47 protein-coding genes (2 of these 47 cut by a window edge) are annotated in these 57,671 nt (G+C 70.8%); 30 read left to right on the top strand and 17 right to left on the bottom strand.

The genetic code is table 11. The features are described from left to right. The 4 genes from ABZ725_RS23400 to ABZ725_RS23385 form a co-directional block, all read right to left on the bottom strand. Positions 1–561 carry the 5' portion of an amino acid ABC transporter permease gene (locus ABZ725_RS23400; protein ID WP_351909472.1) on the bottom strand. The gene continues 348 nt to the left of window position 1, outside the view, so only the first 561 of its 909 coding nucleotides appear in the window; the start codon lies at positions 559–561; its stop codon lies off the left edge, out of view. Next, positions 558–1,223 (bottom strand): amino acid ABC transporter permease, encoded by a 666-nt coding sequence (locus tag ABZ725_RS23395; protein ID WP_351909474.1) that lies wholly within the window; start codon positions 1,221–1,223, stop codon positions 558–560. The genes ABZ725_RS23400 and ABZ725_RS23395 overlap by 4 nt, the downstream gene beginning before the upstream one ends. A 110-nt stretch (positions 1,224–1,333) precedes the next feature. Beyond that, a complete protein-coding gene (locus ABZ725_RS23390) occupies positions 1,334–2,200 on the bottom strand; it encodes a glutamate ABC transporter substrate-binding protein (protein WP_358804499.1) in 867 nt (288 codons plus the stop codon). A 52-nt stretch (positions 2,201–2,252) separates the two neighbouring features. Further along, positions 2,253–3,029: an amino acid ABC transporter ATP-binding protein gene (locus ABZ725_RS23385; RefSeq protein ID WP_358804498.1), complete on the bottom strand. Its 777-nt coding sequence runs from the start codon at positions 3,027–3,029 to the stop codon at positions 2,253–2,255. A gap of 316 nt (positions 3,030–3,345) precedes the next feature. Here ABZ725_RS23385 and ABZ725_RS23380 point away from each other — a divergent pair, with 316 nt between their 5' ends. Together ABZ725_RS23380 and ABZ725_RS23375 are read left to right on the top strand one after the other, a co-directional pair. Continuing rightward, complete coding sequence (locus ABZ725_RS23380; RefSeq protein WP_351909480.1) at positions 3,346–4,032, top strand: response regulator transcription factor; 687 nt, start codon at positions 3,346–3,348, stop codon at positions 4,030–4,032. Positions 4,033–4,044: 12 nt separating this feature from the next. Then, positions 4,045–5,454, top strand: a complete 1,410-nt coding sequence (locus tag ABZ725_RS23375) for a HAMP domain-containing sensor histidine kinase (RefSeq protein WP_358804497.1) — start codon at positions 4,045–4,047, stop codon at positions 5,452–5,454. A gap of 16 nt (positions 5,455–5,470) precedes the next feature. Here the strand turns inward: ABZ725_RS23375 and ABZ725_RS23370 are convergent, their stop codons facing one another. Then, complete coding sequence (locus tag ABZ725_RS23370) at positions 5,471–6,469, bottom strand: TAXI family TRAP transporter solute-binding subunit (protein WP_358804496.1); 999 nt, start codon at positions 6,467–6,469, stop codon at positions 5,471–5,473. A gap of 124 nt (positions 6,470–6,593) precedes the next feature. On the opposite strand from ABZ725_RS23370, the gene ABZ725_RS23365 reads away from it, so the two are divergent. Further along, complete coding sequence (locus ABZ725_RS23365) at positions 6,594–7,001, top strand: MazG nucleotide pyrophosphohydrolase domain-containing protein (RefSeq protein ID WP_351909486.1); 408 nt, start codon at positions 6,594–6,596, stop codon at positions 6,999–7,001. Positions 7,002–7,016: 15 nt separating this feature from the next. Here the strand turns inward: ABZ725_RS23365 and ABZ725_RS23360 are convergent, their stop codons facing one another. The 3 genes from ABZ725_RS23360 to ABZ725_RS23350 all read right to left on the bottom strand — a co-directional run bounded on the left by ABZ725_RS23360 (position 7,017) and on the right by ABZ725_RS23350 (position 10,607). Then, a complete protein-coding gene (locus ABZ725_RS23360; RefSeq protein ID WP_358804495.1) occupies positions 7,017–8,465 on the bottom strand; it encodes a hypothetical protein in 1,449 nt (482 codons plus the stop codon). A 428-nt stretch (positions 8,466–8,893) separates the two neighbouring features. Beyond that, a complete protein-coding gene (locus ABZ725_RS23355; RefSeq protein WP_358804494.1) occupies positions 8,894–10,117 on the bottom strand; it encodes a cation:proton antiporter in 1,224 nt (407 codons plus the stop codon). A 4-nt stretch (positions 10,118–10,121) separates the two neighbouring features. Next, positions 10,122–10,607: a TrkA C-terminal domain-containing protein gene (locus ABZ725_RS23350; RefSeq protein WP_358804493.1), complete on the bottom strand. Its 486-nt coding sequence runs from the start codon at positions 10,605–10,607 to the stop codon at positions 10,122–10,124. A gap of 182 nt (positions 10,608–10,789) precedes the next feature. On the opposite strand from ABZ725_RS23350, the gene ABZ725_RS23345 reads away from it, so the two are divergent. The 4 genes from ABZ725_RS23345 (at position 10,790) to ABZ725_RS23330 (ending at position 14,890) form a co-directional block, all read left to right on the top strand. Next, entirely contained in the window at positions 10,790–11,785 is a 996-nt protein-coding gene (locus ABZ725_RS23345; protein WP_358804492.1) for a sensor histidine kinase, read from the top strand. Further along, the gene (locus ABZ725_RS23340) at positions 11,782–12,510 is read left to right on the top strand and encodes a response regulator transcription factor (RefSeq protein WP_358804491.1); all 729 of its coding nucleotides are present in this window, start codon (positions 11,782–11,784) and stop codon (positions 12,508–12,510) included. Before ABZ725_RS23345 ends, ABZ725_RS23340 begins: the two co-directional genes overlap by 4 nt. Before the next feature lie 69 nt (positions 12,511–12,579). Next, positions 12,580–14,109, top strand: a complete 1,530-nt coding sequence (gene miaB, locus ABZ725_RS23335) for a tRNA (N6-isopentenyl adenosine(37)-C2)-methylthiotransferase MiaB (protein ID WP_358804490.1) — start codon at positions 12,580–12,582, stop codon at positions 14,107–14,109. Positions 14,110–14,173: 64 nt separating this feature from the next. After that, positions 14,174–14,890: a class III extradiol dioxygenase subunit B-like domain-containing protein gene (locus tag ABZ725_RS23330; protein ID WP_358804489.1), complete on the top strand. Its 717-nt coding sequence runs from the start codon at positions 14,174–14,176 to the stop codon at positions 14,888–14,890. 154 nt (positions 14,891–15,044) lie between these two features. On the opposite strand, the gene ABZ725_RS23325 is transcribed toward ABZ725_RS23330, so the two are convergent. Then, positions 15,045–15,314, bottom strand: a complete 270-nt coding sequence (locus ABZ725_RS23325) for an antitoxin (RefSeq protein ID WP_351909502.1) — start codon at positions 15,312–15,314, stop codon at positions 15,045–15,047. A gap of 24 nt (positions 15,315–15,338) precedes the next feature. Continuing rightward, positions 15,339–15,662 (bottom strand): hypothetical protein, encoded by a 324-nt coding sequence (locus ABZ725_RS23320; protein WP_358804488.1) that lies wholly within the window; start codon positions 15,660–15,662, stop codon positions 15,339–15,341. Between the two features lie 181 nt (positions 15,663–15,843). Here ABZ725_RS23320 and miaA point away from each other — a divergent pair, with 181 nt between their 5' ends. The 6 genes from miaA to hflX all read left to right on the top strand — a co-directional run bounded on the left by miaA (position 15,844) and on the right by hflX (position 24,150). After that, complete coding sequence (gene miaA / locus ABZ725_RS23315) at positions 15,844–16,782, top strand: tRNA (adenosine(37)-N6)-dimethylallyltransferase MiaA (protein WP_358804487.1); 939 nt, start codon at positions 15,844–15,846, stop codon at positions 16,780–16,782. A 108-nt stretch (positions 16,783–16,890) separates the two neighbouring features. Beyond that, positions 16,891–17,400 carry a hypothetical protein gene (locus tag ABZ725_RS23310; RefSeq protein ID WP_358804543.1) on the top strand — a complete coding sequence of 170 codons (510 nt, stop codon included), beginning with the start codon at positions 16,891–16,893 and terminating at the stop codon, positions 17,398–17,400. Between the two features lie 33 nt (positions 17,401–17,433). Beyond that, a complete protein-coding gene (dapF, locus tag ABZ725_RS23305; protein ID WP_358804486.1) occupies positions 17,434–18,303 on the top strand; it encodes a diaminopimelate epimerase in 870 nt (289 codons plus the stop codon). 299 nt (positions 18,304–18,602) lie between these two features. Further along, the gene (locus tag ABZ725_RS23300) at positions 18,603–20,807 is read left to right on the top strand and encodes an HD domain-containing protein (RefSeq protein ID WP_358804485.1); all 2,205 of its coding nucleotides are present in this window, start codon (positions 18,603–18,605) and stop codon (positions 20,805–20,807) included. Positions 20,808–20,971: 164 nt separating this feature from the next. Beyond that, on the top strand, positions 20,972–22,519 hold the full coding sequence (locus ABZ725_RS23295; RefSeq protein WP_358804484.1) for a M1 family metallopeptidase: 1,548 nt from the start codon (positions 20,972–20,974) through the stop codon (positions 22,517–22,519). Between the two features lie 137 nt (positions 22,520–22,656). After that, on the top strand, positions 22,657–24,150 hold the full coding sequence (gene hflX / locus ABZ725_RS23290) for a GTPase HflX (protein WP_358804483.1): 1,494 nt from the start codon (positions 22,657–22,659) through the stop codon (positions 24,148–24,150). A 90-nt stretch (positions 24,151–24,240) separates the two neighbouring features. Here the strand turns inward: hflX and ABZ725_RS23285 are convergent, their stop codons facing one another. Then, entirely contained in the window at positions 24,241–25,422 is a 1,182-nt protein-coding gene (locus ABZ725_RS23285; RefSeq protein ID WP_358804482.1) for a hypothetical protein, read from the bottom strand. A gap of 251 nt (positions 25,423–25,673) precedes the next feature. Then, on the bottom strand, positions 25,674–26,894 hold the full coding sequence (locus ABZ725_RS23280) for a hypothetical protein (RefSeq protein ID WP_351909517.1): 1,221 nt from the start codon (positions 26,892–26,894) through the stop codon (positions 25,674–25,676). Positions 26,895–27,174: 280 nt separating this feature from the next. Between ABZ725_RS23280 and ABZ725_RS23275 the strand changes: the two genes are divergently transcribed. The 4 genes from ABZ725_RS23275 to ABZ725_RS23260 all read left to right on the top strand — a co-directional run bounded on the left by ABZ725_RS23275 (position 27,175) and on the right by ABZ725_RS23260 (position 33,641). After that, positions 27,175–28,749: a diaminobutyrate--2-oxoglutarate transaminase family protein gene (locus tag ABZ725_RS23275; protein WP_358804481.1), complete on the top strand. Its 1,575-nt coding sequence runs from the start codon at positions 27,175–27,177 to the stop codon at positions 28,747–28,749. Between the two features lie 172 nt (positions 28,750–28,921). After that, entirely contained in the window at positions 28,922–30,799 is a 1,878-nt protein-coding gene (locus ABZ725_RS23270) for an IucA/IucC family protein (protein ID WP_358804542.1), read from the top strand. Next, complete coding sequence (locus tag ABZ725_RS23265; protein WP_358804541.1) at positions 30,694–31,461, top strand: GNAT family N-acetyltransferase; 768 nt, start codon at positions 30,694–30,696, stop codon at positions 31,459–31,461. Before ABZ725_RS23270 ends, ABZ725_RS23265 begins: the two co-directional genes overlap by 106 nt. A gap of 167 nt (positions 31,462–31,628) precedes the next feature. Next, complete coding sequence (locus ABZ725_RS23260) at positions 31,629–33,641, top strand: ATP-dependent DNA helicase (RefSeq protein WP_358804480.1); 2,013 nt, start codon at positions 31,629–31,631, stop codon at positions 33,639–33,641. A gap of 216 nt (positions 33,642–33,857) precedes the next feature. On the opposite strand, the gene lexA is transcribed toward ABZ725_RS23260, so the two are convergent. Next, positions 33,858–34,637, bottom strand: a complete 780-nt coding sequence (gene lexA, locus ABZ725_RS23255) for a transcriptional repressor LexA (protein ID WP_351909523.1) — start codon at positions 34,635–34,637, stop codon at positions 33,858–33,860. A 597-nt stretch (positions 34,638–35,234) separates the two neighbouring features. Between lexA and nrdR the strand changes: the two genes are divergently transcribed. Both nrdR and ABZ725_RS23245 read left to right on the top strand, forming a co-directional pair. After that, entirely contained in the window at positions 35,235–35,804 is a 570-nt protein-coding gene (nrdR, locus tag ABZ725_RS23250; RefSeq protein WP_358804479.1) for a transcriptional regulator NrdR, read from the top strand. Positions 35,805–35,970: 166 nt separating this feature from the next. After that, complete coding sequence (locus ABZ725_RS23245) at positions 35,971–38,871, top strand: vitamin B12-dependent ribonucleotide reductase (protein ID WP_358804478.1); 2,901 nt, start codon at positions 35,971–35,973, stop codon at positions 38,869–38,871. A gap of 103 nt (positions 38,872–38,974) precedes the next feature. Here ABZ725_RS23245 and ABZ725_RS23240 read toward each other — a convergent pair whose 3' ends face one another. Next, positions 38,975–39,508: a TerD family protein gene (locus ABZ725_RS23240; RefSeq protein ID WP_358804477.1), complete on the bottom strand. Its 534-nt coding sequence runs from the start codon at positions 39,506–39,508 to the stop codon at positions 38,975–38,977. 156 nt (positions 39,509–39,664) lie between these two features. On the opposite strand from ABZ725_RS23240, the gene ABZ725_RS23235 reads away from it, so the two are divergent. The 3 genes from ABZ725_RS23235 to ABZ725_RS23225 all read left to right on the top strand — a co-directional run bounded on the left by ABZ725_RS23235 (position 39,665) and on the right by ABZ725_RS23225 (position 41,979). After that, positions 39,665–40,270 carry a YdbC family protein gene (locus ABZ725_RS23235; protein ID WP_358804476.1) on the top strand — a complete coding sequence of 202 codons (606 nt, stop codon included), beginning with the start codon at positions 39,665–39,667 and terminating at the stop codon, positions 40,268–40,270. A 131-nt stretch (positions 40,271–40,401) separates the two neighbouring features. After that, positions 40,402–41,061 carry a histidine phosphatase family protein gene (locus ABZ725_RS23230; protein WP_358804475.1) on the top strand — a complete coding sequence of 220 codons (660 nt, stop codon included), beginning with the start codon at positions 40,402–40,404 and terminating at the stop codon, positions 41,059–41,061. Positions 41,062–41,073: 12 nt separating this feature from the next. After that, complete coding sequence (locus tag ABZ725_RS23225) at positions 41,074–41,979, top strand: ADP-ribosylglycohydrolase family protein (RefSeq protein ID WP_358804474.1); 906 nt, start codon at positions 41,074–41,076, stop codon at positions 41,977–41,979. A gap of 295 nt (positions 41,980–42,274) precedes the next feature. Here the strand turns inward: ABZ725_RS23225 and ABZ725_RS23220 are convergent, their stop codons facing one another. Next, positions 42,275–43,822, bottom strand: a complete 1,548-nt coding sequence (locus ABZ725_RS23220; protein ID WP_351909537.1) for an MFS transporter — start codon at positions 43,820–43,822, stop codon at positions 42,275–42,277. Positions 43,823–44,009: 187 nt separating this feature from the next. Here ABZ725_RS23220 and ABZ725_RS23215 point away from each other — a divergent pair, with 187 nt between their 5' ends. The 3 genes from ABZ725_RS23215 to ABZ725_RS23205 all read left to right on the top strand — a co-directional run bounded on the left by ABZ725_RS23215 (position 44,010) and on the right by ABZ725_RS23205 (position 46,134). Then, complete coding sequence (locus ABZ725_RS23215) at positions 44,010–44,633, top strand: TetR/AcrR family transcriptional regulator (protein WP_358804473.1); 624 nt, start codon at positions 44,010–44,012, stop codon at positions 44,631–44,633. A gap of 93 nt (positions 44,634–44,726) precedes the next feature. Continuing rightward, a complete protein-coding gene (locus ABZ725_RS23210) occupies positions 44,727–45,428 on the top strand; it encodes a ribonuclease HII (protein ID WP_358804472.1) in 702 nt (233 codons plus the stop codon). A gap of 67 nt (positions 45,429–45,495) precedes the next feature. After that, positions 45,496–46,134 carry a hypothetical protein gene (locus ABZ725_RS23205; RefSeq protein ID WP_358804471.1) on the top strand — a complete coding sequence of 213 codons (639 nt, stop codon included), beginning with the start codon at positions 45,496–45,498 and terminating at the stop codon, positions 46,132–46,134. Positions 46,135–46,462: 328 nt separating this feature from the next. Here ABZ725_RS23205 and ABZ725_RS23200 read toward each other — a convergent pair whose 3' ends face one another. Both ABZ725_RS23200 and ABZ725_RS23195 read right to left on the bottom strand, forming a co-directional pair. After that, entirely contained in the window at positions 46,463–47,083 is a 621-nt protein-coding gene (locus ABZ725_RS23200; RefSeq protein WP_351909543.1) for a hypothetical protein, read from the bottom strand. A gap of 412 nt (positions 47,084–47,495) precedes the next feature. After that, entirely contained in the window at positions 47,496–49,661 is a 2,166-nt protein-coding gene (locus tag ABZ725_RS23195) for a RecQ family ATP-dependent DNA helicase (protein ID WP_358804470.1), read from the bottom strand. A gap of 163 nt (positions 49,662–49,824) precedes the next feature. On the opposite strand from ABZ725_RS23195, the gene ABZ725_RS23190 reads away from it, so the two are divergent. The 5 genes from ABZ725_RS23190 to ABZ725_RS23170 all read left to right on the top strand — a co-directional run. Continuing rightward, positions 49,825–51,684 (top strand): DUF4192 domain-containing protein, encoded by a 1,860-nt coding sequence (locus tag ABZ725_RS23190; RefSeq protein WP_358804469.1) that lies wholly within the window; start codon positions 49,825–49,827, stop codon positions 51,682–51,684. 613 nt (positions 51,685–52,297) lie between these two features. Continuing rightward, on the top strand, positions 52,298–54,217 hold the full coding sequence (locus tag ABZ725_RS23185; protein ID WP_358804540.1) for a glycogen debranching N-terminal domain-containing protein: 1,920 nt from the start codon (positions 52,298–52,300) through the stop codon (positions 54,215–54,217). A gap of 130 nt (positions 54,218–54,347) precedes the next feature. Then, complete coding sequence (locus tag ABZ725_RS23180; protein WP_351909551.1) at positions 54,348–55,118, top strand: NUDIX hydrolase; 771 nt, start codon at positions 54,348–54,350, stop codon at positions 55,116–55,118. A gap of 128 nt (positions 55,119–55,246) precedes the next feature. Then, on the top strand, positions 55,247–57,412 hold the full coding sequence (locus tag ABZ725_RS23175; protein WP_358804539.1) for an ATP-binding cassette domain-containing protein: 2,166 nt from the start codon (positions 55,247–55,249) through the stop codon (positions 57,410–57,412). 163 nt (positions 57,413–57,575) lie between these two features. Then, positions 57,576–57,671: the 5' end (the start) of a FadR/GntR family transcriptional regulator gene (locus ABZ725_RS23170; RefSeq protein ID WP_358804468.1), read on the top strand. It continues 792 nt past the right edge of the window; 96 of the gene's 888 nt are visible here — the first part of the coding sequence; it begins with the start codon at positions 57,576–57,578; the stop codon falls past the right edge of the window.

Below are 57,671 nucleotides of genomic sequence, written 5' to 3'. Positions count from 1 at the left end.
GATGCTGCTCATCGTCTGGCCCTTGCGCAGACCGATGGCGTAGGCGGCCTCCGTCTGCCCCTTGGGGAGCGACAGGATGCCGGCCCGGACGACCTCGGCGAGGACCGAGGCGTTGTAGAGCACCAGGCCGGTGACGACGGCGTAGAGTGGCCGGTCCTCGCTGGTGACGCCCGTGGAGCGCGAGTAGAACTCGTTCGCGAACAGCATGAGCAGCAGCACCGGGATGGACCGGAAGAACTCGACCACCGTGCCGGCCACGGTCCGCACCCACCGGTGGTCGGACAGGCGTGCGATGCCGAAGACGGCGCCCAGGGGAAGGGCGATCACCATGGCGAGGGCCGCGGCCTTCAGCGTGTTGGCGAGGCCGGGGAGCAGATACGTCGTCCAGGCCTCGGACTCGGTGAACGGCTTCCACAGGGCGGAGGTGAGCTGGTCCTTCTCGTCCATCTTCTGCCACACCCACCACATGAACAGGGCGAGGAGGACGAAGAAGACGACCGAGAGGACGAGGTTGCGCCGCTGGGCGCGGGGGCCGGGAGTGTCATAGAGGACCGAGCTCATCGCTTCACCGCCAGTCGCTTGCTGAGCCAGCCCAGGATGAGGCCGGTCGGCAGGGTCAGTACCACGAAACCGAACGCGAAGACCGCGCCGATGAGCAGCGTCTGAGCTTCGTTCTCGATCATCGTCTTCATCAGATAGGCGGCCTCGGCGACGCCGATGGCAGCAGCCACCGTGGTGTTCTTGGTCAGTGCGATCAGGACGTTCGCCAACGGTCCGATGACCGAGCGGAAGGCCTGCGGCAGGACGATGAGCGTGAGGGTCTGGCTGAAGGTCAGCCCGATGGCCCGGGCCGCCTCCGCCTGCCCCATGGGCACCGTGTTGATGCCGGAGCGGATCGCCTCGCACACGAAGGCCGCGGTGTAGGCGACCAGGCCGAGAACGGCCAGCCGGAAGCCCTGGACGTCGAAGTCCTCGGCGCCCAGGGTCATGCCGAAGACATCGGCGAGGCCGAGCGAGCTGAAGAGGATGATGACCGTCAGGGGGATGTTCCGGACGATGTTGACGTAGGCGGTGGCGAACCCGCGCATCAGCGGGACCGGGCTGACCCGCATCCCGGCCAGCAGGGTGCCCCAGATCAGGGAGCCCACGGCGGAGAGGGCGGTGAGCTTCACCGTCATCCAGAACGCCCCTAGGACGTCGTAACCTTCAAGAAAGTCGAACACGATCTCCCGCGCTTCCGGGTGGGTGGCGTATGAGGAGGGCGGGGCGCGTCGCCGCCGTGATCGCGACGGACGGCGGCGCGCCGCAGGAACCCCGCGTGGCTGGACGGTGCTTACGACGCGTTCGGGACGATGACGCCGATCTTCGGGGCGGGCTCGTTCTTGTAGTTCGCCGGGCCGAAGTTGGCCTCGACGGCCTTCTGCCAGGAGCCGTCGCTGACCATCTTCTCCAGCGCCGTGTTGATCTTGTCCACGGTCGCGGTGTCGCCCTTCTTGACGCCGACGCCGTAGTTCTCGTTGCTGAGCTTCAGGCCCGCGAGCTTGAACTTGCCCTTGTACTGCTCCTGCGAGGCGAAGCCGGCCAGGATCGAGTCGTCGGTGGTGACCGCGTCCACGGCGCCGCTCTGCAGACCGGCGATGCACTCCGAGTAGGAGCTCAGCTCCTTGAGGTTCGCCTTCGGGGCGATCGTGTCGTGGATGTTCTGCGCCGAGGTGGAGCCGGTCACGGAACACAGCTTCTTGCCGTTGAGGTCCTCGGCCTTGCTGATCGTCGAGTCCGACTTGAGCAGCAGGTCCTGGTGGGCCAGCAGGTACGGGCCGGCGAAGTCGACCTTCGCCTTGCGCTTGTCGTTGATCGAGTAGGTGGCCGCGATGAACTTCACGTCCCCGCGCTCGATGGCGTTCTCGCGGTCGGCGCTCTTGGTCTCGACGAACTCGATCTGGTCCGGCTCGTAGCCGAGCTCTTTGGCGACGTACGTGGCGACGTCCACGTCGAAGCCGGCGAAGGACCCGTCGGGCTTCTTCAGACCGAGGCCGGGCTGGTCGTACTTGATGCCGATCTTGATCTTCCCGCCGCTGCCGCTCCCGCTGCTGGAGGCGCTGCTGCTCGCGTCGTCCTTGTCGTCGCTGCCGCACGCGGTGGCGGTCAGGGCGAGAACGAGGGCTGCGGCAGAGACGGCGGTGACCTTGCGAAGCTTCATGAGGAACTTCCTTAGAAGAGTGATGAAGGACTGCGGGCGGTGCGGAATTCCGTCAGTGGTGCAGGATCTTCGACAGGAAGTCCTTGGCACGGTCGCTGCGCGGATTGCTGAAGAACTGATCGGGCGCAGCCTCTTCGACGATGCGTCCGTCGGCCATGAACACCACGCGGTTTGCAGCCGATCGTGCGAAACCCATCTCGTGGGTGACGACGATCATGGTCATGCCGTCCCGGGCCAGCTGCTGCATGACCTCGAGGACCTCGTTGATCATCTCCGGGTCCAGGGCCGAGGTCGGCTCGTCGAAGAGCATGACCTTCGGGTCCATCGCCAGCGCCCGCGCGATGGCGACGCGCTGCTGCTGGCCGCCGGAGAGCTGCGCCGGGTACTTGTCGGCCTGGATGCCCACGCCGACCCGGTCGAGGAGGGCGCGGGCCTTCTCCTCGGCCGCCTTCTTGTCGGCCTTGCGGACCTTGATCTGGCCGAGCATCACGTTCTCGAGAACGGTCTTGTGCGCGAACAGGTTGAACGACTGGAACACCATGCCGACGTCGGCGCGCAGCCGGGCAAGTGCCTTGCCCTCCTGGGGCAGCGGCTTGCCGTCGATCGCGATCGTGCCCTCGTCGATCGTCTCCAGTCGGTTGATGGTGCGGCACAGGGTCGACTTACCGGACCCGGAGGGTCCGATGACCACGACGACCTCGCCGCGGTCGATCGTGAGGTCGATGTCCTGGAGAACGTGCAACGCGCCGAAGTGCTTGTTGACGCTCTTCAGGACGACCAGTTCACCGCTCGCGACCGCGTCTTGCTTGGTCACCGATACTTCGGTCATCGCTCGGGGGCTCCGTCCTCCTCGGTTTCGGAGGACAGTAGTGACCTGCCGCGACCAGCGTCATTACATCTGAGGGGAATCTGAGCATCACGATCCGATAGCAATCGGACACGTGTCGTAGCACTTGTGACCTGCGTGCGTATCGGGGGAGTAACGGAAGGCGAGCGCAACCGGAACTCTCTTGACTGCGTCCTCGTCCATCAGCGTGACTGCCATGATGCACACACGCGTGTGCCCGGGTTTTTTCCGTCACCGAGAACCGTACGCCCGTTTTAGTGAGTCAGACCGTATGCCCGATGAACCGAAGGAGGCCGGGATGAGACTGCTGCTCGTCGAGGACGACAACCATGTCGCCGCTGCCCTGTCCGCGGTCCTCAAGCGGCACGGTTTCGACGTCACGCACGCGCGTAGCGGCGAGGAGGCGCTCCAGGCGCTCGTCCCGGAGGGCCCCGGCTTCGGGGTCGTGCTGCTCGACCTGGGTCTGCCCGACCAGGACGGATACGAGGTCTGCGGCAAGATCCGCAAGCGCACCGCCACGCCGGTGATCATGGTGACCGCCCGCTCCGACGTCCGCTCCCGCATCCACGGCCTCAACATGGGGGCCGACGACTACGTGGTGAAGCCGTACGACACCGGGGAACTGCTCGCCCGCATCCACGCCGTCAGCCGCCGCACCGTCCACGAGGACCAGGCCGTCGGCGGTGAGAGCGCGCTGCGCCTGGGCGCCGTGCACATCGAGCTGCCCACCCGGCGCGTCACGGTGGACGGCGCGGTCGTCCAGCTCACCCGCAAGGAGTTCGACCTCCTGGCGCTGCTCGCCCAGCGCCCCGGGGTCGTCTTCCGCCGGGAGCAGATCATCAGCGAGGTATGGCGCACCAGCTGGGAGGGGACCGGGCGCACCCTGGAGGTGCACGTGGCCTCCCTGCGCGCCAAGCTGCGCATGCCCGCGCTGATCGAGACCGTGCGCGGCGTCGGCTACCGGCTCGTCGCGCCGGCCGCGTAGCGGGGACCGTAGTTGCATAAACGTCTCCTGCCGCTGCTCATCGTCCTGATGGCCGCCGTGCTGCTGGCCCTCGGGGTGCCGCTGGCCGTCAGCGTGGCGGGCGCCCAGCAGCAGAACGTGGTCGTCGACCGCATCGACGACACCGCGCGCTTCGCGGCGCTCGCGCAGTTCGTCACCCTCTCTTCGAGCACCGGCGACGACGCGTCGGCGTCCACGAACGAGCGACGCGAGACGCTCAGGCGGGAGCTCGACAGCTACTACGACGTCTACGGCATTCGGGCCGGCGTCTTCTACGGCACCGACACCCCCATGGCTCATGCTCCGCGCGACTGGTACCTCCCCGAATCGGGTGAGGTGCGGGACGCGTTCGAGGAGGCGCTGCTCAGCCGTCGCAGCCACGATCCCAAGCAGGTGTGGCCGTGGCAGCGCAACCGGCTCGTCGTGGCGTCGCCGGTCATCAGGGACGGCGACGTCGTCGCGGTCGTCGTCACCGACTCGCCCACCGGGCCGATGCGTTCGAGGATCCAGCACGGCTGGCTGGTCATCGGCGCCGGCGAGTTCGCCGCGATGCTGCTCGCCATCGGCGCCGCCCTGCGGCTGACCGGCTGGGTGCTCAAGCCCGTGCGCGTCCTGGACACCACGACTCACTCGATCGCCAGCGGCCGCCTGAAGTCCCGGGTCGCGGTGGCCGGCGGACCGCCGGAACTCCGGCGACTGGCCCGGTCGTTCAACGAGATGGCGGACAACGTCGAGGATGTGCTGGAACAGCAGCGCGCCTTCGTCGCCGACGCCTCGCACCAACTGCGCAACCCGCTCGCCGCACTGCTGCTGCGCATCGAACTGCTGGCCTACGAGCTCCCGGAGGGCAACGAGGAGATCGCCTCCGTCCAGAACGAGGGCAAACGCCTGGCCCAGGTCCTGGACGACCTGCTCGACCTGGCCCTGGCCGAGCACGCCGAGGCGCATCTGCGGGTCACCGACGTCGGCGCGCTGGCTGCCGAGCGCGTCGCCGCCTGGGCGCCCACCGCCGAGGCCAAGGGCGTCCGACTGGTGGGCGACTGCCCGCCCACCACGGCCTGGGCCGACCCGGTGACGCTGTCCAGCGCGCTGGACGCCGTGATCGACAACGCGGTGAAGTTCACTCCGGAGGGGGAGAAAGTCGAGGTCACCGTCGCCGCCGACGGCGAGACCTCGACGATCGTCGTCACCGACAACGGGCCGGGGCTGACCGACGAGGAGCTCACGCGCGTGGGCGACCGCTTCTGGCGCAGCGGCCGCCACCAGAACATCAAGGGCTCGGGCCTGGGCCTGTCCATCTCCCGGGCCCTGCTCGCGGCGGGCGGCGGCTCGCTCGCGTACGACCACCACGAGCCCAGCGGACTGACGGCGACGGTGTCGGTGCCGAGGTCGCCGGCGCCGTGACCGGGCGACGTACGGCTTACGGCTTGACGGACTTGTAGTAGCGCCGGGCGCCCTGGTGCAGCGGCAGCGGGTCGGTGTAGATGGCCGTGCGCAGGTCGACCAGCTGTGCGGAGTGCACCTTCCCGCCGATGCGGTCCCGGCTCTTGATCACGGTCCGGGTCAGCCACTCGGTGAGACGGGGGTCCATGTCCGTACGGGTCATCAGCAGGTTGGACACCGCGATCGTCGCCACGGTGTAGCCGTTCTGGATGTTGGGGTAGGCCGACTCCGGCATGTTCGTGGCCCGGTAGTAGCCGGTGGCGTCGTCCTCGTCGTGCATCTTGGCGACGAACTCGGCGGTGATCGGCACGAACCGGAAGGTGAAGGAGTCGGCCAGCTTCTCCAACCCGGCCGTCGGCACCCCGCCGGACCAGAAGAACGCGTCGATCGTCCCCTGCTTCAGTTCCTCGGGACCGGTGTCGATGCCCGCCTGGACGGCCTTGACGTCCTTCGCCGGGTCCAGACCGGCCGCCTTGAGCACCCGTTCGGCGATCAGCCGCACCCCCGAGCGGGGCAGCCCCGTCGCCACCGTCCTGCCCCGCAGGTCCGCGATGGACCGGATGTCCGAGTTGCGCGGCACCACGAGCTGCACGTAGTCGTCGTACAGCCGGGCCACCCCGCGCAGCTTGGCGGCCGAGCCGGGGTGCTGCGCCTCGTACGTCTCCACGGCGTCGGCCGCGGCGATGGTGAAGTCGGCCTCGCCCGTCGCCACCCGCTCGACGTTCGCCTGCGATCCGTTGCTGGTCTTCAGCGTGACCTTCAGGTCGGGCATGTCCTTGGCGAGCGCGTCGCGCAGCTGGCTGCCGTACTCCTGGTAGACGCCGCTCGTCGAGCCGGTGCTGAAGTCGATGGACCCGCTCGGCGGCTCCTCGCCCAGCGGCAGCAGCCACCACAGCAGCAGCCCGAGGACGACGGCGCCGACGATCGTGCCCTGCAGGGCACGACGCCTGTCGATCCGGGAGAACACCTTGGACATGGGCTCGATCCTGCCAGCCGGTACGCGGTGCTGACCAGGGCGGGGCTCACGGGACCGGTTCGTGGGTCGGCCTGCGGAACGGCTCAAGGTCCGGACTGTCAGTGGTCGTCGTTACAGTCTGTGCATGAGTTCCTCGCCCGCCGACCTGGTCCGTGAATTCCACCGCGCCTTCGGGCTCGACGCCCGCAGCACGCCTACGGAGGTGTCCGCCCGGCTCGCCGCGCACCGCGGGGAGCTGCTCGCCGAGGAGGCCGCGGAGGTCGCCGAGGTGGCGGTGAGCGGCCCGCTGGACCGGCTCGCGCACGAGCTGGCCGATGTCGTCTACGTCGCCTACGGCACGGCTCTGGTGCACGGGATCGACCTCGACGCGGTGCTCGCCGAGATCCACCGGGCCAACATGTCCAAGCTGGGCCCCGACGGCCAGGTCGCCCGCCGCGCCGACGGCAAGGTCCTCAAGGGGGAGCACTACGAAGCGCCGGACGTGTCCGCGGTGCTGCGCCGCCAGGGATGGATACCGGACGGCGCAGCCTGAGGCCCGGGCGTCGGGTTACGGCGTGCCGCCGCCCGCCAGCTTCCACTCGCGGTGCAGCGCGCCCAACGGGATGTCCCGCTGGAACACGGGCGTGCCGAAGACGGTCAGTTGCAGCCGCAGAGTGCCGCTGAGGTCGACACCGCCGTAGACGGCCCATGAGCCGTCGGCCTCGAACACGTCGTCGGTGCCGGTGACCGTGCCGGTGCCCTCGCCGCGGACATAGGGCGCCAGGTCGGCGACGACCCCGACGCTGCCGTACAGGCCGACCGAGGCCTGGGCCCCGAGGGCCGCCTTGACGCTGCCGGCGGTGGTGACGGACGTGCGCACCGGAGTGCTCTTCATGTCCGAGGCGCTGACGGGCGTCCAGCCCTGGCCCAGGCCGAAGGTGCCGCCCGCCTTGAAGTCGCCTTCGAGGCTCTGCTCCACGTCGACGGTGATCCTGCCGTCGCCGCTGATTGCGATGTAGCAGGTCAGGTCGAGGTTGACCACGACGGGGACGGGGCCGACCTGGAGAACCGGATCGGCGTGCAGGGTGGCGAACGGGATCCGCACCGGGGTGGCCGAGGCGCCGGCGCGGCCATCGAGGGACCAACCGGAGGTCCAGTCGCCGGAGACGCCCAGGTAGGCCGAGGCGGGCGCGACGTCGGCGCCCTCGCCGCCGTAACGGAAGTCGACCTGCGGGGCGACCTGCACAAAACCGGAGACGGAGGCGGCCGCGGAGGCCGACTCGTTCCCGACGGTCGGCAGGTCGGCGCGGACGTCGAGCCGCAGGCTGCCGAGCGGAACCGTCGCTCCCTCGGGACCGACGTGGACGTCACCCGTCCGCGACCAGGAGACGTCGACGTCGGGCAGCAGCTTGTCGATGTCGAAGGAGGCCGGATCGACCGGCACGCTGCCCTTGGCGATGTCGTCCCCGAGCAGGGCGTTGAGCTGGGCGGGCTCGGTCTGCACCGCCGTGCCCTCGGCGGTCTCGCCGATCACCTTCGTGACCTCGGCGAGGAGCCCGTTCGGCGCACCGGGCGCGGGCGCGCTGGCGATGACATCGCCCACGGCCGTGCGGTGCGGGACTTCCGACGCGGTCGGGGAGGGGGTCGCGGGGGAACTCGCGCCGCCTGTGCCGTCGTTGGAGGGAGTGCCGGAGGAAGTGGCGGAAGCGGTGGCGGTGTCGGAGGGCGTGCCGGAGGAGGCGCCGGAGGAGATGACGGCTCGTCCGGTCTTGCTGTCGTACGAGCTGACGCTGAGCTTCGTCCGGTGGGCCTGTCCGTCGGCGTCACCGGGACGGGCCGCGGCGGTCGCGGCGCCGCCGGCGGGTGCGGCCGCCACCGCGAGCGAGCGGTCGGCGGAGGAGGCGGAGGTCTCCGCGTCCGTCTGGCGGCCGGCCGACGAGGAAGGGGGCTCGGCCTGGGAGGAGGGGGAGGAGCAGCCCGCGGCGAGAAGGAGAGCGGATGCGGCTAAGGCGGGCATGAGGGCACGGGTGTGCCTCGTGCGTCTGCGCAAGGTCAGTCCTGACGTGGGGGTGGGAAAGCAGGAGGCACCGGCCGGACAGACTGTTTCCTACCGGCAGGTAACTAGGCATGAGCATGCCATGCTGCTCTCCTTGGCCCTTCACGATTTCCCCACGCGGCAATGTGACGTACGCCATGCGCTGTGGCGGTGCGCCCGAGTGCGGTCCGCGTGCCCCACGCACCCCCGTCGCACACCGCTGTCACCGCCGTCACCGCCTGCGTTCGCGGCCTGCCTGCGCCGGGATCAGCGGCCGCGCGGCAGCCGACCCACTGCCGGCGGCGGCCGCGCCGCAGCCGATCCACCGCCGTCAGTGCCTGCGACTCAGCCGACCCGCCGCCGTCAGTACCCGCGCCGCAGACGACCCACCGCCGTTCAGCCGCCCCGCCTCAGTCGCCCACCCGCGTCGGCGGCAACGCCTCGGGCAGTTGCTCCGGATTGTCGCTGCCCTGCGGCGCCCGGCGACGCGCCCAGCGGGCCGCCAACGGTTCCGTGTAGCGGGCGGTGATCGGGCCCACGACGACCAGGATCAGGACGTACGCCGTCGCCAGCGGACCCAGTGACGGCTCGATTCCGGCGGTGACGGCCAGTCCGGCGATGACGATCGAGAACTCCCCGCGCGCCACCAGCGCGCCGCCCGTCCGCCAGCGCCCCTTGACCGAGATCCCGGCCCGCCGGGCCGCCCAGTAGCCGGTGGCGATCTTCGTCGCGGCGGTCACGATCGCCAGCGCGAGGGCGGGCAGGAGGACGGGAGGGATGCTCGCCGGGTCGGTGTGCAGGCCGAAGAAGACGAAGAAGACCGCCGCGAACAGGTCCCGCAGCGGGCTCAGCAGGGTGTGCGCGCCCTCGGCGACCTCCCCGGACAGCGCGATGCCCACCAGGAACGCCCCCACCGCCGCCGACACCTGGAGTTGCTGCGCCACGCCCGCGACCAGGATCGTCAGCCCCAACACGACGAGGAGCAGCTTCTCCGGGTCGTCGCTCGACACGAAACGGGAGATGACCCTGCCGTACCGCACCGCCGCGAACAGCACGAGCCCCGCGACGCCCAGTGCGATCGCCACGGTCACGCTGCCGGCCGCCAGCCCCACGCCGGCCACCAGGGCGGTGACGACGGGCAGGTAGACCGCCATGGCCAGGTCCTCCAGGACCAGCACGCTCAGGATCACCGGAGTCTCCCGGTTGCCGACCCGGCCCAGATCGCCCAGCACCTTGGCGATCACCCCGGAGGACGAGATCCAGGTGACGCCCGCCAGCACCACGGCCGCCACCGGCCCCCAGCCCAGCAGCAGCGCGGCGGCCGCACCCGGCACGGCGTTGAGGGCGCAGTCGACGAGACCGGCCGGATAGTGGGACTTGAGGTTGGAGACGAGATCGCTCGCCGTGTACTCCAGGCCGAGCATCAGCAGCAACAGGATGACGCCGATCTCGGCGCCGATGGCCACGAACTCCTCGCTCGCGCCGAGGGGCAGCAGCCCTCCCTCGCCGAAGGCCAGACCGGCCAGCAGATACAGCGGGATCGGCGACAGCCGGAAACGGGCGGCGAACCGGCCGAGCAGGCCGAGGCCGAGGATGATGGAACCGAACTCGATCAGCAGGACTGCGGAGTGCACCGGATCACTCCCGACCGAGTATCGCCGCGGCCGCGTCCACGCCTTCGCGGGTGCCGATGACGATGAGGGTGTCGCCGCCCGCAAGACGGAAGCCGGGCGTCGGGGACGGAATCGCCTCGGCCCGGCGCAGCACCGCCACGATCGAGGCGCCGGTCTCCGTGCGCATCCGGGTGTCGCCCAGCAGCCTCCCGTTCCAGCGCGAGGTGGTCGCCACCTCGACCCGCTCGGCGACCAGACCAAGGTCCGTGGTGTAGAGCAGGCTCGGGCTGTGATGGGAGGGCATCAGCGCGTCGATCAGCGCGTCGGCCTCGGTGCCGGTCAGCCGCAGGGACTGGGCGCAGGAGTCGGGGTCGTCGGCCCGGTACACGCTGAACGTGCGGGCGCCGTCGCGGTGGGCCACCACGGACAGGTGGCGCTGCTCCCGCGTCACGAGGTCGTACTGGACGCCGATGCCTGGCAGCGGTGTCGTCCGGAGGCGTGGAGCAGACACGTTTCTTCCCCTTGCTGATCGTGTGCCGGTCGTGCCGGTCGTCCCGCCGCCATGCTGCCATCCACCCGTACGGTGACGACATGGGTGTCGTGACGGATGGACAGGGCCGACGGTGGGCGAAGAGGCTGGTCACGGCGGTGCCATGGCAAGAGGGAGAGAGCGGGAGAGGAGGAGCCGCGCACGTGTCGTTGTTCTGGCGGATCTTCGTCCTCAACGCCTTCGGCCTGGTCGTGGCGGCCGCGCTGCTGCTGGGCCCGGTCACCGTGTCCACGCCCATACTGCCGGGTGAGGTGCTCGTCGTGGTGGCGGGCCTGGCCGCGCTGCTGACCGTCAACGCGGTCGTGCTGCGCGTCGGACTGGCCCCGCTGGGGCGGCTGGGCCGGGCCATGGCCGACGCCGACCTGCTGCACCCCGGGGTGCGTGCCGTGGTCTCGGGGCCGGTCGAGACGGCCGAGCTGATCACCACCTACAACGCCATGCTGGACCGGCTGGAGGCCGAGCGCGCGGCCAGCGCGGCCGGGGCGCTGTCCGCGCAGGAGCGCGAGCGCCACCGCATCGCGCGTGAACTGCACGACGAGGTCGGCCAGACCCTGACCGCAGTGCTGCTCCAGCTCAAGCGCGTCGCCGACCGGGGCCCCGCGGACCTGCGCGAGGAACTGGGCCAGGCGCAGGAGGCCACCCGGGCCGGCCTCGACGAGATTCGCCGCATCGCCCGCCGGCTGCGCCCCGGCGTCCTCGACGAACTCGGCCTGCTCAGCGCGCTGCGCTCCCTCGCGGCCGAGTTCACCACCCACGGGCTGACCGTGCGCCACGACCTGCGCACCGGCTTGCCCCCGCTGACCGAGGAGACGGAACTCGTGCTCTACCGCGTGGCCCAGGAAGCCCTCACCAACACCGCCCGGCACTCCGGCGCCGACCGCGCCGAACTCCGCGTCCGCCCGGTCGCCGAAGGCGTCGAACTCCTCGTCCGGGACAACGGCAGCGGCCTGGGCGCGGCGGCGGACGCGGGTGCCGGCATCCGGGGGATGCGCGAACGGGCCCTGTTGATCGGGGCGACCCTCACCCTGTCGTCGACGCCGGACGGCAGCGGCGGCGGGCCGAGGGGGACGGACGTACGGCTGCGGGCGACGGCGAGCGCCGACCGACCGGACGTCGCCGCTCCGGGAGGCCACCGATGACGGACGCCACCTCAGCGACCTCCCCCACTGCCAGCCCCGCGTCGCCTCTCATACCCGCACCAGCCACTCCGCCGACCCGCGTCCTCCTCGCCGACGACCACACACTCGTCCGCCGGGGAGTGCGGCTCATCCTGGACGGTGAGCCCGATCTGACGGTGGTCGCCGAGGCGGGCGACGGGGCCGAGGCGGTCGAGCGCGCCCGGGCCGGGGACATCGACCTGGCCGTCCTCGACGTGGCCATGCCCCGGATGACCGGTCTGCAGGCGGCCCGGGAACTCTCCCGCCGCCTCCCGGCCCTGCCCATCCTCATCCTGACCATGTACGACAACGAGCAGTACTTCTTCGAGGCCCTCAAGGCCGGAGCCGGCGGCTATGTCCTCAAGTCGGTCGCCGACCGGGACCTGGTCGAGGCCTGTCGGGCGGTCGTGCGCGACGAGCCGTTCATCTACCCGGGCGCGGAACGGGCCCTCGTCCGCTCCTACCTGGACCGGCTGCACCGCGGCGACGGCGTCGACGGACTGCCCGAGCGGCCCATCACCGAGCGCGAGGAGGAGATACTCAAGCTCGTGGCCGAGGGCCACACCTCCAGGGAGATCGGCGCGCTGCTCTACATCAGCGCCAAGACGGTCGAACGGCACCGCGCCAACCTCCTGCACAAGCTCGGCATGCGCGACCGCCTGGAGCTCACCCGCTATGCGATCCGCGCCGGTCTCGTCGACCCCTGAGGCCGGTCGGGGGCGAGGGCCACTCGTCGGGGAGACGGGCGTTCCGCGTGGAGCGCCTACCCTTGAGCCATGACCAGCAGCAGCGACCGGAGCCTCGCAGTGGACGTTCAAACACCTAAGAGCTACGAAATCCGCACTTACGGGTGCCAGATGAACGTCCATGACTCCGAGCGATTGTCCGGGCTGCTCGAAGAGGCCGGGTACGTGCGCGCACCCGAGGGGTCGGACGGCGACGCGGACGTCGTCGTCTTCAACACCTGCGCGGTTCGGGAGAACGCCGACAACCGGCTGTACGGCAACCTCGGCCGGCTCGCGCCGCGGAAGGCGAGCCGTCCCGGGATGCAGATCGCGGTCGGCGGTTGCCTCGCGCAGAAGGACCGCGACACCATCGTGAAGCGGGCGCCCTGGGTGGACGTCGTCTTCGGCACGCACAACATCGGCAAGCTTCCGGTCCTGCTGGAACGCGCGCGCGTGCAGGAAGAGGCGCAGGTCGAGATCGCCGAGTCGCTGGAGGCCTTCCCGTCCACGCTGCCGACGCGCCGCGAAAGCGCCTACGCGGCCTGGGTGTCGATCTCCGTCGGCTGCAACAACACGTGCACCTTCTGCATCGTCCCCGCCCTGCGCGGCAAGGAGAAGGACCGCCGCACCGGCGACATCCTCGCCGAGATCGAGGCGCTGGTCGGCGAGGGCGTCTCCGAGATCACCCTGCTCGGCCAGAACGTAAACGCTTACGGCAGCGACATCGGCGACCGTGAGGCGTTCAGCAAGCTGCTACGCGCGTGTGGCGCGATCGAGGGCCTGGAGCGCGTCCGCTTCACCTCGCCGCACCCGCGCGACTTCACCGACGACGTCATCGCCGCCATGGCCGAGACGCCCAACGTCATGCCGCAGCTGCACATGCCGATGCAGTCGGGCTCGGACACGGTCCTGAAGGCGATGCGCCGCTCGTACCGGCAGGAGCGCTACCTCGGGATCATCGAGAAGGTCCGCGCCGCCATCCCGCACGCGGCGATCACCACCGACATCATCGTGGGCTTCCCCGGCGAGACCGAGGAGGACTTCGAGCAGACCCTCCACGCGGTCCGCGAGGCCCGCTTCGCCCAGGCGTTCACGTTCCAGTACTCCAAGCGGCCCGGCACCCCCGCCGCGACCATGGAGAACCAGATCCCCAAGGAGGTCGTGCAGGCGCGCTACGAGCGTCTCGTCGCCCTTCAGGAGGAGATCTCCTGGGAGGAGAACAAGAAGCAGGTCGGCCGCACCCTGGAGCTCATGGTGGCCGAGGGCGAGGGCCGCAAGGACGGCGCCACCCACCGCCTCTCCGGCCGCGCCCCCGACAACCGCCTGGTCCACTTCACCAAGCCGGAGCAGGAGGTCCGCCCCGGCGACGTCGTCGTCGTCGAGGTGACGTACGCCGCCCCGCACCACCTCCTGGCCGAGGGCGCCGCCCTGGAAGTGCGCCGCACGCGCGCGGGGGACGCCTGGGAGAAGCGCACCGCGGAGAAGGCGGCGAAGCCGGCCGGAGTGCTGCTCGGTCTGCCCAAGATCGGGGTGCCCGCCCCGCTTCCGGTCGCCACGGGCAGCGGCTGCGGCTGCGACTGACGCGTCCGGCGCGGCACCCCCAGTGGTCGCCCCGTGGGTCTCCTGCGGGGTTACCCTGCCGATCATGCTTGTCGCCGCAGCAGTCTGCCCCTGCCCGCCCCTTCTCGTGCCCGAGGTGGCCGCGGGCGCCGCTCCCGAACTGGACGCCGCACGCACGGCCTGCTCCGACGCGCTGGCCGTGCTGGCGGCCGCCAGGCCGGACCGGCTGGTGGTCGTCGGACCGGCCGAGCAGTCCGCACGCGGCCCGTATCCGGCCGGCGCCCGGGGTTCGTTCCGCGGCTTCGGAGTGGACCTCTCCGTGCGGCTCGGCCGCGGCGGCGAGGCCACGGCGCCCCCGCGCGAGCTGCCGCCGTCCCTCGCCGTCGGCGCCTGGCTGCTGGAGCGGACGGGGTGGTCGGATGCCCCGATCGAGGGACTGGGCGTGGGCGAGCCGTTGACGGCCGAACGGTGTCTCGAGGCCGGCCGGGAGATCGCCGGAGCGGCGGGGCGGGTGGCGCTGTTGGTGATGGGCGACGCCAGCGCATGCCGGACGCTGAAGGCGCCGGGCTATCTCGACGAGCGCGCGGCGCCCTTCGACGCGGAGGTCGCGCGGGCGCTCGGCGCGGCGGACGTGGCGGCGCTCAAGGCGCTGGACCCCGAACTGGCGTCCGAGCTCAAGGCCTCGGGCCGGGCGTCCTGGCAGGTGCTCGCAGGCGCGGCCGAGGAGGCGGGGCTGACCGGCGTGCTGCTGTACGAGGACGCTCCGTACGGCGTGGGGTACGTGGTCGCGACCTGGTCGTAGAACCGGGCCGGACGGCGGTCCCGTACCGCAGATGAGACGGCGGAGAGGCGACGCGACGGCTGAAACGGAAGATGAAAACGGCAGATGAAACGGCGGACGGCCGCGAGCGTCTGCGCTTCGCGGCCGTCCGCCGTTTCACCCGTTCGGCGTCCGCTCAGGAAGCCGGCGGGGGCGGGCCGGGCGGAGTGAACGTGTCGCCGCCGCCTGCCGGCGGCTCCTTGTGCGCGATCCGGTCCATGGCGCCCTTGGCCTTGTCGGTGCCCGTGTGGATCCTGTCGCTGTACTTGCCCTTGGTCTTCTCGTCGACGACCTTCGCGGCTTTGTCGATACCGTGCTGAACCTTGCCCCCGTGCTGTTGCGCGAGGTCAGAGACCTTGCCCTTGGCCGGGGCGAGCCTGGCCTTCAAATTGTCCAAAAGACCCATGGGTCACCTTCCCTCACGTCTGCGTCATGTGCGGGCGCCTTCGCCGGCCTCGCTGTCGGCCGCTTCCTCGGCCGACTGCTGCCGGGGGATCTCGACGCCGTCGGTGGCGGCGACCGGCTCGGCCGCCGTTCCCGTTCCCGTTTCTGTCACCGACGCCGACTCTGTCTCCGTCGTATCCCCGGCTTCGGCCGTCTCATGCCCGGCCTCGGCAGCCTGTTCCACCTCGGCGCCCTCCTCCGGGGTGCCCTCCGGTGTCGTACCGGACGGTGCCTCGGTGGCGGTCGCCTCCTCGGTCGCAGCCTCCTCGGCGGCCTTTGACCTCCGGAAAAGTCGCGCCAAAACGCCCATATCCACTCCATACCGTACTCGTGCGGGCGAAAACCCGCGTCGGCCGGTGCGTCCGATTGCGCCACCGGGGTCGCCGCCCCTGTGAAGGGCGACGGGAAACTCGCAACGGGCAACGACCTCGGACCGGCGTCGTCACGTAACTCGTTCGAGGGCGGGGGTCGGGGTTTGCGAGACTGGTGCCGTGAGCAGCGCACCCCCCGCCCCCCGCGTCATTGCCGTCGTCGGACCGACCGCGGCCGGAAAGTCCGCTCTGGGCGTCTTCCTGGCCCGGCGACTCGGCGGCGAGGTCGTCAACGCCGACTCCATGCAGCTCTACCGAGGGATGGACATCGGCACCGCCAAGCTGACGCCCGAGGAACGCGGTGGAGTCCCGCACCACCTCCTGGACGTCTGGGACGTCACGGTCACCGCCTCCGTCGCCGAGTACCAGCGGCTGGCGCGCGCGAGGATCGACGCCCTGCTGGCCGAGGGCCGGTGGCCGGTTCTCGTCGGCGGCTCCGGGCTGTACGTCCGTGGCGCCGTCGACAACCTGGAGTTCCCCGGCACCGACCCCGAGGTCCGCGCCCGGCTCGAGGAGGAGCTCACACTGCGCGGATCAGGCGCGCTGCACGCCCGGCTGGCCGCCGCCGACCCCGAGGCCGCGCACGCGATCCTGCCCGGCAACGGCCGCCGTATCGTCCGGGCCCTGGAGGTGATCGAGATCACCGGAAAGCCCTTCACGGCCAATCTGCCCGGCCATGACTCCATCTACGACACCGTCCAGATCGGGGTCGACGTGGCCCGCCCCGAACTCGATGAGCGCATCGCCCGCCGCGTCGACCGGATGTGGGACGCGGGGCTCGTGGACGAGGTCCGCGCGCTGGAGGCGCAGGGCCTGCGCGAGGGGCGTACGGCGTCGCGCGCGCTCGGCTATCAGCAGGTTCTCTCGGCCCTCGCCGGCCAGTGCACACAGGCCGAGGCGCGCGCGGAGACCGTCCGTGCCACCAAGCGCTTCGCGCGCCGTCAGGATTCCTGGTTCAGGCGCGATCCACGGGTGCACTGGTTGAGTGGGGCTGCGGCTGATCTCACAGAACTTCCGGAGCTCGCGCTGGCGTTGGTGGAACGACCGGTCACAGCCTGATCACGTCATGGCATCGGGACGCCCAGGCCGCCGTCCGGGCCTCCGACGCCGTGCCATCATCGAGCTTCGATCGACCAAGTGGAGTCCGAGTTGGGAGGGCGCGTGGCGATGGAGGCCGGCCCTCGCGACACCGCACAAGGCACCGAGCACGTCACCGCCGAGCGTGGTGAAGCGGAGCCCGAGGAAGCCCGTCTGAGCCCCGACGGGCCGGACGAGGACGACACCGGGGGCGGGGTGACCGACGACGGTCCCGAGCCCGAGGAGATGTTCGCGGGCGGCCCCGAGGTCGAGGTCGAGCTGCGTCCGCAGCGTCGGCTCCGGATCTGGCAGCTCGCGCCCATCGTGGCGCTGGCCGCGATCGGCTCCCTGATGTTCGCCTTCCCGCTCGCCTTCGACTTCGGCGACAGCGGGGCCATGATCGCCATGCTCGGGCTGCTGATCTGCTCCTGCGCGGCCGGCTGGGGGATGATGGCGGCCCGCCGCGTTGGTTACACGTGGCCCGGTCTGCCCCAGCGCGGCTCCGGTCGCCGCCCCGACTGGCGGGTCGTCCTCGCCTACGTGGTGATGGTCGCGGCGGTGGTGGCCCTGGCCGTCTGGCGGGTCGCCCGACTGCGCTGATGCCGCGCGCGTGCCACCCCGTACGATCGAGGGATGAGCACCCGGATCGCCTTCCTCAAGGGGCACGGCACCGAGAACGACTTCGTGATCGTCCCGGACCCCGAGAACGCCATCGACCTCCCCCCGGCCGCCGTCGCCGCCCTGTGCGACCGTCGCGCGGGCATCGGCGGTGACGGACTGCTGCACGTCGTGCGGTCCGCCGCGCACCCCGAGGCGAAGGACATGGCGGCCGAGGCGGAGTGGTTCATGGACTACCGCAACGGCGACGGCTCCATCGCCGAGATGTGCGGCAACGGGGTCCGGGTCTTCGCGCGCTACCTCCAGCACGCCGGCCTCATCCCTGAGGGGGACCTCGCGGTCGCCACGCGCGGGGGCGTGAAGAGCGTGCACCTCGCCAAGGACGGGGACATCACCGTCGGCATGGGCAAGGCACGCCTCCCCGAAGGGGAGGTCACCGTGAGCGTCGACGGGCGCAGCTGGCCCGCGCGGAACGTGAACATGGGCAACCCGCACGCCGTCGCCTTCGTGGACGACCTCGCGCACGCGGGCGCGCTGTACGCCCCGCCGCCCTTCAGCCCCGCCTCCGCCTATCCGGACGGGGTCAACGTCGAGTTCGTCGTGGACCGAGGCCCGCAGCACGTCGCCCTGCGGGTGCACGAGCGAGGGTCCGGCGAGACCCGCTCGTGCGGCACGGGCGCGTGCGCCGTCGCCGTGGCGGCCGCCCGCCGGGACGGCGTCGACCCGGCGGTCACCGGGACGCCCGCCACGTACATCGTGGACCTGCCCGGCGGCCGTCTGGTGATCACCGAGCGGCCCGACGGCGAGATCGAGATGACCGGGCCCGCAGTGATCGTGGCCACAGGTGAGATCGATTCCGAGTGGCTGGAAACAGCCTTTCGCTGACGCGGCCGCGGCTTTGCATCGGAGGCCGGGGCGGCCCGGCGGTGCACAGGAGCAGCCCCGGAGGCCGGTCGCGGGTTCGAATCGACGACCGCCTCCTGGTCAGGCGGCTCGAAACCGTAAACCCCCGATCCTTCGCTCGAATGGGTGATCCGTTTCACGCTCGGCGAGAGGCGGTCAGTCGGGCGTGATGGGCTCGGTAGCATCAAGCACCGGCCCGGACGGGGGACCGTTGACCAGTCCCCTGAGCCGTGTCCGCCCTGGGACACCCCGTCCGCCGGTCCACGCAGCCGGAGGTGCCCATGAGTGCGGAGGCCACGAACCCTGCGACCCCAGGCCCGGTAGTGCCTGCAGTGCCTGCAGCCCCCCGCAGGCGCAGTCGCCCCCGGATCGACCTGCGCCGCCTGGGCCGGGCCGCGTTGCTCGGCCCGGCCTCCCGCGGCCGGCTGCCCGACGCGATCGGCCATGTGGTCGAGGCCCACCGCGCCCATTACCCCGACGCCGACCTGCAACCGCTGCACCGCGCCTACGTGCTCGCCGAGTCCTCGCACCGCGGCCAGATGCGCAAGAGCGGCGAGCCCTACATCACCCACCCGCTCGCCGTGACGCTGATCCTCGCCGAACTCGGCGCGGAGACCACGACCTTGACGGCGTCTCTGCTCCACGACACCGTCGAGGACACCGATGTGACCCTCGATCAGGTCGGCGAGCAGTTCGGCGCCGAGGTGCGCTATATCGTCGACGGCGTCACGAAGTTGGAGAAGGTCGACTACGGGGCGGCCGCCGAGCCCGAGACCTTCCGCAAGATGCTCGTCGCCACCGGCAACGACGTCCGCGTGATGTCGATCAAACTCGCCGACCGGCTGCACAACATGCGCACCCTCGGCGTGATGCGCCCGGAGAAGCAGGAACGCATCGCCAAGGTGACCCGGGACGTCCTCATCCCGCTCGCCGAACGCCTCGGCGTCCAGGCCCTCAAGACCGAGCTGGAAGACCTCGTCTTCGCGATCCTGCACCCCGAGGAGTACGAGCACACGCGCGAGTTGATCGTCGACAACGCCTCCCGCGCGGACGACCCCCTCGCCGAGTTCTCCGACGCGATGCGCGCCGTCCTGCGCGACGCCGACATCCAGGCCGAAGTCCTCATCCGGCCACGGCACTTCGTCTCCGTGCACCGTGTCTCCCGCAAGCGCGGCCGGATGCGGGGCGCCGACTTCGGCCGGCTGTTGGTGCTGGTGAACGAGGACGCCGACTGTTACGCCGTCCTGGGCGAACTGCACACCTGTATGACGCCGGTGGTCTCGGAGTTCAAGGACTTCATCGCCGTCCCCAAGTTCAACCTGTACCAGTCGCTGCACACCGCCGTCGCCCGCGAGGACGGCCAGGTCGCCGAAGTCCTCATCCGCACGCACCAGATGCACAAGGTCGCCGAGGCCGGCGTCGTCGCACTGGGCAACCCGTACACGGGGACCGCGGAGGAGCAGACCCGACAGAGAGTCCCGGCCGACGAGGAACGCGTCGACCCCACCCGGCCCGGCTGGCTCTCCCGCCTCCTGGACTGGCAGGAAGGCGCTCCCGACCCCGACACCTTCTGGTCCACCCTGCGCGAGGACCTCGCCCAGGACCGCGAGATCACCGTCTTCCGCCCCGACGGCGGCACCCTCGGCCTGCCCGAGGGCGCCACCTGCGTGGACGCCGCCTACGAGCAGTACGGCGAGGACGCCCACGCCTGTATGGGCGCCCGCGTCAACGGCCGCCTGGCGACCCTCAGCACCGTTCTGCGGGACGGCGACACCGTTCAGCTCCTCATGGGCCAGGACCCCGCCTCGGAGCCCTCCAGGGAGTGGCTGGAGCACGCCCACACCCCCGCCGCCCGGATCGCCATCCAGCGATGGCTGGCGACGCACCCGACCCCGGCCGAGCACGAGGGCTCCGCACCGGCAGCCGACGCCGAGGCCTCCGGTACCGCCAAGGCCGCCGAGGGGACCGCACGGTCCGCTGCCGACGCGACCGCGACCGACGAGCCCGCCCCGCGGTTCGGCGCCGCCATCACCGTCGTCGACCGGCCCGAGGCGAGCGTCCGGCTCGCCGGGTGCTGCACGCCCGTACCCCTCGACGAAGTCACCGGCTTCGCGGTGCGCGGGGGAGTGGTGACCGTGCACCGCGCCGAGTGCGCCGCGGTGGCGCGCATGGTGGACGCGGGGCGTGAGGAAGTCGAGGTGAGCTGGGGCGACACCGCGGGATGTCGGGTCACCCTGGTCGCCGAATCGTTCGGCCGCCCCCATCTGCTCGCCGACCTCACCGAGGCCATGGCGCTGGAGGGCGCGGAGATCGTCTCCGCGACCGTCGAGCCCCCGAGCCAGCAGCGGGTCCGCCACACGTACACCGTCCGACTCCCGGACGCCGCCCACCTGCCCACCCTCATCCGGGCCATGCGGAACGTGCCCGGGGTCTACGACGTCGACCGCGCGCAGCATCACGCGCCGGCCTCCACGGGGCCGGCCTAGAGCGCCCACACGCGTGTGCGACCGGTCAGGGCGCCCACACGCGTGTGCCTGAGCCGCGCCTGCGTCCCGCCCGGGCGTCACGCACACGCGCGTGAGCAACCCGTTCGGGTGGGCCGGTCGCGCGTCGCCCACGTGGCACACGTGCGCGCTGGTAGCGGTGGTGCATGCTGCTCACCCCCCGCGTCCGGCTGAAGTCCGCGCTGCTCGCCTCGGCCGTCTCCGTCTGCCTCGTCGCCGCGAGCGCACCCGCCGTCCCGCTCGGCGTCGGCGATCGTCTCTTCCCGCACCTGGGCAACCCCGGATACGACGTCGCGTCGTACGACCTGTCCTTCACCTATCCCGGCACCAACAGCAAGCCCCTCCAGGCGGTCACCACCATCAACGCCTGGACCACCACCGCCCTGGAGCGGATCAACCTGGACTTCGCCCACGGCAAGGTCGACTCCGTCGAGGTCGACGGCGAGCCCGCCGCCTTCACCGGCGCGGGCGACGATCTGGTGGTCACCCCGGAGGACTCGCTCACCCCGGGCAGCTGGATGCGGATCACCGTGCGGCACACCAGCGATCCCGTGAGCACCGCCGACCGCGACGGCGGCTGGGTCAGGACCGCGGACGGTCTCGCCATGGCCAACCAGGCGGACGCCGCCCACCTGGTCTTCCCGTGCAACGACCATCCGTCCGACAAGGCGATGTTCACCATCCGGATCACCGCGCCCAACGACTACACGGCCGTCGCCAACGGGCTGCCGGCCGGCGTCGAACGGGTCGGCGACGCCACCACATGGACGTACCGCACCCAGCACCCCATGGCCACCGAGCTCGCCCAGGTGTCCGTCGGCCGTTCCACCGTCGTGCACCGCGAAGGGCCGCACGCACTGCCCGTCCGGGACGTCGTGCCCACCAAGGACCGTGAACTCCTCGAACCGTGGCTGAAGAAGACCCCCGACCAGATCGCCTGGATGGAGGGCAAGGTCGGCCCCTACCCCTTCGAGACGTACGGCGTGCTCATGGCAGAGGCGTCCACCGGGTTCGAACTCGAGACGCAGACCCTCTCTCTCTTCGAGAGAGACCTCTTCACCGAGCCCGGCTACCCCAAGTGGTACGTCGAGTCGATCATGGTCCATGAGCTGGCCCACCAGTGGTTCGGCGACAGCGTCAGCCCGCGCACCTGGTCCGACCTGTGGCTCAACGAGGGACACGCCACCTGGTACGAGGCGCTGTACGCGGAGGAGAAGGCGGGCCGCACCCTGGAGGCGCGCATGAAGGCGGCGTACGGCGCCTCCGACCGCTGGCGTGCCGCGGGAGGCCCGCCGGCGCAGCCCAAGGCGCCCGACCCCGGCCAGAAGATCAGCATCTTCCGGCCCAACGTCTACGACGGCGCGGCTCTCGTCCTGTACGCCCTGCGCGAGAAGATCGGACGGCCCGCGTTCCAGCACCTGGAGCGGGCATGGGTGCACAACCACCGCGACTCCACGGCGTCCACGGCCGACTTCCAGAGCCTCGCCGAGGAGATCTCCGGACGCGGCCTGTCCGGGTTCTTCGAGGACTGGCTGTACGCCGAGAAGACCCCGCCGATGCCCGGTCACCCGGACTGGAAGTCGGTGGCGCCGACAGCCGGGAAGGGGCCGAAAGCCACACCGCAGGCCGCACCGCACGCCGGGCCGCACACCGCGCCGCACGCCGTGCCCAAGGCCCCGCCGGCCGCGAAATAAGACCGTGACGAGACGGGCCGTACCGTGCGACCATCGTGACGTCGGCGCGGCACGGGCCACGGGAATCTCCCGGGGTGCTCGTGCGTTCTCTCTCATGAAGACAGCCGTGCCGGCATCCCCAACGACGTAAGGACCCAATGACCTCCTCTTCTTCCCCTTCCCAGGACACCAAGCGCATTGCGCACGCCTACCCCGAAGGTCTTCGGGCCGATGCCCTGATGGAAGAGGACGTCGCCTGGAGCCACGAGATCGACGGAGACCGGGACGGCGACCAGTTCGACCGCTCCGAGCGCGCGGCCCTGCGCCGCGTGGCAGGCCTCTCCACCGAGCTCGAGGACGTCACCGAGGTCGAGTACCGCCAGCTCCGCCTGGAGCGGGTCGTGCTCGTCGGCGTCTGGACCACGGGGACCGCACAGGACGCGGACAACTCCCTCGCGGAGCTGGCCGCCCTCGCGGAGACCGCGGGCGCGCTCGTGCTCGACGGCGTCATCCAGCGCCGTGACAAGCCCGACGCGGCCACCTTCATCGGTTCCGGTAAGGCCCTGGAGCTGCGTGACATCGTCGTGGAGTCCGGCGCGGACACCGTCATCTGCGACGGTGAGCTCAGCCCCGGCCAGCTCATCGCCCTCGAAGACGTCGTCAAGGTCAAGGTCATCGACCGTACGGCCCTGATCCTCGACATCTTCGCCCAGCACGCCAAGTCCCGAGAGGGCAAGGCACAGGTCGCGCTCGCGCAGATGCAGTACATGCTGCCGAGGCTCCGAGGCTGGGGTCAGTCACTGTCCCGTCAGATGGGCGGCGGCAAGGGCGGCGGCCTCGCCACCCGTGGTCCCGGTGAGACCAAGATCGAGACGGACCGGCGGCGGATCCGCGAGAAGATGGCGAAGATGCGCCGGGAGATCGCGGATATGAAGACCGGCCGCGAGATCAAGCGCCAGGAGCGCAAGCGCCACAAGGTGCCGTCCGTCGCCATCGCGGGCTACACCAACGCCGGCAAGTCCTCCCTGCTCAACCGGCTGACTGGAGCGGGCGTCCTGGTCGAGAACTCCTTGTTCGCGACCCTTGACCCGACCGTGCGCCGGGCCGAGACACCGAGCGGCCGCCTGTACACGCTGGCGGACACGGTCGGTTTCGTCCGGCACCTGCCGCACCACCTGGTCGAGGCGTTCCGCTCCACCATGGAGGAGGTCGGCGAGTCCGACCTGATCCTGCACGTGGTGGACGGCTCGCACCCGAACCCGGAGGAGCAGCTGGCCGCCGTGCGCGAGGTGATCCGGGATGTCGGCGCCACCAAGGTGCCCGAGATCGTCGTGATCAACAAGGCGGACGCTGCCGACCCGCTGACGCTCCAGCGGCTGATGCGGATCGAGAAGCGCTCCATCGCGGTCTCGGCCCGTACCGGCCTGGGCATCGCCGAACTGCTCGCGCTGATCGACAACGAGCTGCCGCGGCCCTCGGTCGAGATCGAGGCGCTCGTGCCGTACACCCACGGCAAGCTGGTCGCCCGTGCCCACTCCGACGGCGAGGTGATCTCCGAGGAGCACACCCCGGAGGGCACCCTGCTCAAGGCACGGGTGCACGAGGAACTGGCGGCGGACCTCGCTCCGTACGTACCGGCGCCGGCTGCCTAGGACCTGTCCGTCCCGGCGCTGTCATGGCCCGCTGAACGACCGAAGGCCCGCCCCTGCTTGCCGCAGGGGCGGGCCTTCAGCGTGTCCGGCTCACTGCCCGCCGTAGGTCTTGCTCATGTTCTGGTAGAGCGCCTCGGCCTTCTGGCCGAGCTGCGGCCCTGCCAGCCAGGTGTTGTCGACCGGGCCGATGGAGGTGTTGGAGACCAGCTTGGTCTCGCCGTCCACCACCCGGAACCAGCCGCCGCCGGAGGAACCGCCGGTCATCGTGCAGCCGATCCGGTACATCGTCGGCAGCGACGTGCTCAGCGAGAGCCGCCCCGGCCGGTCGATGCACTTGAACATCTTCAGCCCGTTGTAGGGCGGTGCCGCGGGGTAGCCCCAGGCGCCCATCGCATCGACCTCGGTCGCGGACGGCGCGGAGAAGTCCACGTCCAGGGCTCCGCCGACCGTCTCCTCCAGCGACTTGGAGCCCGCCTCCGGCGTCACATGCAGCACCGCGTAGTCGTACGCGGCACCCGCTCCGCCCGTCTCCGAGCCGCCGGCGATCCACTCGTTCGAGGTCGACGCCCAGTCGGCCCACCAGTTGCCGTAGGGGGCGATCTCCGACGCCTTGGCGTCGCCGAGCTGTGCCTCGCTCTTGCCGAGGTCGTTGTAGGCCGGGACGAAGACGAGGTTGCGGTACCAGCCGCCGTCGCCGCCGGCGTGCACACAATGGCCGGCCGTCCAGACGAGGTTGGACTTGCCCGGGTGGTTCACGTCGGTGACGACCGTTCCGGAGCAGACCATCGTGCCCTCGGGCGAGTCGAAGAAGACCTTGCCGACCGGGGCGGCGTTCTCGTGGTACGGCGTCTTCTCGGCCGCCGCCTCGACAGGCGTCGGCTCCGGGTCGCTGACGCCCTGGTCGGCGGCGGCGTCCTTCGTCGTGACCGTCTTGTCGGCCTCCTTCGCGGACTGCATCCGCTCCGGCTTCCACAGCCCCTCGATCACGGGGTTGACGAAGTCCTTGGCCTCACTGAGCCACTTGTCCTTGTCCCAGTCCTGCCAGCCGCCGTCGGCCCACTTGTCCACGTCGATGCCGTGCTTCTTGAGCTTGTCGGCGATCTCGGCAGGGACCTGGGCCTTGCCGTCACCGGAAGCGGTGGCGGACTGGGAGGCGGCGGCAGCCGCCTTGTCGTCGTCGGAGCCGTTGCAGGCGGTCGCCGTCAGAGCCAGGGCGGTGGCGAGCCCGGCCGCGAGCAGGGCGCGCGCGACGGGCGTACGTGTGGAACGCATGGTGCGATGTCCCCCGTTGGAGCGTGTGGATCGGTGGAGCGTGGGCACAGGCCATGACCTGGCAGGGGTCATGACCCGGGAAATGGGCCAAGACCGTGAATGTCATGCGCCTGACAGGCGAACCGTCGAGTTCGCGCGTTGATCGCCCACAGACAACACCCCACTATGCCCGGGGAATTCGGGACGAACGGCGGTGGGACGGTGAAGGTTCCCGTCAGACGTCCCACCGCGCGTACGCCGCCCCGATCCGGCTACTGACCGGCGAACTTGTCGCTCACCGAGTCGTAGACGCCCTTGGCCACCTCACCCAGCCGCGGTCCCGCCAGCCAGCCCGCATCCGCCGGGCCGATCGAGGTGTTGGACACCAGCGCCGGCTTTCCGTCCGACCCGGTGGCGACCCAGCCGCCGCCGGACGAACCGCCGGTCATCGTGCAGCCGATGCGGTACATCGTCGGGTCCGCGGAGCTCAGCGAGAACCGCCCCGGCCTGTCCTGGCACTGGTACAGCTTCTGGCCGTCGTACGGAGCCGCCGCCGGGTAGCCCGTCGCGGTGAGGCTGCTCACCTTCGGCACCGCCGGGGCGTTGAAGTCCACCGGCAGCGCAGAGCCGACCGTCTCCTCCAGGGACTTGCCCGAGCCGCCCTCCTCCGGCGTCACATGGATGACGGCGTAGTCGTACGAGGCGCCGGCACCACCGGTCGGCCCGCCCTGCGCGATCCACTGGTCCGAGGTCCGCGTCCAGTCGCCCCACCACACGCCGTACGGAGCCGCTTCCTCCTTGGTGGCGGTCTCCAGCTCCGCGGACGTCTTCCCGGAGTCGTTGTACGACGGCACGAACGCGATGTTGCGGTACCAGCCGCCGTTCTTGCCGGCGTGCACACAGTGGCCCGCCGTCCACACCAGGTTGGACTTTCCGGGGTGGGCCGGGTCCTGGACGACCGTCGCCGAGCAGACCATCGTGCCCTCGGGGGCGTCGAAGAACACCTTGCCCGCCTCGGGGACGTTGGCGTGGTACGAGGGCGAGACCTCCTTCGCGTCCACCGCCTGCGGCGTCGCGTCGGTCACGCCCTGGTCACCGGAGAGGTCGTTCTCGTCGACCGCCCGGTCCGGGTCCTCGGCCTCCCGCATCCGGTCCGGGTCCCACAGGCCCTTGATGATCGGGTTGATGTAGTCCTGCGCCTCGCGCAGCCAGTCGTCCTTGTCCCAGTTCTTCCAAGCGCCGTTCTTCCACTTGTCGAGATCGATCCCGTGCTCTTTGAGCTTGTCCTTGATGTCGTCCGGGATCGTGATCGTGTTGTCGCCGGTCGACGCCGAGGCGCTGACCTGGCTGTCCGCGTTGGTGTCGCCCGAGTCGCAGGCGGTCGCGGTGAGCGCGAGCACCGAGGCGAGGGCCACGACGCCCAGCACAGGGGAGGTTCTGCGGCGCGCGTTCCTCCCCCGGCGAGCGGTGAACGACGGCCGTATGGATCGCATGGTCTGACTCCCCCTGCTGTCAACGAACTTGAAACACCGGCCGTTCCCCATAGCGGAACTCATGGTGATCTCATATCGAGTTCAAGCGGGTCTCACGGCCATGTGCGATGCCCCCACACGATATGCGGTCGCTGTGGGGGACTCCCGACGGAATGGCAACTGTTCGGTCACAGCAAGGATCTTGAAGCAACCCGTAACCAGGGAGGCCGTCCGGGGTTGATAGCGGTGGGGGGCCTGCTGTCTGCGCTCGGCCCCCTGAACTGCGGGAGGACAGGGAGCCGTGGCCGTCACCGAGCCAGTGCCCGAGGGCATCCTGAGACGTCAGTCGGCACGCGAGTCGGCGGCGCGCACCTACGCGCGCGCCCTGCCGATCGTCCCGGTACGCGCACGCGGGCTGACCATCGAGGGCGCGGACGGACGCCGCTACCTCGACTGTCTCTCGGGCGCCGGCACCCTCGCGCTCGGCCACAACCACCCCGTCGTGCTGGAGGCCATCCGCGGGGTTCTCGACTCGGGCGCGCCCCTGCACGTCCTCGACCTCGCGACCCCCGTCAAGGACGCCTTCATCACCGAGCTGTTCCGGACCCTGCCGCCCGGTCTCGCCGACCACGCGCGCGTGCAGTTCTGCGGACCGGCCGGCACGGACGCCGTGGAGGCCGCGCTCAAACTGGTCCGGGCCGCCACCGGCCGCACGGGCGTCCTGGCCTTCACCGGCGCCTACCACGGGATGACCGCCGGATCCCTCGAAGCCTCCGGGGGTGCCTACGACGTAAGGGTGGCGCGCCTGCCCTATCCGCAGGACTACCGCTGTCCGTTCGGCGTCGGCGGGGTACGCGGCTCCGAACTCGCCGCCCGCTGGACCGAGTCCGTCCTCGACGACCCCAAGTCGGGCGTACGGCGACCCGCCGGCATGATCCTCGAACCCGTCCAGGGCGAGGGCGGTGTGATTCCCGCGCCTGATGCCTGGATGCGCCGTATGCGACAGATCACCGTGGACCGCTCGATCCCGCTGATCGCCGACGAGGTCCAGACGGGCGTCGGACGGACCGGCGCCTTCTGGGCGGTGGAGCACAGCGGGGTCATCCCGGACGTGATGGTCCTGTCCAAGGCCATCGGAGGCAGCCTGCCGCTCGCCGTCGTCGTCTACCGCGAAGACCTCGACGTCTGGCAACCCGGCGCCCACGCGGGCACGTTTCGCGGCAACCAGCTCGCCATGGCCGCCGGCACGGCCACCCTCGCCTACGTCCGCGAGCACCGCCTCGCCGAACGCGCGGCCGTCCTCGGAGCCCGCATGCTGGGCCGACTCCGGGACCTGGCCCGGGACTTCCCGTGCATCGGAGACGTGCGGGGGCGTGGGCTGATGATCGGGGTCGAGATGGTCGACCCCGAGGGGGCATGCGGGACCGGCGAGACCGGCGGGATCGATGCCCCGCTGGTCGATGCCCACACCGACGCCGGATTCGACGCGCCTGCCGACGACGACGGTGTCGGTGCCCGTGCCGCCAAGCCCCGTACGGAGCCGCAGTTGGCCCCGGTGACCGCCCCCTGCCCCGCCGACCCCGCGCTGGCCGTCGCCGTCCAGCGAGAGTGCCTGCGGCGCGGCCTGATCGTCGAACTCGGCGGACGGCACGCCAGCGTCGTACGACTGCTTCCGCCCCTGACCATCACCGATGAGCAGGCCGCCGCGGTACTGGACCGACTGGCGGACGCCGTGGCGGCCGCGGCCGGCAACCACGCCCGCGCCAAGGGGCGCAGGGATCACCCCCAGCCGAACCCCCTGAACGAGCCGAGCAGGCCGGGCCGCCCGCCCGGGAGGGTTCCGCACCAGGGCGGCCGTGCCGAACGGGCGGGGTAGTGCGGGCAGCCGCTGCCGCACCGGCACGACCACAGACCCGGTCGGCCCCACCACTTCACGAGGAACGACCTTGACCACCTTCCCGCAGTCCACCGACTCCGACTCCGACTTCGACACTGCGGCTCCCGCGTCCGTCGCCGCTCCCGCGTCGGCGTCCACCTCGGGCACGCCCCTGACCCAGGTTCCCGTGCCGCGTGGGCGAGCAGACGCCCCCGCCGCCGATCTCCTGGACCACCCCGATCCGCACACGGCCGCCCAGGCAGCGGCCGTGGAGAACCTGCTGCGCTGCTGGGTGCGCGAGGCCGGTCTGCCCGCACCGGGCGACGGCATCCTGCGCGTGCCGCTGCCCGCGAGCGGTGTCACCCTTCTCGCCCCCGTCCACTACTGGTCCTCGACGGGCTGGCACCGCTTCGGCCTCCCGCGCCTGGCCGACGCACCCCAGCAGTCCCCGCCCGCGGACGCCGTCACGGTCGCGGCCCTGCTGGCCCGGGAGACGCTCACCGCTGCCGACCCGGCACCCTGTCCCGCCCCCACCAGTGGCGAAGGCGGCGAAAGCGTCGACCTCGTCGCGCGCGTCGCAGACTCCGTCCGCCGGACCGCGGCCTTCATCCGCGAGCGCCGAGAGCACCCAGCCCACGAGGAACCCGATCTGTTCCTCGCCGCCGAGCAGGCACTGGTCCTCGGGCATCCGCTGCACCCGACCCCGAAGAGCCGAGAAGGACTCTCGGACGGCGAAGCCCGTCTGTACTCACCCGAGTCCCATGGCTCCTTCCTCCTTCGCTGGCTCGCTGTCGCTCCTTCCGCGCTCGCCACCGACTCCGCCTGGACCGAACGCGGCCGTCCCGTGCCCGCCGCCCGGCTGACGGCCCGTCTCGCCGGGGACGGACTGCCACTGCCCGACGGCTTCGCCGCCCTGCCGGTGCATCCCTGGCAACTGCGCGAGGCGCGGCACCGGCCCGAGGTCGAGGCGCTGTTCGACGCCGGACTGCTCCAAGACCTCGGAGCCCACGGCCTTCCCTGGCATCCCACCTCCTCCGTACGCACCGTCCACCGCTCCGCCGCCCCCGCGATGCTGAAACTGTCGCTCGGGCTGCGCATCACCAACTCCCGTCGCGAGAACCTCCGCAAGGAACTCCACCGGGGCGTCGAGGTGCACCGCCTCCTGCGCGCGGGCCTGTCCAAGCGGTGGCAGGCAGCCCACCCCGGCTTCGACATCGTCCGGGATCCGGCCTGGCTCGCGGTCGACGGACCGGACGGTCTCCCGCTGGCGGGGCTCGACGTGATGATCCGGCACAACCCGTTCGCCCCGGCGGACGACGTCTGCTGCATCGCCGGACTCGTGGCACCCCGACCCGATGCCCGAGGGACCTCGGGGTCGGACGCCCCGACGCCTTCGGCACACCCCGCCGCCCCGGACTCGGCGCCCGCACACCGCTCCCGGCTGGCCTCGATCGTCGCGCGACTCGCCGTACGGACAGGCCGGCCGCTGGGGGCGGTCGCCGCCGAGTGGTTCCTGCGCTACCTGGAGCAGGTCGTCCGTCCCGTCCTGTGGCTCGACGGTGAGGCAGGGATCGCCCTGGAGGCGCACCAGCAGAACACGCTCGTCCTCCTGGACCCCGACGGCTGGCCCATGGGCGGCCGCTACCGCGACAACCAGGGCTACTACTTCCGCGAGTCCCGCCGCGCGGAACTCCAAGCCCGACTGCCGGGCATCGGCGAGCGGAGCGACACCTTCGTCTCCGACGAGGTCACCGACGAGCGCTTCTCCTACTACCTGGGGATCAACAACGTGCTCGGACTCATCGGCGCGTTCGGTTCCCAGCGGCTCGCCGACGAGCAACTGCTGCTCGCCGCCTTCCGTCGCTTTCTCGCCGACGCCGCCTCCGGCCCGGACCGGCTGCGCAGTTCGCTGCCCTCCCGCCTCCTCGACTCACCCGTCCTGCGCTGCAAGGCCAATCTGCTGACTCGGCTGCACGGCCTCGACGAACTCGTCGGCCCGGTGGACACGCAGTCCGTCTACGTCACCGTCCCCAACCCCCTTCGCCTCTGAGTCACCTGCCCCACCCGATCTGCCGAGAGGAGCCTGCCGTGCCTCCCGTCGAGGCTGTCGCCGACACCCGTACGCCCACGCCCAGTGCTGTCCCCGGCCTGCTCGACCGCATCGGTGACTGGGGGCCCATCGCCACCTCGGCAGGCGTGTTCCGGCTCGTGCCCGTACGGATCGACAGGGATCTCCCGCTCGTCGGCCGGTGGATGAACGACCCGGCCGTCGCGGCGTTCTGGGAGCTGTCAGGACCCGAGCCCGTGACCGAGCGCCACCTGCGCCGCAAACTGGCCGACGGGCGCAGCATTCCGTTCCTCGGCCTGCTGGAGGGCCGGCCCATGAGCTACTGGGAGGTCTACCGGGCGGACCTCGACCCGCTGGCGCGCCACTATCCGGCCCGGCCGCACGACACCGGGATCCATCTCCTCATCGGTGGTGTCGCCGACCGTGGGAGAGGGCTCGGCGGGCCGCTGCTCAGAGGAGTCACCGAACTTCTCCTCGACAGAAGATCCGCGTGTGCCCGCGTCGTCGCCGAACCCGACCTTCGCAACATTCCGTCCATCGCCACCTTTCTGAGCGCCGGATTCCGGCTTTCCGCAGAACTCGCCCTGCCCAGCAAGCGAGCCGCCCTCATGGTCAGAGACCGAGTCCTGTCCGAGCTGTCGTGACGACACGCAGCGGTGCCGTCACTGCTCGTAACGTCCGGTGTGTCGAACCGGTTCCCGCCCGTGCCCTGCTCCACCACCCGACCGAGAAACCCCGCCGTCTTGATCCCTTCCCTCCCGTCAGCCTCGACCACCCGATTGTCAGTGCCGCGCCGTAGGGTGGTCGCGCTATGACGAAGCCCTCACTCCCTGAACTCCTGCACGCTGCCGTCACCGCCGTCGGCGGCACGGAGCGCCCCGGCCAGGTGACCATGGCCGAAGCCGTCGCCGAGGCGATCGACGACGGATCCCACCTGCTGGTCCAGGCCGGCACCGGCACCGGCAAGTCACTCGGCTACCTCGTGCCCGCGCTCGCGCACGGGGAGCGCGTCGTGGTGGCGACCGCCACGCTGGCCCTGCAACGCCAGCTCGTCGAGCGGGACCTGCCGCGCACGGTCGAGGCGCTGCATCCGCTGCTGCGCCGCCGCCCGGAGTTCGCGATGCTCAAGGGCAGATCGAACTACCTGTGCCTGCACCGCCTGAACGAAGGCGTCCCGCAGGACGAGGAGGAGGGCCTCTTCGATCAGTTCGAGGCGGCCGCACCCACCAGCAAGCTGGGCCAGGACCTGCTGCGGCTGCGGGACTGGGCGGGCGACACCGAGTCCGGCGACCGGGACGACCTCACGCCCGGCGTCTCCGACCGGGCCTGGGCCCAGGTGTCGGTGTCCTCCCGGGAGTGCCTGGGCGCCACGAAGTGCGCCTACGGCGCCGAGTGCTTCGCGGAGATGGCCCGCGAGCGCGCCAAGCTGGCCGAGGTCGTCGTCACCAACCACGCGCTGCTCGCCATCGACGCCATCGAGGGCGCCCCGGTCCTGCCGCAGCACGAGGTGCTGATCGTCGACGAGGCGCACGAGCTGGTTTCGCGGGTCACCGGTGTCGCCACCGGCGAGCTCACCCCGGGCCAGGTCAACCGGGCCGTGCGCCGGTCGGCGAAGCTCGTCAACGAGAAGGCGGCCGACCAGTTGCAGACCGCCGCCGAGGGCTTCGAGCGGCTCATGGAGTTGGCGCTGCCCGGCCGCCTGGAGGAGATCCCGGAGGACCTCGGCTACGCCCTCATGGCCCTGCGTGACGCCGCGCGGACGGTCATCTCGGCCATCGGCGCGACCCGCGACAAGTCCGTCCAGGACGAGGACGCGGTCCGCAAGCAGGCGCTGGCCTCGGTGGAGACGGTGCACGATGTCGCGGAGCGGATCACCAACGGATCCGAATGGGACGTCGTCTGGTACGAGCGGCACGACCGCTTCGGCGCCTCCCTGCGGGTCGCCCCCATGTCCGTGTCGGGCCTGCTGCGCGAGAAGCTCTTCGCGGACCGCTCCGTGACCCTGGCCTCGGCGACGCTGAAGCTGGGCGGGGACTTCAACGGGGTGGGCGCCTCGATGGGGCTGGCCCCGGAGGGCACACAGGGCGAGGACGTTCCGCAGTGGAAGGGCCTCGACGTCGGCTCGCCGTTCGACTACCCCAGGCAGGGCATCCTCTACGTCGCCAAGCACCTCTCGCGCCCCGCGCGGGACGGCGACCGTGCCGACATGCTGGACGAACTGACCGAACTGATCCGAGCCGCCGGCGGCCGGACGCTCGGACTCTTCTCCTCCATGCGGGCCGCGCAGCTCGCCGCCGAGGAACTGCGCACGCGCATTCCCGAGTTCCCGATCCTGCTCCAGGGCGAGGAGACCCTCGGCGAGCTGATCAAGAACTTCTCGGCGGATCCCCAGACCTGTCTGTTCGGCACGCTGTCGCTCTGGCAGGGCGTCGATGTCCCCGGTCCCAGCTGCCAGCTGGTCGTCATGGACAAGATCCCGTTCCCGCGGCCGGACGACCCCTTGATGAGCGCCCGCCAGAAGGCGGTGGAGGAGGCCGGCGGCAATGGCTTCATGGCCGTCGCAGCCACCCACGCGGCGCTGCTCATGGCCCAGGGCGCGGGTCGCCTCGTACGGGCGTCGGGGGACCGCGGCGTGGTCGCCGTTCTGGACCAGCGGCTCGCGACGGCCCGCTACGGGAGCTATCTGAAGGCCTCTCTGCCGGACTTCTGGTACACCACGGACCGCGACCAGGTCCGGAAGTCGCTCACGGCGATCGACGCGGCGGCCAAGCAGGCAGAGGCGGCCAAGCAGGCGGAGGCAGTCGAGCAGACAGCGGCGCAGTGAGGGCAGTGGAGCGGTGAAGGCAGACAGCGGCGCAGTGAAGGCAGCGGAGCGGTGAAGGCCGGGTGCCGTCCCGGAACTGGGACGGCACCCGGCCTTCACCGACGCCCCTCGGGCGCTTTCGCAAACCGTCGGGGACAGCACAGGGCCCCGGAACCGGCGCAGGGATCCCGGGGCCCAGTCAGGGGGTGGACGGCGAAGGCCCGCCCGCCGCCGTGCTCAGACGCGGCGGAGTACGGCCACCACCTTGCCGAGGATGGTCGCGTCGTCGCCCGGGATCGGCTCGTAGGCGGCGTTGTGCGGCAGCAGCCACACATGGCCGTCCTCGCGCTTGAAGCGCTTGACGGTGGCCTCGCCGTCCAGCATCGCGGCCACGATGTCGCCGTTCTCGGCGACGGGCTGGCGGCGGACGGTGACCCAGTCGCCGTCACAGATCGCGGCCTCGATCATCGAGTCGCCGACCACCTTCAGCACGAACAGCTCGCCGTCGCCCACCAGCTGCCTCGGCAGCGGGAAGACGTCCTCGACCGACTCCTCGGCGAGGATCGGGCCACCGGCGGCGATGCGGCCGACCAGCGGGACGTACGACGCGGCGGGCTTGCCGGCGGTGTCCGTGGGCTGCACGGAGGCGGCCTGGTCGGAACCGCGCACCTCGTACGCGCGCGGGCGGTGCGGGTCGCGGCGCAGGAAGCCCTTCCGCTCCAGTGCCATCAGCTGGTGGGCGACCGAGGAGGTGCTGGACAGGCCGACCGCCTGACCGATCTCCCGCATGGACGGCGGGTAGCCGCGCCGCTGCACGGAGTCCCTGATGACCTCGATCACTCGGCGCTGCCGGTCGGTGAGTCCCGAACTGTCCGCGCGGATGCCTGGAGGTCGCCCAGGCAGAGAGCGCTTGTGCGCTTCGGGATTCATGGATTCGTTCATCGCATGCACCGGCTCGAGTCGGCCCTGGGAGCGGTCCTGGGCAGTGATGGTGGCACTGTCTGCGGTGGTGGTCACGTCGGCCCCTCTCGGTTGTCTCCCTGCTGGACAACGGTAGTTGCTTTCGAAAGGTTGCGCCAAACACACGTTCGAGTGAAAAAGCGTGGATAGCCTGACTTGATCATGTGTCTGGGTGTATGGCTAACGCGATCCCTGGCAGGCAAAGAGCTCATTCTTGTACTCTTCGCCGCCGGGGTCGACGACCTTGTGAGGTGCGGCCCTTGTGAGGTTCGGCCCCAGTCTGTCATCCGGCCTCTCGTCGGCAGGGAACCGGCCCTGCTCTGCGCGAGAGTGCCACCTCTCCTCCTTGTGGCGCCCACGGTATCGCCGTAAGTGCCGCGGCGATACGGCCGTACGTGCGCGTGCAGGGGTGGATTTCGAGTGCTCGGCGTGACGGCGGGATCGCGTGGGGTGAGCCCGATGGGCGCGACACGCGATACAGCCTGGATGTATGAGCCAAGCCCCATATCTAGTGGTTGGATTGCATCAGCGGCCCAGAAGTTGTGGTCCCCGGTGTCTTCGGATGCTCATGGATCCCCTATGCTTGGGGCTGCTTCGAGGGGCCCATGAGGCCCGGCGAGGCCATTGAGTCTGCTGTGAGGAGGGTTGGAGTTCATGCACTGCCCCTTCTGCAGGCACCCCGACAGTCGTGTCGTCGACAGCCGTACGACGGATGACGGCACGTCGATCCGCAGGCGCCGCCAGTGCCCTGACTGCTCCCGTCGTTTCACGACTGTGGAGACGTGCTCGCTCATGGTGGTGAAGCGGTCCGGAGTCACCGAACCCTTCAGCCGTACCAAGGTCATCAATGGCGTGCGCAAGGCATGCCAGGGGCGGCCGGTGACGGAGGACGCGCTTGCTCAGCTCGGCCAGCGGGTCGAGGAGGCGGTGCGGGCCACCGGAAGCGCCGAGTTGACCACCCACGATGTGGGACTGGCCATACTCGGCCCGTTGCAAGAACTCGACCTCGTCGCCTATCTGCGATTCGCCTCCGTCTACCGGGCGTTCGACTCGCTCGAGGACTTCGAGGCCGCCATCGCGGAACTGAGGTATCAGACGGGACACCCCGCCGCGGACGAAGACGACCGCGAGGACGACACAGGGGCTGTCGCGGGGAGCCAGGAAGACGGCGGCGGGCCCGGAGGGACCGTGCAGGTCCCCGAGCCCGCCCACGCCGCCGACTGACCGACGGGCCGGAACCAGGACTTCAGACTCCGGGACCGGCCGGGCGGCGGCGGACCAACACCTGCTGTGGGCGATAGCGCGTGTATGCCCACAGCACAAGACAGAACACCGTGTCACGGGAACAGCGTGGCATTTCAGGGCGTTTTCGCCCGTAGAGGGAGGCGGCATGACAGAGACGGCGAGCGGTCCGGCACGAGGTTCCCGAGCTAAGGGCGCCAAGACCACCAAGGGCCTGCGTATCGAGCGCATCCACACCACCCCCGGCGTGCACCCGTACGACGAGGTGGTCTGGGAGCGCCGTGACGTCGTCATGACCAACTGGCGCGACGGCTCGGTCAATTTCGAGCAGCGTGGCGTCGAGTTCCCCGACTTCTGGTCGGTGAACGCGGTCAACATCGTCACCAGCAAGTACTTCCGCGGTGCCGTCGGCACCCCGCAGCGCGAGGTCAGCCTCAGGCAGCTGATCGACCGCATCGTGAAGACGTACCGGAAGGCCGGCGAGGACCACAAGTACTTCGTCTCGCCCGCCGACGCCGAGATCTTCGAGCACGAGCTGGCGTACGCCCTCCTGCACCAGATCTTCAGCTTCAACAGCCCCGTCTGGTTCAACGTGGGCACGCCGCAGCCCCAGCAGGTCTCCGCCTGCTTCATCCTTGCCGTCGACGACTCCATGGAGTCGATCCTCGACTGGTACAAGGAAGAGGGCATGATCTTCAAGGGCGGTTCCGGTGCGGGCCTGAACCTTTCCCGCATCCGCTCCTCCAAGGAGCTCCTCTCCTCCGGCGGCAACGCCTCCGGACCGGTCTCCTTCATGCGTGGCGCCGACGCCTCCGCCGGCACCATCAAGTCCGGTGGCGCCACTCGCCGGGCGGCCAAGATGGTCGTCCTCGACGTGGATCACCCGGACATCGAGGACTTCATCGCGACCAAGGTGAAGGAAGAGGAGAAGATCCGCGCTCTGCGCGACGCGGGCTTCGACATGGACCTGGGCGGCGACGACATCACGTCCGTCCAGTACCAGAACGCCAACAACTCGGTCCGGGTGAACGACGAGTTCATGACGGCTGTCGAGCAGGGCGGTCAGTTCGGCCTCCGCGCGCGGATGAGCGGCGAGATCATCGAGAAGGTCGACGCCAAGGCGCTGTTCCGCAAGCTTGCCGAGGCCGCGTGGGCCTGTGCCGACCCGGGCATCCAGTACGACGGTGTGATCAACAACTGGCACACCTGCCCCGAGTCCGGCCGGATCACCGCGTCGAACCCGTGCAGCGAGTACATGCACCTGGACAACACGTCCTGCAACCTCGCCTCGCTGAACCTGATGAAGTTCCTCAAGGACGACAGCAAGGGCAACCAGTCCTTCGAGGCCGACCGCTTCCAGAAGGTCGTCGAGCTCGTCATCACCGCGATGGACATCTCCATCTGCTTCGCGGACTTCCCGACCCAGAAGATCGGCGAGAACACGCGCGCGTTCCGCCAGCTCGGCATCGGCTACGCCAACCTCGGCGCCCTGCTGATGGCCACCGGTCACGCGTACGACTCCGACGGCGGCCGCTCCCTGGCCGGCGCGATCACCTCCCTGATGACGGGCACGGCCTACCGTCGCTCCGCCGAGCTGGCCTCGGTCGTCGGCCCCTACGACGGCTACGCCCGTAACGCCGACGCCCACAACCGCGTCATGAAGCAGCACTCCGACGCCAACGGCACGGCCGTCCGCACGGACGACCTGGACAGCCCGGTCTGGGCCGCGGCGACCGAGGCCTGGCAGGACGTGCTGCGTCTCGGTGAGAAGAACGGTTTCCGTAACTCCCAGGCGTCCGTGCTCGCCCCGACCGGCACCATCGGTCTGGCGATGTCCTGCGACACCACCGGCGTCGAGCCCGACCTCGCCCTGGTCAAGTTCAAGAAGCTGGTCGGCGGCGGCTCGATGCAGATCGTCAACGGCACCGTGCCGCAGGCCCTGCGCCGCCTGGGCTACCAGGAGGAGCAGATCGAGGCGATCGTCGCCCATATCGCCGAGAACGGCAATGTGATCGACGCGCCGAGCCTCAAGCACGAGCACTACGAGGTCTTCGACTGCGCCATGGGCGAGCGCGCCATCTCCCCGATGGGCCACGTCCGCATGATGGCCGCGATCCAGCCCTGGATCTCCGGCGCCATCTCCAAGACGGTCAACATGCCGGAGACGGCGACCGTCGAGGAAGTCGAGGAGATCTACTTCGAGGCCTGGAAGCTCGGCGTCAAGGCGCTCGCGATCTACCGCGACAACTGCAAGGTCGGCCAGCCCCTCTCCGCGAAGACCAAGGAGAAGGAGAAGGCCGAGGTCACCGCGAAGGCCGAGGACACGATCCGCACCGCGGTCGAGAAGGTCATCGAGTACCGCCCGGTCCGCAAGCGCCTGCCCAAGGGCCGTCCCGGCATCACGACCTCGTTCACGGTCGGCGGCGCCGAGGGCTACATGACCGCCAACTCCTACCCGGACGACGGTCTCGGCGAGGTCTTCCTGAAGATGTCCAAGCAGGGTTCGACCCTCGCCGGCATGATGGACGCCTTCTCCATCGCGGTCTCCGTCGGCCTCCAGTACGGCGTGCCGCTGGAGACGTACGTCTCGAAGTTCACGAACATGCGCTTCGAGCCGGCCGGCATGACCGACGACCCGGACGTGCGGATGGCGCAGTCGATCGTCGACTACATCTTCCGTCGCCTGGCGCTCGACTTCCTGCCCTTCGAGACGCGCTCCGCGCTCGGCATCCACTCCGCCGAGGAGCGTCAGCGCCACCTGGAGACCGGCTCGTACGAGCCGAACCTCGAGGAGGAGGACGTGGACGTCGAGGGGCTCGCCCAGTCCGCCCCGCGCCAGACGGACCTGAAGGCCGTCGCCACCCCGAAGGCCGACGTCGAGGTGGCCAAGCCCGCCCCGCAGCAGGCCCACACCAGCGCCGAGCTGGTGGAGATGCAGCTGGGCATCCAGGCCGACGCCCCGCTGTGCTTCTCCTGCGGTACGAAGATGCAGCGGGCCGGTTCCTGCTACATCTGCGAGGGCTGCGGGTCGACCAGCGGCTGCAGCTGATGTCTCGCCTCTGCTGGGTGTGACCTAGCTGGTCAGGGCGGTGGAGCCGGTACTCGGCTCCACCGCCCTCGGCGTTCTGCGGCTCCGGGCCGCCGCGCCACCGTCAGGGTCGGCGCAGCTGGCCCATGATCCTCGTGAACGTCGCCGGGTCGTCCTCGAAGCCCTGGACGCCGGAGTGGAACGACCACCCGTCCGACGTCTCGCGCACGAACTCCGCGACCGTCGCCGCGGTCGCACCGAGAACCTCGCCGAATTCGTCCTCGTCCAGGACGGTGTAGCCCTCCCGTATCCGGAAAGCGGGGTTGAGCACGCCGACGAAGGTGCGGTGCTCGGTGTTCTGCTGGATGACGACGCCGACGACCACGCGCGCGTACCGCGCGTCCAGGCGGTCGAGTTCCAGCGTCATCACCTCGTCCCAGCCGAACCCCTTGCCGTCCTTGCTGTCCCGGTTGAGATAGATCGTGCCGTCCGGGGAGCGACTGTCGAAGTGCACCACATAGGCAGGGGCGCCCTTCGGATCGCTCGCCAGATAGGTCGCGGCCACAATGTCCAGATCGGTGGGCGGCTGTCCCGTAGGACTCGGGTCCCACTTCAGCGCCATCTCGATCTTGCGGATTCCCTTGTTGAGCCCGCTCACCGGACTTCCCCTCCCCGTGTCCCCGTCTGCAGTCGCCCCGAACTGGCCGACCGTCAGGGCTGGTTGTCCATCCTGCCACGCGCGCGTGCACCGTCGCAGGACCGCTCTGTGCCCGAGAGTGACCAACGCCACGCCTGCTGGCCGTACCATGGCGCGGTGCTGGTCAAGTGGATTCGCTGCACCGTGGTGGACCGCCGCGGTTTCGAACGGGGACAGCGAAAGTGGGCGGGGCTTCTGGGGGAGCCGGGATTTCGGGGACAGGGCGGGGGCTGGAGCAGGGGGCGCCCCGGGGTCGCGCATGTCTTCGCCTTCTGGGAGAGCCGCGCCTTCTACGACTCCTTCATGGCGCGCTCCCACGACCGGCTGGCGGCGGCCCAGTCGGGCACCTTCAAGGACGCCCAGGTGCGCCTGTTCGACTACCGCTTCGACGTGAAGACCGGCTTCGAGCCCCGCTTCACCGACTCCGACCTGCTGCGGGTGGCCCTGTGCCGGGTGCACGAGGAACGTGCCGAGCACTTCACCCTGATGCAGGAGAAGGTGTGGAACCCCGCCATGGCCGGCTCGCCCGGCATGATCCGCGGGCTGTTCGCCGAGGCGCCGGGGAACGAGTTCATGGTCCTGTCGATGTGGCGCTCGGAGGCAGAACACGGCAAGTACCGGACCGAGCGCGTGGAGCGGCTGGCACTGCGCGCCCAGACCGAGGCGGACATCTCGGCCCTCACCGGTGACATCGTCGAGCTCGAGTCGACCTGGACGGTTTGAAATCCGGATTCACCCCGGAGCGCGATGATCGTGTGCTGTTTTGGGCCTTCTGATGCGGGATCTGTGTGACCTGCGCCGTATGGAGGCCCCACGAGTGCTCGATCGGCCGTCATCCGATCTAGGGTTTTGGCATGGCACGACCACGGCGCATCGTCCTTGTCCGCCACGGGGAGTCAACGGGCAATGTTGATGACACCGTCTACGAGCGTGAACCCGACCATGCACTCGCCCTGACCGACCGAGGATGGCGGCAGGCCGAGGAAACGGGAAAGAACCTGCGGGAGGTGTTCGGCCGAGAGCGGGTCAGCGTGTACGTCTCCCCCTATCGGCGGACGCATGAGACCCTCCGCGCCTTCCACCTCGACCCCGATCTCATACGGGTACGCGAGGAGCCCCGGCTGCGTGAGCAGGACTGGGGAAACTGGCAGGACCGCGACGACGTACGGCTGCAGAAGACCTACCGGGACGCCTACGGGCACTTCTTCTACCGCTTCGCGCAGGGCGAGAGCGGAGCCGACGTCTACGACCGGGTCGGCGGCTTCCTGGAGAGCCTGTTCCGCAGCTTCGAGGCCCCGGACCATCCGCCGAACGTACTCCTCGTGACCCACGGCCTGGCGATGCGCCTGTTCTGCATGCGCTGGTTCCATTGGACGGTCGCCGAATTCGAGTCCCTCGCGAACCCGGGGAACGCCGAGATGCGCATGCTCGTTCTCGGGGACGACGGCAGGTACACGCTTGACCGGCCCTTCAACCGCTGGCGAGATCCGGAGCCCTACGGGATCACCGGATAGAGTGGGAGATCGATGACCGTTGACACCTCTCCCGACGGGCGCCTGGAACGTGCCCTTGCCAGCCTGCGCGGCCTCGCCGTGGGTGACGCGCTGGGCTCCCAGTTCTTCGTGCCGGCGAACTACCCGCTGCTGCAGCGCCGCGAGCTGCCTCCCGGCCCATGGCAGTGGACCGACGACACCGAGATGGCCTGCTCCGTCGTGGCCGTCCTGGCGACCCATGACCGCATCGACCAGGACGCCCTGGCCCACTCCTTCGCGGAGCACCATGACTTCGACCGCGGGTACGGCCCTGCGGTCAACCGGCTGCTGAGGCTGGTCCGGGAGGGCGCCGACTGGCGTGAACTGTCGGCCGCCCTCTTCAACGGGCAGGGGTCCTGGGGCAACGGCGCCGCGATGCGGATCGCCCCGCTGGGCGCCTGGTACGCGCATGATCCCGAGCAGGCGACCCACCAGGCGGAGATCTCCGCCTACCCCACGCATCAGCACCGTGAGGCCGTGGTCGGGGCCATGGCCGTCGCCGCGGCCGCCGCACTGGCAGGCGCCACGGAAGGCCCGCCGAGCGCCGAGGCGCTGCTGGACGGTGTCATCGCCCTCGTCCCGAAGAGCGCCGTCGGCGCCGGCCTGCGCCGCGCCAGGGACATGCTCGACTACGCCGACGCGGCCACCGTGGCGGCGGTGCTGGGCTGCGGACGGCGTACCTCGGCCCACGACACCGTCCCCTTCGCGATCTGGTCGGCCGCTCGGGCCCTCACCGACTACGAGACGGCGTTCTGGACGACCGCGCAGGTCGGCGGGGACGTGGACACGACCTGCGCCATCGTGGGAGGGGTACTGGCGTCCGGCAAGGCCGGAGCGCCTCCAGGGGCGTGGGCGGGGCAGGTCGAAGCGCTGCCGGGATGGATGCCCGCATCCGTCTGACACGCCGCATGCGCCCTCCGGTGGGAACTCACAGTGTCCGGTGGGAACTCTGCGTGACCGGCTGCGCGTTCTCCTGACAACCGCCGTGTGACGTATGCGTACACATGGGCGAGTGGTCGAGTGGGCGGAGCGGCGGGCGACTGCGGCAGCGGCGTAGGGGGTGGGCGTGCGGTTCGTTCTTTTCGTGATCATGCTGTTGGTGCCGGGCGGCAGGGCGGGCCGATCGGGGAGCGGCGGACGCGCCTTCGCCCTGTCGGGCGGCGCCGCTCCGAGATCGGCCCGTGGACCCGTGCTGTCAGCCGACCGCGGGGCCCGCCGTACCGGAGAGCGCCTCCAGGTCGCTCTTGCGGACGCGGATCACGAGCCAGGCCGTCACCAGTGCGAGTGCGGCCATCGCGGCGGCCGGGATGAAGGCCGTCGAGATGCCGTGGGCGAGCACCTCGTGTCCCCAGGGCGCGGGCAGTTGGTGCGTCTTGGCGAACTCGGCCTTCTGTTCCGCGGATCCCTCGGCGAGGAACTTCGGCAGCTGCTTCTCCGCCTCGTCCTTGCTCGCCGTACCGAAGACGGTCGTCAGGATGGACAGTCCGAGCGAACCCCCCACCTGTTGCGTGGCGTTGAGCAGGCCGGACGCGGCGCCCGCTTCCTGTGGGGCGACACCCGAGACCGCGGTGACCGTCACCGTCACGAAGTTCAACCCCATACCGAAGCCGAAGACCAGCATCGGTCCGAGCACCCCACCGGCGTAGGAGCTGTCCGGGCTGATGAAGGCCTGCCAGGTGAGACCGATGGCGACCAGAGTGGATCCGGTGAGCATGAACGGCTTGGGGCCCAGCACCGGCAGGAAGCGCTGCGACAGACCCGCGCCGGTCGCGATGGCGACCGTGACGGGAAGGAAGGCGAGGCCGGCCTTGATCGGGCTGTAGCCCAGCACGTTCTGCACGAAGAGCACAATGTAGAAGAACATGCCGAACATGGCCGCAGCGAGGCTCAGCATGATCACGTACGTACCCGAGCGGTTGCGGTCGGCGAACATCTTCAACGGGGTGATCGGCTCCTTGGCCCGCATCTCCGTGAACACGAAGGCGATCAGCAAGGCCACCGCGGCACCGAAGGCGCCAAGGGTCAGACCGTCCCGCCAACCTGCCTCCGCGGCGCGGATGAAGGCATAGACCAGGGAGGCCATGCCTGCCGTCGAAGTCAGCGCGCCGGCGATGTCGAAGCGCCCCGGGTGGCGCTCGGACTCGCTGATGTACAGCGGCGCGAGGGCGGCGATGAGTATGCCGATGGGCACGTTGACGAACAGCACCCACCGCCAGTCGAGCCACTCGGTGAGCATGCCGCCCGCGAGCAGGCCGATGGCGCCGCCGCCCGCGGAGACCGCGGCGAACACGCCGAAGGCCCGGTTCCGCTCCGGTCCTTCGGGGAACGTCGTGGTGATGAGCGCCAGGGAGGTGGGCGACGCGACGGCGCCTCCCACGCCCTGCAGGACACGCGCGGCCAGCAGTTGCCAGGGCTCCTGGGCCAGTCCGCCGAGCAGCGAGGCGAAGGTGAAGAGCAGGATGCCGGCCATGAACACCCGGCGTCGCCCGAGGATGTCCCCGGCTCGGGCTCCGAGCAGCAACAGGCCGCCGAAGGTGAGTGTGTAGGCGCTGACCACCCAGGTGAGATCGGTGGTGCTGAAGTTGAGCGCGCCTTGAATGTGCGGGAGGGCGATGTTCACAATCGTCGCATCGAGTACCACCATGAGTTGGCAGGCCGCGATGACGGTGAGTGCGATGCCGGGGTGTCCCTCCCGGCGGGCGGCGCCCGGCTTCTGGTTCTGAATCAACTGAGAGGTTGTCACTATGAGTCCCCCACAAGAGCGTTAGTGAACGCTGGCGTTCACTGGCCCGTCAACGGTAGTGAGTCCTCCGTAGTGAACGCAAGCGTTCACTTGTGGCGTCGCCTCTCGGCGTGTCCCCCGCCGCAGTCGTGCGGAGCCTTGCTCCACCCCGTAGTCCCCGCTCCTTCTGCTCGCTGGAGACACTCAGATGGTTACTTCGCGCTGGACGGCCGCCCCCGCTCCGGCGACCTCCCCCCGCCGGCGCGGCGCCGTGCTCGAACGTGCGATTCTCGACGCCGCACTGGAGCAACTGGGCACCGTCGGCTGGAACGGCCTCACGATGGAGGGCGTCGCGGCCGGCGCCCAGACCGGCAAGGCCGCCGTCTACCGCCGCTGGCCCTCCAAGGAGGACCTGGTCGCGGACGCCCTGCGGGCCGGACTGCCCAGACTGGACGCCGCAGCCGATCTGGGGAGCGTGCGGGAGGATCTGGCGGCACTGTGCCGCGATGCGCGCGACGCGATGTTCTCCCGTCCTGGTTTCGCGTTGCGTTCGGTGATTCACGAATGCGATCCGTCCCAGGCGGAGCGCTTCCAGGCTCTGATCCTCGAGGGCGTGGTCGAGCCGACCGTCAAGCTCCTTCATGAGGTCATCAGCCGCGGAATCAAGCGGGGGGAAGTGCGGCCCGACGCGGCGAACGGATATGTCTTCGACGTCATCCCGGCCATGATGATGTATCGATCAAAGATGTGCGCATGCGAATGGAATGATCGAGAGCTCGATGAGATGATCGACCGGCTCATGCTGCCGCTGCTGCGGCCGGACGCCCCCTGACCGCGGCTTCGACGCCGTTGCTCTCGAGCCCTGAGGGGCCGGCGCCGACCGGGGTGTCGCGAGGGGATCCGGGCGGCGTAATCTAGGGACGCCATGCCGTACGAACCACCCACTCACACCGTCGAGCGCTCTCTGCGCGCCACCACCGGAGCCAAGGTCATTGCCGGTGTCGACGAGGTCGGCCGCGGTGCGTGGGCCGGACCTGTCACCGTCTGCGCGGCGGTCACCGGACTCCGCCGACCCCCCGCCGGTCTCACCGATTCCAAGCTGCTCACGATCAAGCGGCGCACCGAGCTTGCCGAGGTGCTGCTGACGTGGGTGACGTCCTACGCCCTTGGGCACGCCTCCCCGGAGGAGATCGACGACCTGGGCATGACCGCCGCGCTGCGGCTCGCCGCCGGGCGGGCCCTGGAAGCGCTCCCGATCCGCCCGGACGCGGTGATCCTCGACGGGAAACACGACTATCTCGGCGACCCGTGGCAGGTTCGCACGGTGATCAAGGGCGACCAGTCGTGCGTGGCGGTCGCGGCGGCCTCGGTGATCGCCAAGGTCCAGCGCGACAAAATGATGGCCGAACTGGGTATCGACCATGCAGACTTCGGTTTTGCGGACAATGCCGGGTATCCGTCGCCCGTGCACAAGGCCGCACTGGAGGAGCGGGGCCCCACCCCGTACCACCGGTTGTCGTGGGCGTATCTTGATGCGCTGCCCCAGTGGCGGCACCTCAAGAAGGCCCGCAGCTGGGCGAACGGAAGCGTTCCGGAGATCGAAGGTCAGCTCGGCTTCGACTTCTGACGATTCCGGCCGCACCGTGTGCCACCCGCTGGCGCGTGTCGCACCAACGTTTGATAAGAAACAGCCCATGCCTCTCATTCCCGAGGAGCCTCAGATTCACGAGAGTGCCCAGGGTCCCCGCGCCACTCCGGCCAGCGGCCGCACAGCGCCGACCCCTCGACCTGTACCCGGACCCCGTCCCGCGGCTCCGTCGCGTCCCGGTCGTCCCGGACCCCTTCGGCCCACGCCGCCGGCGCAACGCACACCACGTGACGTGGCCGCCAAGCCCGGGCCCTCGGCCCCGGCCGCTCCTGTCGCCGCCGCGCCCGCAGCGGTGACTCCCCAGGTCCAGTTGATCCCGGCCTCGGCCGAGGGCGCGCTGGACGCCGCCGAGGAGGCCGTGGACCTCCTCCTGGAATCGGGCCGTGCTCCAGGGGACGTGCTGGTGATCACCACCGGCGAACAGCATCCCTGGGCCGCCCACGAACTGTCCTTCGGCGAGGCGCCCTACTGGGCGCAGCACGACGCGGGGGACGACGTCTTCTACGCCGATGCCGCCGTAGCGGGCCGAGCGGGTGTGCGTCCGGTCGTCGTGGTCGCCGTCAACGGCGGGCCCGACACCGCGGCCGTCACCACTCTGCCGCTGGCCCGCGCTCGGGCCGCTGCCCTGCTGATCGTCTGCGGTGACCCGCAGCAGATCAACGCGGCGCTCGGCGCGGGCGTCTGAGCCGGTTCCGGCAGGCCGCGAGGCGTCGGGACCATGGAGGCGTCGCTGCCGCGGCGCCTCTGTGGTGTGCCCGCACGACGTCTTCCGGTGCGCGGATACGCGTGCGCGGGAGGACGGAGGTCTCGGCGCACGCTTCTTGGTGCGCCCGGGCCGGTGTCGTCTGATCCGGCCCTGCCCGGCGTTGTCCGACGGGGTTTGCTCCGAGGAGGATCTGGTCCTCGGCGGCTGCCAGGCCCGCTCGACGGCACAGTCAAGCAGCCGTGGCGCCCGCGTCGTTGCGGGCGCCGACGCCGATCGGTCGGGTACGAGGCGTTACACCGGGCGCCCTTCAGCGAGCGGCCGCGCGGCGCAGTACCTCTGAGGCGGAGCCGCCGGTCCGTGGCAGCGGAGGCGGGGCCTCGGACAGGGCGAACGGTTCCGGAGCCGAGTGCGAGTTGGGGCGACGGCCTCCCCGGCCCTCCCCGAGGACCTGCCAGCCGTCCTGGGTCAGAGTGATGTACGCACCGCAGCGCAACCCGTGCAGCGTGCAGGCGTCACGCAGGCCCCACATCCACGCCCCGTCCTCCTCGGTCCAGTTCGCGTCGCCCTCGCGGCAGTAGAGCAGCACGGCGGTGCGCACAGGCGTACGGCGTCGCAGGTCGTGCGGGACGACCCGGCGCAGTTGGGCGAGCAGCGCGTTGCGGAACATCCAGCCGTCGGTCGAGGCCTGACGCCGGGTGAACGAGGCGCTGGCCCGCACCCGTTCGTCCGGGTCGAGCACGGCCACGATCGCGGTGGCCGGCCGTGGTCGGTGCCGCGAGTGCAGCCCGCTGACGACTTCCCGTGGGTTGCGCAGCAGCGGAATGCCGGCCGCGGCCCATTCGGCAGGCTCGAGCAAGCGGTTGGCGGAGGTGGCGGACGTGGACGTCGACAACGATGCCGCCGAGGACGGAGCGAATCCGAAGGTCACGATCCTCCCTTCGGCTACGGCCCACACTGCGGGCGGGTCGGATTCGGGAGAGCGCACACCGCAGCAGAGCCCTACCGGACTACGGGCGAGCCGTGCGGGGAGCGGACCTCAATTCTTCCTGTCGAACTTGGATGCGGCAACGAGCAAATGGGGCCACCGACCGTTATGTGGAGGTGAATGGCTTATATCCCTACCCAGTGATTCGTGGAACGACGCCTGCGTCCACCGTTCAAGCCGTGTTCGTGCCGTGTTCGTGCCTCTGAGGCAGGAGGTTCGACGGAACACCCGCTGTCGAGGTACCGCCGACGCCGTCGCCGCCCGACCACGAGTCGGTCGCGCTGCCACGCCCTGGCCACGACGGCCGAGCCCCCATCAGGGAGCCCGGGTCGGGTTTCGTCGGCCGCCTCTGAGGTCAGCCCTGTACGGCCAGGACCAAGGGCAACACCCCCTGTGCGCCCGCGCGGCGGAGCATCCGGGCCGCGACCGCGAGGGTCCAACCGGTCTCGGTGTAGTCGTCCACGAGCAGGACAGTGCCCCGGGCCTCGGCGAGCGTGGTAGCGAGCGCGGGCGGCACCTCCAACAGGCCGTGGAGCGCCTTGAGGCGTTGGGCGCTGTTGCTGCGGGAGATCGTCGAGGCGTCGGTGGTGTACTCCACCGACCCCAGGAGCGGTAGCCGGCCGACCTCCGCGATACGCGCGCCCAGCGAGTGGATCAGCCGCGGTCGCGTGCGTGAGGCGACGGTGACCACGCCGACCGGGCGCGCCGTGGCGTCGGCCGCTCCGGAGGCCCAACCGCCCGGCCCCTTCGCCCAGTCGGCCAACACACCCACCACGGCTTTGGCCACGTCGTCCGGAACCGGTCCGTCGGAAGCCTGGGCGGTGAGCATCGGACGGAGCCGGTTGCCCCAGCCGATGTCCGAGAGACGCCCCAGGGCACGTCCGTTCGCCGCCTGTTCGCCCGCCGGAATGCGCCCCTTGAGCTCCATGCCGATCGCCGGGAGACCGGTCGGCCACATCCGGCGGGGCTCCACCTCGACGCCCGCACGACCCAGGTCGACGCGCGCGGCGTCCAGCGCGGCCGTGGACGTCTCGGCGGCATAGCGCGCTCCCGCGCAGTTGTCGCAGCGGCCACAGGGCTTGGCGCCGTCGTCGTCGAGTTGGCGCTGGAGGAACTCCATCCGGCAGTCCGTCGTCGACGCGTACTCCCGCATGGCCTGCTGCTCGGCCTTGCGCTGTCGCGCGACCCACTCGTACCGCTCGGTCTCGTACGTCCACGGCTGCCCGGTCGCGAGCCAGCCGCCCTTGACCCGTTTGACCGCCCCGTCCACGTCGAGGACCTTGAGCATGGTCTCCAGGCGGGAGCGGCGCAGCTCCACCAAAGGCTCCAGGGCGGGCAGCGACACGGGCCGCTCCGCGCGCGCGAGGACGTCCAGCGTGCGGCGCACCAGCTCCTCCGGCGGGAAGGCGAGCGACGCGAAGTACTCCCAGATCGCCTCGTCCTCCCTCCCCGGCAGCAGGAGCACCTCCGCGTGCTCGACGCCGCGTCCCGCGCGGCCCACCTGCTGGTAGTACGCGATCGGGGACGAGGGTGAGCCGAGGTGCACGACGAAGCCGAGGTCGGGCTTGTCGAAGCCCATGCCGAGCGCGGACGTGGCGACCAGCGCCTTCACCTTGTTGGCCAGCAGATCCTCCTCCGCCTGCTGCCGGTCGGCGTTCTCCGTGCGGCCCGTGTACGAGGTGACGATGTGGCCGCGCTGCCGGAGGAAGGCGGCGACCTCCTCCGCGGCGGCCACGGTGAGCGTGTAGACGATTCCGGAGCCGGGGAGTTCGTCGAGGTGCTCGGCGAGCCAGGCCATCCGGTGTGCGGCGTCGGGCAGTCGCAGCACGTTCAGACTGAGACTCTCGCGGTCCAGTGCGCCGCGCAGCACCAGGGCGTCCGATGTGCCGCCGGTGCCGAGCTGTTCGGCGACGTCGGCGGTCACGCGCGCGTTGGCGGTCGCGGTCGTCGCGAGCACCGGTACACCCGGCGGGAGATCGGCGAGCATGGTCCGCAGCCGACGGTAGTCCGGCCGGAAGTCATGGCCCCAGTCGGAGATGCAGTGGGCCTCGTCGACCACGAGCAGCCCGGTCGCCGCGGCCAGTTCGGGCAGTACCTGGTCGCGGAAGTCCGGGTTGTTGAGCCGCTCCGGACTGACCAGCAGGACGTCGACCGCGCCCGCGGCGATCTCGCCCCGCACGGTCTCCCACTCCTCGGTGTTCGAGGAGTTGATGGTTCGTGCATGGATACCGGCCCGGGCGGCGGCCTCGACCTGGTTGCGCATCAGGGCGAGCAGCGGAGAGACGATCACGGTGGGGCCGGAACCACGTGCTCGGAGCAGGGAGGTCGCCACGAAGTAGACGGCGGACTTGCCCCATCCCGTCCGCTGGACGACGAGGGCCCGGCGCCGGTCGGCGACCAGCGCCTCGATCGCCCGCCACTGGTCCTCGCGCAGCCGGGCCCCGCCCGAGGCGTCGCCGACGAGGCGGGCGAGGACGGCGTCGGCGTCGGCCCGGAGATCCGCGTTGCTCGTGTGCTCCATGTCCCCCATACAACAGGACGGCGCTGACAATCCGGTCCCGGTCGAGGCGGGAGCAGGGCGCTCGGCGGGTTCCGGGGCCGACGATCCCGTATGTCTGACATGTCCCTGATCCGACTTATCCACAGGCTCAGCGGGATTTCGTGATCCGCGAGATCGTCTGCGCATGACGAATCACGGCGAAACCACTGGATCCTCCGAAAACAGCGACATCACTGGACGTGACGGATGTGACGGACACGGCGAACCCGACGGACGCGGTGAACGCGACGGACGGGGCGAACACGACGGACGGGGTCGATGGGACGGGCAGGACGGGCAGGCCGGCCAGAACGGAAGGGGCGCAGGCGTGCCGTACGACGGGCCCCCGCCAGGTGAGGGGCGGACGGCGGCGAGTGGGCAGACCCCGGCGGGCGGCCACACGGCGTATGTCAGCCACACGATGTACGACGGAAACGCCGAGTACGGCGCAAGCCCCGCCGCCCACCAGGTCACCCTGCGCTCACCGGCCGAGCTGGCCGACGCGTTGCCCTATCTGCTCGGGTACCGGCCGGAGGACAGCATCGTCCTGGTCGCCCTGCACGACCAGGGCGGACGGGGCCGGTTCGGTGGCCGTGCCCGCCTCGGTATTCCCGCGAACCCGGACGACTGGGGAGCCGTCGCCCACCAATTGGCGCAGGGGCTCGTGAAGGGCAGCGAGCGCCGGGGCAATCGTCCCGCACAGATGGTCGCCTACCTCTGCCAGGAGCCGGAGAAGGGCGAGACGGGCCGTCAGGTCATGGAACGACTGCTGCCGCTGGCCCACCGGCTACGTCTCGAATGCGGCCGCCTCGACATCCCCGTGATCGAGGCGCTCTGCATCTCGGACGGCCGTTTCTGGTCGTACTGCTGCGGGGGCGAGGGCTGCTGCCCGGTCGAGGGCGTCCCGATGGGTCTGCCGGGGACTTCCGTGCTGGCGGCCGCCGCGACCTACGCGGGGATCCAGGTCCGAGGCACTCTGCGTGAGCTACGGGCCCGACTGCTGCCGCTCGAGACCGGTGCCGCGCTGGAACAGGAAGTCGCCCTGGACGCCGTCGGCATGGCGCTCATCCCCAGGATTCTCGATGAGGCGAGTCGCGCTGCGGTGGCCGACGAGACGCTCGAACTGGCCGGACGGGTCAGGCGACGTTTCGCCGAAGCCCCTCTCGTGTCGGGCGCTCTCCTTGCGGACCACCGAGACGACGAACTGCTCGGATTCGACGAGGCCGCGGCTCTGATCCTCGGCCTTCAGGACCGTGTGACACGCGACTGGGCGGCGCAGTGGATGGAGGGCGACGAGGCCGCCCCCGCCCTGCGGCTGTGGCGGGCTCTGGCCCGCCGCTGCGTGGGACCGTACGCCGAGTATGCGGCGGCGCCCCTCACTCTCGCGGGCTGGGTCGCCTGGTCCAGCGGTGACGAACTCGAGGCGAGGGAAGCTCTGGCCATGGCCCTGGGCGCGGACCCGGGATATCTGTTCGCCCGCCTCCTGCACCAGGCCTGCAACGAAGGCCTCGACCCCGAGTCGGTACGCCGCTGTCTGCGCACCGAGCGCGAGGGACGGGAGGGGCGTGACAGTCACGCCACAGGGGAGGGGCCGGGCCGTCCGGGCGAAGGGAATCGCCCCGGTGAACCTTGCGACCCTGACGACGTGGACGGCCGCTGCGAAGCCGAAGAGCTGGACCACCCCGGTCAGGCGAAGGGCGTCGCGGACTCCGGGCCGCACGGCCCAGCCGCAGGCGCGTCAGGATCGGTGTCGACGCCCGCGCTCACGGTCGCACGAAAGCGCCGCCGCTCTCGTCCCGCCGCTGCCGGGACCGGGCACCCGCCGGCTGCGGGAGGCGCGGGAGGAGAGGGATCTCACACGGCGAAGGCGCACACCACACATCCCGCAGGGCCGAGCCGAGGAGGCTCCCGTCCGCGCCCTGCCGGAAAGGCATCCGCACGACGTCGTGGCGACTGTCCGGAAGAAGCACGGCCCGACGGCGACGACACCGTCGGGAGGGCGTGACGCTCTGCCGATGTGGCCCGACGAGGTCCATGCCGAACGACGGCCGTGGCCGGGGAGAGCCGGTGCAGGGGCGCGTGGACGACGGCACCCTGCAGCCCCCTGCCGTGGGTGGCTTCCGACGGCCGCGGCTGGGCGAACACCGCCAGGCCCGGCCCGGTGAGCGCCTGCGGTCGGCCACGCCCGGGGGTCGGCTCGGCGAGCCCCGGGCGGCCGCCATTCGGTGGGGGCTGCGGCCGGGGGCGTGACCTGGGGGAGTCCTGCCCCGTTCACCTGAGTGGCGGAACGACTGCACGGGTCGTGCCGTCGCAGCGCATCCGCCCTGCCGGAGCCTTCCACCAGGCCTCGATCCTGCCCGAGGCGCACAGAGAGCAGAAGAAGTCACCGCATGCATCAGCCGACTCAGCCCTCCGCCGCCGACGAACGCTCGAGCCTCGACAATCCGGTGCCGACCCCCGGCGCACGCGCCGACCAGGGCATCCGCAGCACGTCCCCGTTCCGGTCCGCAGGCGCGTCACGTCGCCCTTCTCCGCCTTCTTCGTCCAGAGCCGCCGCGCCGCCGCCCGGGTCACCGGCCCAGCCTCGTTCCGTCGGTCTGCCCCCTGCCCACACGGCGATGATCTGCGTCGCCCTGCCGGGCCTCGCCATCTCGACCGAACAGGGGCAGCTGACCGGGCGGGGGCTGGAGGGGTTCTACCGGGCGGGTCGGCGCATCCTGTCCCGTTGCCAGGTGCGGGTGGCGGGACGCGAGCCGCTGGTCGTCCAGGCCCGCATGACGTCGGCCGACCGGGCCCGATTCGTCGGCACCCTCCGTGTCACTCCACACGGCGGCCCTGACCCGGACGTCGTCGTCGAGCGGACCCGCTCCGCCGACGGCACGGAGCGGATCACGCTGCACAGCGCCGCGGCCCGGCCACTGCGCCTCCCGGTGGAGGTGGCACTAGGCACCGACCTGGCCGACCTGGGAGCCATCGCGTCCGGCACCGTGGGCCCCGAACTGCCCGCCAGCGTCCACGACTCCGGTCTGCGCTGGTCCTGCGCCGCCGGGACGTCGTGCGTCACAGCCGACCCGCCGCCCGCCGACGCGATCGCCTCCGCGGGTCTGCTGCGCTGGGACTTCGACGTGCCTCCCGGCGGCAGCGTCCGCGTGGAGTTGAGAGTGCGTCTGGAAGGTGCGGGTCCGGTCCGAGCCGTGGGCCGCGCGGCCACGAGCCCGCTGGCTCCGGCGCACGCCACGGGCGACGACGCACGCGTCCAGGCACTTCTCGCGACCAGCGTCGAGGATCTGCAGGCACTGCTGGTGCGAGACCCCACGCACCCCGCCGACACCCACCTGGCGGCGGGGGCGCCGTGGCGCTGCGGTCTGGCCCCGGCCGAGGCGCTTGCCGCGGCCCGCATGACGCTGCCACTCGGCACCCGTCTCGCCTCAGGCACGTTGCGCATCCTCGCCCGCACCCAGGTCACGGACCGCGGACCCCGATGCGGCATGATCCCCGGCCCACGGCGGGACACGGGCGCGCACCTGCCGCCGGGCTGTACGGGTACCGAGGCCACGCTGCTCTTCCCGGTACTCCTCGCGGAGGCCCGCCGATGGGGTCTGCCCGACCAGGAGACGGAGGAACTGCTGCCGGCGGCCGAGCGCTGCCTCACCTGGTTGCGCACCGCGGTCGGTGACGGGCCCTACCTGAGCGACCCCCAGCCCAACGGGCCCGTCCGCTGTGAGACACAGGCCCACGCCCACCGTGCGGCCCTGCTCGGCGCCGACCTGCTCGACGCCTGCGCCAGACCCGGCGGCGACGGGCTGCGGCAGTGGGCTCGGGCAACGCGTGCCGTTTTCCGGCGGGACTTCTGGATCGACGACCTGGGCGGCGGCCGACCCGCGGCCGCTCTCGCCGCGGACGGGCGACCGCTGTCCCACCTCTGCGCGACGACCGTCCACCTCCTCGACACCGGCTTGCTGGGCGGTGGCGCCCATGCCGCCGGGCTGCTGGACAAGGTGCAGACCGAACACCTCGCCCGGCTGCTCGGCAGCCCCGTCATGGACTCGGGCTGGGGACTTCGCGGCCTCGGCGCGAAGGAGGTCGGCTACAACCCCTTCGGCCACCGCAGCGGCGCCGTGCGGGTCCACGAAACGGCGATCGCCGTCGCGGGACTGGCCGTGGCGGGCTACGAGAAGGAGAGCGCGGCGCTGCTGCGCGGCGTACTGGCGGCGGCCGAAGCCTTCGGCCAACGCCTCCCGGAGATGTACGCGGGGGAGCAGCGCGGCGACGGAAGCGCACCCCTTCCCCATCCGGCCGCCTGTCGTCCCGCGGCCACCGCGGCGGCGGCCGGGGTCCTGCTGCTGACCACGCTCGTCGGCATCCGGCCCGACGCCCCGGCCGGAACCGTCACCCTGCGCCCGGTCCACAGTGCACCCCTGGGCGAGATCGGCCTGACCGGGCTGCGGGTCGCCGGCGCTCCCTTCTCCGTACGGGTCAGTCGGCTCGGACTCGCCATGGTGGAGGAAGCGGCCGACGGACTCCAACTGGGCGTGTGACCTCGTGTGACGCAGTGCCGGAAAGGCGTCGGGGCCGACGGCGACAGGTGTGCGGAACCGAAGTGGATCAGCCACCGAAGCGGTCGACGAAGGGAGTGTTTATCGTCAGGAAGACGACTATGATCGCCGCATGCCCTACGACCCGTCAGCCTTTCCGCCCTTCGCTGTGACCGTGGACCTGGTCGTGCTGACCGTGCGCCGCCATGCCCTGTGCGCGCTGGCGGTGCGCAGAGGTGAGGCGCCGTTCCAGGGGCGGTGGGCGCTCCCGGGCGGCTTTGTGCGGGCCGACGAGGACCTCACACAGGCGGCGGCGCGCGAACTGGCCGAGGAGACCGGACTGCGCGCCCACGATCCCGTGGCCCCGGCCTCGGCCCCGGCCCCGGACAACGGCGCCCACTTGGAGCAGCTCGCCACGTACGGCGATCCCAAGCGCGATCCCCGGATGCGCGTCGTGAGCGTCGCGCACCTGGCGCTCGCTCCGGACCTGCCGGCTCCGCGAGCGGGCGGCGACGCCAGCAACGCGCGCTGGGCGCCGGTCGAGGAACTGCTGCAGCACGGAGGCTACGGCCGGGACGGCGAACCGGTCGCACCGCTCGCTTTCGACCACGCCCAGATCCTCGCGGACGGCGTGGAGCGAGCCCGGTCCAAGATCGAGTACTCGTCCCTCGCGACCGCGTTCTGCCCCGCCGAGTTCACGGTCGGCGAACTGCGCCGCGTCTACGAGGCGGTATGGGGCGTGGCGCTCGACCCGCGCAACTTCCATCGCAAGGTGACGGGCACGCCCGGCTTCCTGGTCCCCACCGGTGGCACCACCACTCGGCAGGGCGGTCGGCCGGCCCAGCTGTTCCGGGCGGGCGGCGCGACCTTGCTCAACCCGCCGATGCTGCGGCCCGAGATCTGACACCGGCCCGCGGCTGCCGCTGATATGCACGGGCAGCAGCCCAAGCGGATCGGCCAGATCGGCCACGCTTGCACGGCTGGCCGTGCGGTGTCCGGAAAAACAGGATATGGCGCGCTATGTTCCTGCAGGTGATCCAGGCCTTCGGACTGACCAGCAACTCCCGCAAGGCGCTTTCGCCCGCCGTCGACGATGTCTCCTTCGAGGCGCGCGCGGGCCGCGTCACCGTCCTGCTCGGAGCGCCGGGTGCGGGCAAGACCACAGCGCTGAGACTGATGCTCGAACTCCAACAGGGCCGCGGCCTCGCCTACTTCAGAGGTCGCCCCCTGCACCGCATCGCCCACCCCTCGCGCGAGGTCGGCGTCCTTCTGGGCGACGTGCCGGGGCACCCGGCCCGTACGGTCCGCGGTCACCTGCGCATGCTGTGCGCGGCCGCCGGCGTGCCGGTCCGGCGGGCCGACGAAGTGCTCGAAGTGGTCGGGCTGGTCAGCCTGGGCGACGAACGCCTGAGCACCCTCTCCCGCGGCATGGACCGACGGCTCGGCCTGGCCTGTGCTCTCCTCGCGGACCCGCACACCCTCGTCCTCGACGATCCGGCCGACGGGCTCTCCGGGCGCGAGAACCGCTGGTTGTACGGCATGCTGCGCGCCCACGCGGACCAGGGCGGCACGGTCCTGATGACCACGGCCGATCCCAAGGAGGCCGCCCGCACCGCCGACCACGTCCTCACCCTGGAGGAGGGCAGACTCGTCGCCGATCAGAGGGCCGCCGACTTCGCCCGCACCCGGCTGCGGCCCCGGGTGGCCGTCCGCAGCCCACACGCCGTCCGACTGGCCGCCCTGCTCACCAAGGAAGCCCGAGCCGCACAACGCTCCGTCGAGGTCGTGCAGGAGGACGGCAACCGGCTCTCCGTGTACGGCAGTAGCTGCGCCCACGTCGGCGAGACGGCGTTCCGGCACAGCATCCTCGTCCACCAACTCGCCGACGAGACCGGAGACATGGGGCCGGGTGCGGGAGCGGAAGCGGAGACTCGGCGTCGGACACGCGCCGAAGCCGCCCCGGACCCCTCGGGCGAAGCAGGGTCGGACCCCTCCGGCGACGCCCGCCCGGACCCCTCGGGTGCGGCGACGGTCACCGTCGGCGCTCCCGCAGCGAGCGTCGAACGCGCGAAGGTCTCCGATGGCGCACGTATGGGAAACGGCGCTCGGGAGACCGACGCAGCTGTCGCGCCGAGCAGCCCCGACGACACTCCATCGCCTTCCCCGGCGACGCACCGGGCGACCGATGCGCGTCCTTCCGACGGGTCCAGGGCCGCCGACGGGGACTCCCGGTCCGCTGCCGCCGCACCGGCCGGCGACGGCGCCGCATCGGACCCCCCGCGAGTGACCGCAGCCCTCACCGTGGAGGAACGCCACTCCACCACCGGGCCGGCCGCCGTACCCTCCGCCCGCCACGCCCCTCGCCGCTCCGCTGCCCGCAACTTCGACACCCTGCCGGCCCTGCCACCCCCCATCGCCGTCCGCTCCGCTCCCAGCCCTCTGCGCCCCCTCCGCTACGAACTCCGCCGTGCCGCCGGGATCAGCACCGGTTTCGTCGCCGGTGCCGTCGTGCTGCTCGTCTCCGCGCTCACCGCCGTACTCCTTGCCCGCATGGGTCACACCTCACAGGCACGGCTGCTGGCGGCGTGGCCCGTGGAGCTGCCGCTGCCGCCCGCGGCCCTCGGCGCCGGACTGCTCGGCGCGTTGGCCTTCGGGGACGAGTTCCGCCACCCTGCCCTGGCGGCGGACCGCGGCACCGTGCCCCGGCGGCTGGGGGTGCTCGTCGCCAAACTCCTCGTCGCCGCTCTCACCGCCTTGATGCTGGCCTTCCTGACGGTGGGCTGCGACGCCGAAATGCTCTATCTCGTCTACGGACGGGAGCTCGCGCAAGTTCCCGCGGACTGGCTTTCCATGAGTGCGAGTTGGCTGGGTCTCGTGGTCGGCTGTGCCTGGGCCGGTGTGCTGGCCGCAGGCGTGTTCCGGTCCACCACGGCGGGGCTGGCGGCGGTGGTCGCCGTGCCCGTCGTCGTCGTACCCGGCGTGCAGAAGGCATGGGAGAGCACGTCCGTGCGGGCCGCGGCCGGATTCTCGATGCGGCTCCGCGAGACGCTCCTGGTGCAGTGGCCCTTCGGGGGAGAGCGCTATCTGGTCGGCGCGACGCGTGTGATCGCCCATCCCGTCGGCGGGGCAATGGCGTTGTCCCTGGTGGCTCTGCTGTGCGCGTATCTGCTCACGACCCTGCGAAGCAGGGTTCGATGACGACCGTCCGGGACCCTTCCCGTCTCGGCATGTGCACAACTCCCCGGAGAAAGCCCATTTCTTTCCGATAAGGCGTCAATTGCGACGGGGTGAGCGATCACCCTTTCGTGTGCTTTTCACCAAAGACCTCAAGGGAGTTGGAGGCAACGCCGACAAAGGATCCGTGAGTACCCTTGCGCGCACCATGATGACCGCCGCCCGCTCCGCCGACTCCGGTCTGGCCGGCCCGGGCGAACTCGATCGCTATCCCTACGCCGAG

Source organism: Streptomyces sp. NPDC006872 (assembly GCF_040635845.1).
Lineage (GTDB): Bacteria > Actinomycetota > Actinomycetes > Streptomycetales > Streptomycetaceae > Streptomyces.
The sequence above is the reverse complement of the archived record's forward strand: the minus strand, read 5'-3'. Positions and strand labels throughout refer to the sequence as shown.

Bases quoted from the DNA above. Each gene is read 5' to 3' on its own strand.
- ABZ725_RS23205 (WP_358804471.1), top strand. From the start codon at position 45,496: ATGCCTCTCATTCCCGAGGAGCCTCAGATTCACGAGAGTGCCCAGGGT.
- miaB (WP_358804490.1), top strand. From the start codon at position 12,580: ATGACCAGCAGCAGCGACCGGAGCCTCGCAGTGGACGTTCAAACACCT.
- ABZ725_RS23260 (WP_358804480.1), top strand. From the start codon at position 31,629: ATGACGAAGCCCTCACTCCCTGAACTCCTGCACGCTGCCGTCACCGCC.
- ABZ725_RS23370 (WP_358804496.1), bottom strand. From the start codon at position 6,469: ATGTCCAAGGTGTTCTCCCGGATCGACAGGCGTCGTGCCCTGCAGGGC.
- ABZ725_RS23320 (WP_358804488.1), bottom strand. From the start codon at position 15,662: ATGGGCGTTTTGGCGCGACTTTTCCGGAGGTCAAAGGCCGCCGAGGAG.
- hflX (WP_358804483.1), top strand. From the start codon at position 22,657: ATGACCTCCTCTTCTTCCCCTTCCCAGGACACCAAGCGCATTGCGCAC.
- ABZ725_RS23300 (WP_358804485.1), top strand. From the start codon at position 18,603: ATGAGTGCGGAGGCCACGAACCCTGCGACCCCAGGCCCGGTAGTGCCT.
- ABZ725_RS23195 (WP_358804470.1), bottom strand. From the start codon at position 49,661: ATGGAGCACACGAGCAACGCGGATCTCCGGGCCGACGCCGACGCCGTC.
- ABZ725_RS23245 (WP_358804478.1), top strand. From the start codon at position 35,971: ATGACAGAGACGGCGAGCGGTCCGGCACGAGGTTCCCGAGCTAAGGGC.
- ABZ725_RS23365 (WP_351909486.1), top strand. From the start codon at position 6,594: ATGAGTTCCTCGCCCGCCGACCTGGTCCGTGAATTCCACCGCGCCTTC.
- ABZ725_RS23330 (WP_358804489.1), top strand. From the start codon at position 14,174: ATGCTTGTCGCCGCAGCAGTCTGCCCCTGCCCGCCCCTTCTCGTGCCC.
- ABZ725_RS23340 (WP_358804491.1), top strand. From the start codon at position 11,782: ATGACGGACGCCACCTCAGCGACCTCCCCCACTGCCAGCCCCGCGTCG.
- ABZ725_RS23185 (WP_358804540.1), top strand. From the start codon at position 52,298: ATGATCTGCGTCGCCCTGCCGGGCCTCGCCATCTCGACCGAACAGGGG.
- ABZ725_RS23180 (WP_351909551.1), top strand. From the start codon at position 54,348: ATGCCCTACGACCCGTCAGCCTTTCCGCCCTTCGCTGTGACCGTGGAC.
- ABZ725_RS23380 (WP_351909480.1), top strand. From the start codon at position 3,346: ATGAGACTGCTGCTCGTCGAGGACGACAACCATGTCGCCGCTGCCCTG.
- dapF (WP_358804486.1), top strand. From the start codon at position 17,434: ATGAGCACCCGGATCGCCTTCCTCAAGGGGCACGGCACCGAGAACGAC.
- ABZ725_RS23325 (WP_351909502.1), bottom strand. From the start codon at position 15,314: ATGGGTCTTTTGGACAATTTGAAGGCCAGGCTCGCCCCGGCCAAGGGC.
- ABZ725_RS23385 (WP_358804498.1), bottom strand. From the start codon at position 3,029: ATGACCGAAGTATCGGTGACCAAGCAAGACGCGGTCGCGAGCGGTGAA.
- nrdR (WP_358804479.1), top strand. From the start codon at position 35,235: ATGCACTGCCCCTTCTGCAGGCACCCCGACAGTCGTGTCGTCGACAGC.
- ABZ725_RS23190 (WP_358804469.1), top strand. From the start codon at position 49,825: ATGACGAATCACGGCGAAACCACTGGATCCTCCGAAAACAGCGACATC.
- ABZ725_RS23280 (WP_351909517.1), bottom strand. From the start codon at position 26,894: ATGCGATCCATACGGCCGTCGTTCACCGCTCGCCGGGGGAGGAACGCG.
- ABZ725_RS23285 (WP_358804482.1), bottom strand. From the start codon at position 25,422: ATGCGTTCCACACGTACGCCCGTCGCGCGCGCCCTGCTCGCGGCCGGG.
- ABZ725_RS23210 (WP_358804472.1), top strand. From the start codon at position 44,727: ATGCCGTACGAACCACCCACTCACACCGTCGAGCGCTCTCTGCGCGCC.
- ABZ725_RS23215 (WP_358804473.1), top strand. From the start codon at position 44,010: ATGGTTACTTCGCGCTGGACGGCCGCCCCCGCTCCGGCGACCTCCCCC.
- ABZ725_RS23230 (WP_358804475.1), top strand. From the start codon at position 40,402: ATGGCACGACCACGGCGCATCGTCCTTGTCCGCCACGGGGAGTCAACG.
- ABZ725_RS23225 (WP_358804474.1), top strand. From the start codon at position 41,074: ATGACCGTTGACACCTCTCCCGACGGGCGCCTGGAACGTGCCCTTGCC.
- ABZ725_RS23295 (WP_358804484.1), top strand. From the start codon at position 20,972: ATGCTGCTCACCCCCCGCGTCCGGCTGAAGTCCGCGCTGCTCGCCTCG.
- ABZ725_RS23360 (WP_358804495.1), bottom strand. From the start codon at position 8,465: ATGCCCGCCTTAGCCGCATCCGCTCTCCTTCTCGCCGCGGGCTGCTCC.
- ABZ725_RS23390 (WP_358804499.1), bottom strand. From the start codon at position 2,200: ATGAAGCTTCGCAAGGTCACCGCCGTCTCTGCCGCAGCCCTCGTTCTC.
- ABZ725_RS23310 (WP_358804543.1), top strand. From the start codon at position 16,891: ATGGAGGCCGGCCCTCGCGACACCGCACAAGGCACCGAGCACGTCACC.